Below are 56,241 nucleotides of genomic sequence, written 5' to 3'. Positions count from 1 at the left end.
GGCCCCATGTCGCGGTGGGTCAGCTTGAACCAGGCGCGAGCGAAGACGTCGTCGAAGTACGCCGGGTCAACCATGAAACGCTGGCAGATGGCGTTGTAGGTCGGGTCCATCTTCATGGCCATATCGGCATCGGTCATGATCGGCATGCAGCGGATGGAGGGGTCTTCCACATCCACCGGCATGTCTTCTTCGGCGATCTCGACAGGCTCCCACTGCCAGGCACCGGCGGGAGATTTTTTCAGTTCCCATTCGTGGCCGAACAGCATCTCGAAGTAGCCCATGTCCCACTGGGTGGGGTTCTTGGTCCAGGCACCTTCGATACCGCTGACCAGGGTGTCGCGACCAATGCCGCGGCCCTTGGTCTTCATCCAGCCAAGGCCCTGAAGTTCGGGGCCTGCCGCTTCGGGTTCCGGACTCAGGTCGGCGGCGGCGCCGTTGCCATGGCACTTGCCGATGGTGTGGCCGCCGGCGGTCAGGGCCACCGTCTCTTCGTCGTTCATCGCCATGCGCTTGAAGGTTTCACGCACCTGGGCGGCGGTCTTGAGCGGGTCGGGCTGGCCGTTTACGCCTTCCGGGTTCACGTAGATCAGGCCCATCTGCACGGCGGCCAGCGGATTCTGCATGGTCTCGGGCTTGGCCACGTCGTCGTAGCGGCCGTCGGAAGGCGCCAGCCACTCTTTCTCGGCGCCCCAGTAAGTGTCCTTTTCCGGATGCCAGATATCCTCGCGGCCAAAGGCGAAGCCAAAGGTTTTAAGCCCTGCCACTTCGTAGGCCACGGTGCCGGAGAGAATCATCAAGTCGGCCCAGGAGATCTGGTTGCCGTACTTCTTCTTGATCGGCCACAGCAGGCGGCGGCCCTTGTCGGTATTGGCGTTATCCGGCCAGGAGTTGAGCGGCGCAAAGCGCTGGTTGCCGGTGCCGCCGCCGCCACGGCCATCGGCCAGGCGGTAGGAACCCGCTGCGTGCCAGGCAACGCGGGCAAACATGCCCACGTAGCTGCCCCAGTCGGCGGGCCACCACGCCTGGCTTTGAGTAATCAGTTGGCGAAGGTCTGCCTTCAACGCGTCGACATCCAGCGTTTGAAGCGCTTCACGATAGCTGAACGCCTCGCCCAGAGGATTGGTCTTGGTATCGTGCTGGTGCAGGATGTCTAGGTTCAGGGCGTTGGGCCACCAGTCGGTGTTGGACTTGCTGGCCGCTGTGTTACCACCGTGCATTACCGGACATTTACCACTCATGCTGCATTTCCCCTTATCGTTCTTTACCCCGGCATCGCCAGGAAACCACGGTGAGCGCCGCCAGACTCAAGACCTGTACGCGGGCAGGCTGGCACCTCACTGACATGGCGTATTTTTAAAGCACTTAGTCGATAGCCACAATTTGCATTTAATGACTAAATTGATAGAAATTTACAATCAAATAGAATCGGCAGCTAAAAACCTATGCCGGTAAGAAAGCGGGGAGAGTGAAGGTCATTGCCGACGGCTAAAAAACCTACAGGGCGCCGAAGCGCCCTGTAGAGAGTGACAACGTGCTTGGCAGAATCAGTCCACCAGTGGCAGCAAGGCATTGAGGCTTTCCCGGGCATCACCGTAGAACATGCGGCTGTTCTCCTTGTAGAACAGCGGGTTCTCGATGCCGGAGTAGCCGGTGCCCTGGCCGCGTTTGGAAATGAACACCTGCTTGGCTTCCCATACCTTGAGTACCGGCATGCCGGCGATGGGGCTGTTCGGGTCTTCCTGGGCGGCCGGGTTGACGATGTCGTTGGAGCCGATGACGATCACCACGTCCGTCGAGGCGAAATCGTCGTTGATCTCGTCCATCTCCAGCACGATGTCGTAGGGCACCTTGGCTTCGGCCAGCAGCACGTTCATGTGCCCCGGCAGGCGGCCGGCGACCGGGTGGATGGCAAAGCGCACCTCCTTGCCGGCAGCGCGCAGCTTGCGCACCAGGTCGCTCACCGCGCTCTGCGCCTGGGCCACCGCCATGCCGTAACCCGGCACGATGACCACGCTGTCGGCGTCGTTCAGCGCGCTGGCCACGCCGCTGGCGTCGATCGCCACCTGCTCGCCCTCGATCTCCGCCGCCGGCCCCCGGGTAGTGCCAAAGCCGCCCAGAATGACGCTGACGAAATTGCGGTTCATCGCCTTGCACATGATGTAGGAGAGAATCGCCCCGGAGGAGCCGACCAAAGCGCCGGTCACGATCAAAAGGTCGTTACCCAGCGTGAAGCCGATGGCCGCCGCCGCCCAGCCGGAGTAGCTGTTGAGCATCGACACCACCACCGGCATGTCGGCGCCGCCGATGCCCATGATCAGGTGATAACCGATGAAGAAGGCCAATGCCGCCAGTACCAGCAGCGTCCAGAAGCCGGCGCCGCTGAGATACAACACGGCCAGCACCAGCGAGGCCACCGCCGCGCCGGCGTTGAGCAGGTGCCCGCCGGGGAACTGGCGCGGCTTGCCATCCACCTTGCCGGCAAGCTTGCCGAACGCGATCACCGATCCGGTGAAGGTCACCGCCCCGATGAAGATGCCCAGCACCACTTCGATCTGCAGAAAGGTCAGCTCGTCCGGCGCCTTGGTCGCGACCAGCGCGGCGAACGCCGAGAACTCCTGCATCACGCCGTCGGCGGCGCGGGCGGCCAGCACCCGGCGACGCTCGAGATCCGCGCTCCAGGCCACGAACACCGCCGCCAGACCGACAAAGCTGTGCAGTGCCGCTACCAGCTGGGGCATTTCGGTCATCTCGACCTTGCCGGCCAGCCGGGCGCCGATCACGGCGCCGATGACGATCATCGGAATCATCAGCCAGTAGCCGCCGATGCCGGGGCCGAAGGCGGTGAAGAACACCGCCACGCCCATGCCGACGATGCCGTACCACACGGCGCGCTTGGCTTTTTCCTGATTACTCAAGCCCCCCAGCGAGAGAATGAACAGCACACTGGCCGCAATCGCCGCGGCCGATACGAATCCTTGACTCAACATATCGTCTCTCCGCCGCTCAGGATTTCTGGAACATGGCGAGCATCCGGCGTGTCACCAGAAAGCCCCCCACGATGTTGATGGTCGCGATCAGTACCGAGATCGCCGCAAGAATCGTCACCACGGCACTGCCGGAGCCGATCTGCAGGATCGCCCCCAGAATGATGATGCCGGAGATCGCGTTGGTCACCGCCATCAGCGGCGTATGCAGCGAGTGGCTGACCTTCCAGATCACCTGGAAGCCGATGAAACAGGCCAGCACGAAGACGATGAAGTGCTGCATGAACGAGGCCGGCGCGACTTCACCGAGCAGCAGCATCAGCGCTCCACCGATGGCGAGCAGCCCCACCTGGCGTTTGGTCTGGGACTTGAACGCGGCGGTCTCTAGAGCTTTCTTCTCTTCCGCGGTAGGCTCCTTCTCCTTCGGCTTGGGTTTGGACGCGCCGATTGCCTTCACCTTTGGCGGCGGCGGCGGGAAGGTGATGTCGCCCGCGTGGGTGACGGTCGCGCCGCGGATCACGTCGTCGTCCATGTTGTGGTCGATCACGCCGTCCTTTTCGGGCGTCAGGTCGGTCAGCATGTGGCGGATGTTGGTGGCGTACAGAAGCGAGGACTGGGTCGCCATGCGCGAGGGAAAATCGGTATAGCCGATCACCACCACGCCGTTGTCACTCACCACGCGCTCGTCGGGCCTGGTCAGATCGCAGTTGCCGCCCTTCTCGGCGGCGAGATCCACGATCACCGAGCCGGGCTTCATGGCCGCGACCATATCCTCGAGCCAGAGCTTCGGCGCGGGCTTGCCGGGAATCAAGGCGGTGGTGATGACGATATCGACGTCCGGGGCCTGCGCGCGGAAGCACTCAAGCTGCTTCTCGCGAAACTCCGGGCTCGAGGGCGCCGCGTAGCCCCCGCTTTCCGAGCCGTCTTGGGCGTTGTCGAAATCGAGAAACAGAAACTCGGCGCCCATGGACTCGATCTGCTCGGAGACTTCCGGGCGCACGTCAAAGGCGCGCACCACGGCCCCCAGGCTGGTCGCGGTGCCGATGGCGGCAAGCCCGGCCACGCCCGCGCCGATCACCAGCACCTTGGCCGGCGGCACCTTGCCCGCCGCGGTCACCTGACCGGTAAAGAAGCGCCCGAAGTTGTTGCCCGCCTCGATCACCGCGCGGTAGCCGGCGATGTTGGCCATGGACGAGAGCGCGTCCATCTTCTGGGCGCGCGAAATGCGCGGCACCATGTCCATGGCGATGACCGTCGCCCCTTTCGCGCGGCACTTCTCGAGCATCGCCTCGTTCTGGGCGGGCCAGAAAAACGAGATCAACGTCTGGCCTTCGCGCAGGCGCTCGGCCTCCTCACTTGAAGGCTCGCGCACCTTGATGACGACATCGGCGTCGTCAAAAAGCGCCTGGGTGCTTTCGACCACGGTGACATTCGCGTCGCGATAGGCCTGGTCGTCGAAGCCCGCGAGGCTTCCCGCGCCGGCCTCGATGAGACACTCGTGCCCCAGCTTTTGCAGTTGTTGTGCGCTTTCCGGGGTGAGCGCGACCCGCGCCTCGCCCCGGCTCGTTTCCTTAGGTGCGCCTATTTTCACACGGGTACTCCCTTCGGTTTGGAAAGCGGGCTATCGGCCTGAACAGCAAGCGCAGCCCTCTAAAAGGCGATCTTGTTATTGCTGCACCGCCTTGTTCAAACGTTTCAGATTCGCACGACGTCTTTCAGAAACGCCATTCCACCTTTGATAGAACGCCGTTGACAGGCAGGCCGCGTGCGTTTGGCGAGTCGTTCACAAGGGGAGGCCGAGTATGGGCGAAAACCGAAGGGGATAATTATCTCAGTGCGACCTGATCGTGAACTGAACAAGGCGAGCGACCAGCGGACGCACCACCAGGATGCACAAAAACGCGCTGGGCATGGCCACGCGATAGGCATTCCACACCTGGGTGAAGTAGTCGTCGCTCACTCCTGCGTTCACGGCAGTGATGATCAGCGTCATCAAGAACGCCATGATCGTCGACATGTAGAAGGCAAAGACGACCGGGGTGAAGCGGGGATGAAGCTTGCGTGCGGCCAGCAGGCGTTGTTCCGGGTAGCGGGAGGACATGGGGTTACCTTGTTATGCAGTGGGCTGCGCACTCTATACTGGCCTGGAAAAAGACAGAAGCACTCACACGATAAGCACAGCCGTAAGTTAATATTACGAATGGACGCGGAAAATAAGGCCTAACTTATGGTTGCGATACGCGGTATCGAAAGTTTTGTCAAAGCCGTTGAAGCCGGCAGTATTGCAGGAGGCGCGCGTTTGCTGGGCGTAAGCCCGGCCGCTGCGAGCCAGAATATCAGCCGCCTGGAAATGCACCTGGGCGTGCGCTTGTTGACGCGTACGACGCGACGTCTGGCTCTGACTGAAAGTGGTGCTACCTATTACGCGAAAGTACGCGAGCTGGTACAGGAGCTGGAACTGGCCGGCCAGGCGGTCAATGCGCTGCACGATTCGCCCCGAGGACGGCTGCGTATTGCCTCGACCGGCGCCTTTGCCCGGCACATACTGGCGCCGATGATTCCCGAGTTCAATCGCCGCTACCCGGATATTACCGTTGAACTCAGCATCGCGGACCGCAACGTGGACCATATTGCCGAATCGGTCGATGCCAGCATCCGCATTCGCCACGCACTGGAAGATGGCCTGGTGGCGCGCCCCGTTGCGCGGGTGCCGTCGATATTCTGCGCCGCGCCGCGCTATCTTGAACGGGCGGGATATCCACACGCCCTCGAACAGCTCAAGGAGCACGACTGCCTGGTCTTTCGCTTCCCGATGGATGGCCGTTACCTGGGCTGGGGAGCTATACGCAACGGTATCCGGTTCGAGGCCCCGGTGAATCCACGCATGATCAGCGACGACATCGATGCGCTCGCCCAGATGGCCATAGCGGGCGGCGGTGTCACTCGGCTAGCCGCCTTCATTGCCGAGCCGCTGATCGAGCAGGGCAAGCTGGTGGCCCTGTTTACCCCGCCGCTGGCCGGTGACGAACAGCTGGAAATCGATCCTCTGGAGTTTTATCTCTGCGTTCGTCACCGGCGGGAGTTGACCCCCAAGGTTCGCGCCTTTCACCAGTTCTTGATCGACACGCTCCCCGCCCGCTGGCGGGCCTGATACCGCGCTTTAGCGCCCACCCATCGGTTTTTGCCTACCGTTAGCGTATCCTCGTGGCATGTTTTAGGCGGTTGGACACCATGAAACGCTACGAACGCTTTGCCGATGAGATTTCCGAGCTGATTCGCAGTGGCGTGCTGGCGCCGGGGGAGCGTGTGCCGTCGGTGCGCCAGGCCAGCCGCCACTACGCCATTAGCCCTTCCACCGTGTTTCAGGCGTACTACCTGCTGGAGAACCAGGGGCTGATCGTGGCGCGGCCGCGCTCGGGCTATTTCGTGCGCGAACAGGCCCCGCGGCTGCTCAACGAGCCCGAAATGAATGCGTGCGTGCAGGAGACTGCCGATATTGCGGTCAGCGAGCTGGTCTTCTCGGTGCTGGGCTCGCTTCAGGATCATGACACGGTGCCCTTCGGCTCGGCATTTCCAAGCCCCGAGCTGTTTCCGCTGCCGCGCCTGGCGCGCAGCATGACCAAGGGCCTGCGTGCGCTGTCGGCCGATGCCATCATTGCCGACATGACCGCCGGCGACCCGGACCTGCGCCGCCAGATTGCCCTGCGCTATCGCTTGACCGGGGTGCACTTGCCGCCCCAGGAACTGGTGATTACCAACGGCGCCATGGAGGCGCTGAACCTCGGTTTTCAGTGCGTGACCTCGCCAGGCGATCTTGTCGCCATCGAATCACCCGCCTTCTACGCAAGCCTTCAGGTGCTTGAACGCCTGAAACTCAGGGCGGTGGAGATTCCCGTGCACCCACGGGAAGGGATCGACCTGGACGTCCTGGCGGAGAGCCTGACGCGCCACCCCATCAAGGCCTGCTGGTTCATGAGCCATTTGCAGAACCCGCTGGGTGCGAGCTTGAGCGATGCCAAGAAACAGGCGCTTCATGCGCTTTTAAAGCAACACCAGGTGCCATTGATCGAGGATGATGTCTACGCCGAGCTCTACTTTGGCGCTACGCCACCTGCGCCGGTGAAGCACTACGATGATGAAGGGCTGGTGATTCACTGCGGGTCGTTTTCCAAGTGCCTGGCGCCGGGCTACCGGGTAGGCTGGGTAGCGGGCGGGCGCTATGCACAGAGCATCTCGCGACTGAAACTGATGACCACCATCTCGCCTTCGGTGCCCGCCCAGGTGGCGATTGCCGACTACCTGCAACACGGCGGCTACGACCGCCACCTGCGAAGGCTGCGCTACGCCCTACAAGCCCAGCAGGGGCACATGCTGGATGCGGCCGCCCGTTACTTTCCGGCGGGCACCCGAGCCACGCGCCCGGCAGGCGGCTACTTTCTGTGGTTTGAATTTCCCAGACAGGTCGATTCGCTGCGCCTTTTCCACATGGCCCGCGATCACGGCATCAGCATTGCGCCGGGGCCCATCTTTTCCGCCACGCAGGGGTATCGTCACTGCGCGCGCTTGAGCTACGGCCACCCCTGGACGTCGCGCAGCGAAGAAGCCATGGCGCTTCTTGGCCAGTTGCTCGCCTCGTTCTAGCGCTCAAGCGCCTTGACCTTGCAAGTGGTGGTCTTGTGCGGTCTGCCGCATCAACACTCCGATCTGATATAGATCGTGGCGATACATGTCAAAGCGTGAAATGCCATGGGAGATCGCGACCAGCACAAAGGTCAGCAGCATCAGAATGGCTGGCGAGTTCAGCCAGGTAAACGCGGGCGAGGTGGCCGGGTAGAGCAGCGTGTAGATACTCATCCCGCCCAGAAACTGCGCCAGCATGCTGTTCACGATCACCAGTGAAATCATCAGCACGCGAATATCGCGCGTCGGCAGGTGGCGAAGGCTCGCTTCGCGGCCTTTTTCGAGTCGCTTGCGGCGCCGCACCAGCGGAATGGCGTAGGTGCTCAACTTCTCTTCGGAAAATGCCCGCAGCGCGATATGTGGGTCGAACGCCGGGCCAAAGATGCGTGCGACCGCCTGCTCGAAGGCGCTGGCATCGCCCCCTGCGTTTGCCATCTCGGCTTTTTGCGACAGCTCGTCCAGGTGCGCCTTGTCGGCGTCTGAAAGCTTCAGGTCATTGGCAAAGTTGATGTTGTAGTTGACCTCGTAGACCTGGTACAGGGCGGCGGTCACGCCCACGAATATCATGAAATAGATAAAAACAGTTAACATGGTCGGCCTCTTAAACGTTTTATCGTCCTGCGCTTGGCCCAGCTGGCAAACGTCAGTCAGGCCGGTACGACTATGCCTTGCCAAGGCTTTCCAGTACAGACTCAGAAAGGCGCAATAAATACATATCAGCTGCGGACCTGACCTGGCGCAAGCCGTGCAGGCCCGGCGGACAAGCGGCGCATCCGCGGTTTAATCACCAAGGATACCCCCACGCGATAGGAAAGCTGTCCTCGACTGAGCTAACATAGCGCTCCTGTAACGCCCCCATAACGCTGTTCACACGAAAACAATAACGAAAATTACTCGAATTCCTGCTCACAAGGAGCCTGCCATGCCCCCACAAGAATCCAGTACGCTGACGGCCCCGCTGCCGGCCAAGTCAGTGTATGCCAAGTACCTCGCGGCTCTCGGGCCCGGCTTTCTGTTTGCCGGGGCGGCCATCGGCACCTCGCACGTCGTGCAGTCGACCCGTGCCGGGGCCGAGTACGGCATCGGTCTGCTGGGATTCATCCTGCTTGCCGTGCTGCTCAAGTACCCATCGTTCTTCTTCGGCCCCTTTTATGTCAGCGTGACCGGCAAGTCACTGATCGAAGGGTACCGCCAGACATTCGGTAAATCCGTGGTGGCGCTGTTTGCGCTGGTGCAGATCCCGGTGACGGCCATCATCATCGCCGCCATTGCGATCACCACCGCCGGCCTTGCCGGCAGCATCGTGCCGCTGAGCCTGAGCCCACCCACCGTGGCGGTGATCCTGATTGCCCTGTGCTGCGCGCTCACCTTTGCCGGCGGCTACAAGCTGCTGGACTGGGTCAACAAGGTGTTCGTCGTCATCCTGAGCGTCACCACCGTGTTCGCGGCACTTGCCGCGGTGCCGCTGGTCGACTGGACACTCTACCCGGCAACGGCGGTGTCGCCACTGTGGAGCACGGCGACCTTCATTACCCTGGTGGCGGTGCTCGGCCTGATGCCATCGGATATTACTCTCGCGATCATGAACTCGCTGTGGTCGGAGGCGCGCAACAAGAACCAGGGTGTGCGCAGCGACACGGCGGCGGAGAAGATCGACTTCAATATCGGCTATATCGGCGCGGCGGTGCTCGCCGCCTGCTTCGTGATCATGGGTGCTGGCGTCATGCACAGCCAGGGCATCACGCCTGCTGACGGCGCCGTGGGCTTTGCAAGCCAGGTGATCAGCCTGTACACCTCGACGCTTGGCGAGTGGAGTGGCGTAGTGGTGGGCATTTCCGCGTTTACCGTCATGCTGACCACGCTGCTGACCGTGCTGGACGGCTTCCCGCGCATGATCACTGCCTCCTACTACACCTTCACCCGGGTGGAGAACGACGCCGAAGAGACGCGCCGGATAGAGGGCAGCCGGGCATTTCTGGTCTGCATGGTCGGGCTTTCACTGCTGGCCATCGTGATTCTCTACACCCTGATGGGCAGCTTCCGGCTGTTCATGGATTTCGTGATGGTGGTGGCGTTTCTGATCAGCCCTATTCTCGCTACGCTCAATCACCTGACGGCCAACGGTGCCACGGTGCCGCAGGCATCGCGCCCCTCCAGGCTGATCAACGCCTGGAGCTGGCTGGCGATTGCCACGCTGGCGCTTTTATCGCTGGGCTACATTTACGTGCGCTTCATCATGTGATCTGACCCTCGGGTCAACGCAAACCATAACGCAAAACGCGCGGCCAGAAGGCCGCGCGTTTTTTTGAGCCACTGCCTATGCCTAGCCCAGCGGGCCACCCACGATGGTTTTGCGGATACCTTCAAGCACGCCCTGGCCATCTTCCTGACCCAGCTCGGCATACCACGCCTGGGTCAGCGCCGGGGCGTGGCCGTGTATCATTTCCGCCCGCGTGCGCGCTCTGGCCACGATCTCGCCTACCCGCTCGACCCGGGCGGCGTCATAGGCCTCGAGCGCCTGGCGCAGCGCCTCGTCCAGCGCCGGGGTCTTCTGAAGCGCTTTCTGCACGGCCTGAGCCAGCACCCAGGCATCCTCCATGGCCTGGCAGCCGCCTTGGCCAAGATCCGGCGCCATGCCATGAGCGGCGTCGCCAAGCAGGGCCACGCGCGTGTCGATGAGCGTCTTGAGCGGCGCGATATCGTGAATCTCGACCCGCGCCATGCGCGCCGGGTCAAGGCGCTCGATCAGCGCCTGCACGGGCTGGGCCCAGCCGGCGAAATGCGCGCGCAGCTCTTTCTGGTAGCGTGCAGGGTCGTTGGGGGTACCGGCGGGCAGCGGCACATCGAAAAAGCAGTAGAACTCCTCTTGCCCTTCGCGGTTACCGCCGGTGCCCATGGGCATGAGGGATACGCGCTTGCCTTCGCCGACGTACTGGTCCCAGCTGTCCAGCGGGGCGAGCGCATCCGTGGCGGGTACGCGCACGTTCCAGTTCACATACCCCACGTACTGGCGCTCGACGGCGCGCCCCACGACCTTGTTGCGCAGCCGCGAGTGGGTGCCGTCGGCCACGACCAGCAGGTCGGCGGTGATGTTGCGGCCATCGGCAAAGGTGGCCGTCACGCCGCTGGCGTCGCTGGTGTAATCCACGCAGTGTTGACCAAGCTTTATATGCTCTTCGCCCACCGCCTCGAACAGGATTTTCTGCAGGGCGGCGCGAGCGATGGGGCAGGCGCGCTGCTTGACGTCTTCATAAAGCGGCGCCAGCGAGAAGTCACATAGCCGGTGGCCGTCATGGTTCAGGTAGCGCATACGCTGCATGTCACCGCTCACGCGCTCGATGGCCGCACCAAGCCCCAGCTCGTGCATTACTTTCACGCCGTTGGACCACAGCGAAATGGCAGCGCCTACCGGGCGCATCTGCTCTACCCGCTCCATCACGGTGACGTGGTGGCCCTGCTGCTTCAGCGCCAGCGCGGCGCTCAAGCCGCCCATCCCTGCCCCAATGACCAGAACATTCAGTGACATCGGCAACTCCTGGTGTTGTTATGAAACATCGTTGTTATGAAACGTCGTCGTTATGAAGCGTACCAGGGTGTCTTCAGTGTAAGTCGATTGATCACGCCCCGGTAACGATTCGTGCTGTCCGTTCATCAAGCAAGACGGATGCCACTTTCGATCAACCCTGCCCGCTGAAATCCCCGGCAAAGTCGATCAGCTGCTGATTCAACCAGGCGATGGAGGGGTCGTTGGCATACAGGGCGTGCTGAATCAGCGTCATGTTGAGCGCGGGAAGCTCCTTGGGCGGCTCCACTAGGCGCACCGGTAGCATGGTGATAAATCGCTCGGCCATCTGCCGGGGCAAGGTCATGATCGCATCCGTGAGCGCCACTACCCGTGCAGCGGCAATGTAGTTGAGGTTTTTCGATACCACCCGGCGCGTCAGCCCGTGCTGGGTCAGGCAGCTATCGATATTGCTGGGCCGCAGCCCGCTGATATCGGCAAGCTCCACGTGCATATGCCGGGCAAACTGCTGGATATCGAGCGCCTCGCCCACGCTCTTGTTGTGCCTGGCCACCAGGCACACCAGCTCTTCCTGCATCCAGGGCGCCTGCAACACACCGCCAGGCAGCTCCGCTTGGCTATCCAGCCCGACCACCATATCGATCTGGCGGCTCTCCAGGCCTTCACTCAATACCTCCGGGGTTATCAACTCGATGGAAAAACTGATTCCCGGCGCGCCGGTCAAAAGCTGGCTTAAAAACCCCGGATACATTACCTCTTCGAAGTAGTCCGTGGTGGCGAGGGTAAAGCGTCGCTCACTACTGGCAGGCGAGAACGATGCCGGTGGGGCCAGCCCCTCCTGCAGCATGGCCAGTGCCTGCTGTACCACCGGCAACAGCGCCAGCGCCCGGGGGGTCGGCTGCATGCCGGTTTCGGTGCGCACCAGCAGCGGGTCATCGAGTGATTCGCGCAGCCGCTTGAGCGCATGGCTCAAGGCCGGCTGGCTCACGTGCAGCTTGTCGGCTGCTCGCGTCACGTGGCGCTCGCGCATCAGTGTCTCGAACACGCGCAGCAGGTTTAAATCGAAGTGACGCAGTATGCTCATGGCTATCCGCTCTTGACCTTTATTCATATCATGAATGATTTGATTCTAAACATTCATTTAATTTATCGCCTGAAATTATTTATGGTCGCCCCCTCTTCGCGTGGCTTACGCGATATTGCGCTCAAGGAGACGTCCGCCGGTGACCCAGTCCCCCATCATGCCTAGCCTGTTCGGCGATGTGATTACAAGCTTTCTGAACGTGGCCCGCGCCACGGACCCTGAAGCGGTCGACGCAGACGTCGTGATCAGCGGCGTGCCTTTCGACCTGGCCTGCTCTGGCCGCACCGGCACTCGCATGGGGCCGAACGCCATTCGCCAGGCCACCGCCAACCTGATCTGGGAAGGCAAGCGCTGGCCTTGGGATTTCGCCTTGGAAGAGCGGCTCAAGGTGGTCGATGCTGGCAACCTGGACTACGCCTACGGCGAACCGCAAAGCCTGGTGGACAACCTGGAAAGCCACGCGGGCCGCTGGCTGAGTGCGGGCAAGAAGATGCTGACCTTGGGCGGCGACCACTACATCAGCCTGCCGCTTCTGCGCGCCCACGCCCGCGAGCATGGGCCGCTTGCGCTGATCCATTTCGACGCCCATACCGACACCTACGAGCAGGGCACGCGCTTCGATCACGGTACCATCTTTCATCATGCGCTGAAGGAGGGCCTGGTAGTGCCGGAGCACTCGCTGCAGATCGGCATTCGGACGAGCTATGATCGCCACAATCACCCGTACGAGGTACTCGACGCCGACTGGGTGAACGATCACGGCCCGAAAGCCGTGCTCGAGCGCATCCGCGCCCGGGTCGGCCACCACCCGGCCTACGTGAGCCTGGATATCGACGGATTGGACCCGGCCTTCGCCCCCGGCACCGGTACGCCGGTGTGCGGCGGCATGTCGACCGATCTATTGCTGAAGGTGATCCGGGGGCTGGTGGGGATGGAGCTGGTGGGGATGGATGTGGTGGAGGTGAACCCGGCTTATGATCACGCGGATATTACGTCATTAGCGGCAGCGACGCTGGGGCTTGAGTTCTTGTATGTGCTGGCGGCGGGGAAGCATATTTAATGGCAACGCAAGTGCCTAGGTGTTGATTCGAACGCGGCTTATGCCGCGTTCGGTTTTTTAGACCAAAGCCCCTCGCGACGTTTCACCGGCCTGCGCAACCACAACGTCAGCAGCACCACCGCCAGCAGCACTTCCGCCAGGTCGCCGCCGTAGTACATCAATTGGGCGGCGGCTTGCACTTCCTCAAGCGAATGCCCCGTATTGCGGGGCCAGCCGTAACCGTACATCAGCTTGCCAAGCAGGCTGTGGGTGGCGATGGCGGTGAACAGTACGCCTAAACGAAAGTGCAGGGAAAGCCGGTGGGGCGAGGCGTCGGGCTCGGCGAGGATTGCCCAGCAGAAGAGGTACCCCGCGAGCAGAAAGTGCAGGTGGATGGCGTAGTGCAGCAGCGGGTTTTCGAGCGAGGCGGCGTAGAGCGGCGTGAGATAGAGCACGTACATGCCGCCCACGTTGAGCACGAGAGCCGTGACCGGGTGCGAGACGGTACGCACGAAGCGGCTTTGCAAAAGCGCCGCCACCGCCCGGCCACCCGCCTGGGGCAGCGTCCTGAGCAGCAGCGTCATCGGCGCGGCCAGCACCCAGAAAAGCGGCGCGAACATGCCGATCAGAAGATGCAGCGTCATGTGGCCGACCAGACTCCCATGCGCCCAGGCCATCAACGACGGCCAGAAGGCGATCGCCAGCAGCGCGCTGCCCGTAAGAAAAAAGCCGCAGCGCCAGAGGCTCCAGCTCGCCCCGCTCGTGCGTTGAAGCCAAACCGCCGCCAGGTACTGGGAGGTGACGAGCACCACCAGCAAGAAGGGCAGCCAGTCGAGCGGGGTAGCGTGATGGGCGACGTGCATTCAGCGCGCGGCGTGAGCGCGGGCGCGGCGCCAGAACCAGACGCCGATCAGCAGAAAAACGATCGCAAACGCGTTCCAGACCAGGTCGTACATCAGCGGGTCGACCCCATAGCGAATCTGGTGAAGGCGCAACACCTTGTGGTTGATCAGCCCATCGAAGAGCTGAAAGCCGCCCATGCCCAGAAAAAAGCCCGCCTTGGCCCAGGGGATTACCAGGCGCTTGCGCTGGGAAAGATCCAGCAACATGAATACCCCCACGACAACGGCAAGTAGCTCGGCCGCGTGCAGCAGGCCATCTGAAAGGACCCCGAACGCGGGTGTGCCGAAATCGAAAAAGTGGTGCCACTGTAAAAGCTGGTGAAAGACGATTTCATCGATCGCGGCCATGACACCAATCCCTACCAGCACGGCCGCCCATAGCGAGCGTTTGGGATCTGTTCGTAAAGAAGTGGGGGCATTCATCATGGCATCCATGCTCTTGAAGCGTGTTCTTCAGGTTAGGCACACACGCTGACGGGCGCAATCAAGGCAGCACTCAGGTTTGGTCGATCCCTTGCCGTTACGCGCTAACAGCCGCTCATTAAGGAGAATATTAATGAATGTTGGCTAGAATAGGTGCCATTAACTGCACACGGCCTATTTGCATCCGGTCAGGCGACTTTGTATGTCCGTCCCCCTAGAATGACCCGCGTCGGTGTTCTTTCGAGAACCTAACAGAGAATCCGCCGCGCCTGGCCGCGAAACGGAACTGCCCCCGCAACTGTAGGCGGCGAGCGATGCTCAATGATGCCACTGGACGTCTTGTCCGGGAAGGTGAGCTAGCCACGACCCGTCAGTCAGGAGACCTGCCGACATTTTAACCTTCATCGAGCGGGTCGGCTCGGTTGGCTATTTGACTAGCTACACGCCAGCGGCCTGCTCATCATGCACGGGAGTGTACATGATGTTGAAACGGACCACGGCGGCTGCCGCCAGCCTGATGCTGGCAAGCTCGGCCTACGCCGCCACCGACTACCCCCTGACCCTTGAAAGCTGCGGCCACGAAATTACGCTGGAAAAGCCTCCGGAGCGGGTGGTGAGCATCGGGCAGGCGCCTACCGAGATCCTTTACATGCTGGGTCTTGCCGATAAGGTCGTCGGCACGGCGCTGTGGATCAGCCCGGTGCTGGAGGAGTTCGAGGCAATGGATGCAGGTGTGGAGCGCCTTGCCAACGATGCTCCCAGCTACGAAAGCGTGGTGGCCAAGAGGCCTGATCTGGTCATCTCGGCCTATGAGTGGATGATTGGCCCGGCCGGCGTGGTCGGCACGCCCGAGATGTTCGAGGATATGGGTATTGCCAGCTGGACCATGCCCACGGACTGCGTCGGCAAGAGCAACCAGCAAAGCATGGATGGCGCACGCACCGCACTTTTCGATACCGGCTTGATCCATGAGAGCATCGCAACCCTGGCCGAGCTGTTTGATGTGACCGAGCGCGGCGACCAGGTGGTGGGTGAGCTACAAGCACGCGAAGCCGCGGCGATGGCGAAAGCCGAGTCGCTGGCGCTACCTGATGATATTACCGGCGTGTTCTGGTACTCCTCTGCCGACCTGGGCATCGACCCCTACGTGGCGGGGGTGAACAGCGTGCCGGACTGGATGATGCACCGTCTGGGCATCCGCAACGTCGTGACCTCACACGAGGAGTGGCCTACCGTCGGGTGGGAAACCATTGCCAGAAGCAACCCCACCTTCATTGCCGCCGCGCGCATGGACCGGCGCCGCTTCCCAGCCGATGATATTGCCGCCAAACGTGAATTTCTGGTCTCCGACCCGGTTACCCGCGAAACCGACGCCGTGCAGCAGAATCGCATCATCGAGATCGATGCCCACGCGCTGGACCCTTCGGTGCGCGCCATCCTTGCTCTCGAAACGCTCGCCGACCAGCTGGCCGAGTTCGACCTGGCCCCCTGACACACGCCAACCGCTAGGCAGCGGCTCGCCCGGCGGGCCGCTCACAGGCACATGGAGAGAGATATAACCACATGAAGATGCTGCAACGACTTGCCGTTCTGGTCAGCCTTTTACCGCTGGGGGCATTGGCCGATACCCATACCGTCGAGATGCTCAACCGTAATGTCACCGGCGCAATGCCCTTCGCCCCCGATTACTTGATCGTTCAGCCCGGCGACACGGTGAAGTTCGTGGCGACCTCCCCCGGGCATAACGCCGCCACGATTGACGGCATGATACCTGAGGGTGGCGAGGCATTCGTTGGCAATATCAACGAAGAGATCGAAGTGACCCTGAATGCCGAGGGCCTTTGGGGCATCAAGTGCTCACCGCACTACACCATGGGCATGGTGATGCTGATTCAGGTAGGCAATACGGCAGCAACCGAAGCCGACCTGCCCGAATCGTTGCCGCCTGCAGCCCGGCTGCGCTTTGAAGAGATACTCACGCGCCACGACGGCTAGCGGGTGTTGACCAGGGTTGGCAACTCAATACCGCAACCAGGCATCGATCTCCTGGGCAATCAGCTCGGGTTGCGTCATGTGAAGGCAGTGCCCTTCACTGGCCAGCACGCGCAGCGTGCTGCCGGGCATATTCGCGTGCATGTAACGGCCAACCCTGGGATGAGCCAGGGTATCGCGCTCGCTTTGCAGTATGACCGCGGGGTGCGCTGCCTTGGGCAGCACGTGGCGGTAATCCGCGAAGAAGGTCGCCTTGGCGAAGATCTTGGCTACCACCGGGTCGGTAGAGCAGAAACTGTCGGAAAGCTCGCCAATGAGCAGCTCGGCACTCTCCGGCCCCATCACCAGCGGCGCCAGATAGTCGGCCCAGCCGATATAGTTGCGGTCCATCAGATCCAGAAGCTCTTCCAGGTCCGCACGCTCGAACCCGCCATAATAATCCGGCGGCAGGTCCAGAAAGCAGGGCGAAGGGCAAATCATCAAGTGGCTTGCAAACCGCTCTGGATGCTCGATGGAGGCCAGCAGGCCAATCGTGCTGCTTACCGAGTGACCGACAAAATGTACCTGGTTCAAATCCAGCGCCTGGCAGATCTCGTTGACATCCCTGGCATAGCCTTCCAGCGTCCGGTAGCGCGGTTCGCTAAACGCCGATATCTGCGATTTTCCAGAGCCGACGTAATCGAACAGCACCAGCGTGTAGTGCTCTTTAAGGTGAGGAATCAAGTGCTGCCATACCTGCTGGTCACAGCCAAAGCCATGAGCCAGCATCAGCGTTTTTTTACCTGAGCCCACTACCGTCACGTTGTTTCGGGCCACGATCTCTTCTTTCAACAGCACGCCATCTTACTCCCTGATGTCAATGTTCTAGGTCTATGTATTTTTCTTTAAACTCTTTTTTCTGCCATGCCGCTGCCCATGCATGAAAGGCATCGGCCGGCATGGGCCGTGCAATGTAGTACCCCTGGCCAAACTCGCAGCCAAGTTCAAGCAACCGCTGGCTGTGCTGGCGTGTTTCGACACCTTCTGCCACGACATCACAACCAAATGCCCCGGCAAACCCGATCACGCCTTTCAAGATGGCCAGATCATTGCGACTGGTCAGCATGTTCTTGACGAAGCTGCGGTCAATCTTGAGCGTATCTACCGAAAGATCCCGCAAGTGACTGAGCGACGAATACCCCGTCCCGAAATCATCCAGCGAGATACGGATGCCCATTCGTCGGCAGGCATCGAGCACCGCGTAGACATGACCGATATCCTCGATGGTACTGGTTTCAAGCACTTCCAGCTCAAAGCGCTGCGGGGGAAGCGCCGGAAAACCGGCAAGCGTGACACTTAACTCGTGCAGGAAGTCAGGATGCTGCAGATGATAGCCATCGATATTGACACTGACGCGCAGGTCGATCCCCTGATCAAGCCAGGTTTGCAGCTGGCTCAGCGCCTGGGTAATGACCCATCGCCCCAGTGCAATGCCCGTAGCGGTATCGTGGAGCGCGGGCAGAAAGCTGCCTGGCGCTTTCAGGCCCTCTTCAGGATGATGCCAGCGTATCAGCGCTTCAGCGCCCAGGATCTCGCCGGTGCGCATGTTCACCTTGGGCTGGTAGTAAAGTTCGAACTGCCGGGATGCCAGGGCAGCTTGAAGGGTAGTCAGCTCCGAGTAACGCTCTTTCTGGCTTGCCTCGTTATCGATATTGAACAGGCAGACCTGGTTCTTGCCGGCAAGCTTTGCCTGGTACATGGCCTGATCCGCCTGGCGGAGAAGCTGTCCTGGCGCGACGTCACGGGGTTGGGGATAGCACGTGACGCCAATACTGGCTGACAGTGACAGCGATGCGGCGTCAATGACAATAGGTTCAGACAGCTTATCCGCCAGCCGGGTAAGCGACTCTTGCGCTGCGCCTGGGCGGAATGGTCCGTTGAGCAGGATGACAAATTCATCGGCGCCAAAACGGGCAATCAGATCATCACGTCCCAGGCTGCCCGCCAGGCGCTTGGCAATCACTTTCAAGACCCTGTCGCCCCTGTGATGGCCATGCTGATCATTGATCTTCTTGAAATCGTCCAGATCCACGAACGCCAGTGAAAACGCCATGCCGTTATGCGGGCGCTGGAGCATTTTCTGGTCAAGATAGTGGGTAAGGGCAGCGCGGTTGGGCAAACCGGTCAAGGGGTCGGTATCTGACAAGGTGCGCAGCAGTGATACCTTCTGCTCCAGCAACTGCTTCGCTTCGGTCAACTCTTCGAATAATTGATCCGACCGATTGGCACTGCTGATACTCCAGAAAATACGCCCACTGGCCCTATCACTATACGCACTGACGACAATGGGCAGGGGGCCGCTGAAGGAGGTCGCAAGCGACAGGCGAATTTCATCACAACGCCCCTCCCGAGCCAGGATAGGCATCAGGTAGGTCTCGAACATGATCTGAGATGCCTTGCTTAGCAGCATGAACAGATCAGCGCCCAAAAGCGCTTGCGCGCCATGGCCGGAATACGTCTCGATTAAGCGGTTGCTGTACACGATGCGCCGCTTGTCATCGGTAACCATGCACCCTACAGGAAAATCATCCGGTGAAAACTGGCGACATGTGGTCATGACTTACCTTGGGAAGTATCCAACTGGCTCATTCTCGGACGCTTATCATTTGTTATATGGTTACCTATAATCGCTAACTTTTCTATTTTAATAACGTAACCAATTGCTACGAACAAGCATAAAGCTGGAAACTCTAGATAGCAGAGTCAACTTATAGTGAATTGTTTTTACAGCATACTTACTCTTGGAAAAATACAGGTAACTGAGCTCGTATATCGAATGCTCCTCTCATTGTTTACCTGATAACGCCCATTCCCCTTCATCGTGATCGTTACGTATCGCCTTACCATAAAGCGCTACGGGCTGACTGTTGCCTGAAAAGCAACGAATCCAGCCCTGGCACTTCTCCTTCGCGCTGGCCAAGTCGCTTAGGGTGGACTCGCCCCATCACGACAGTAATAAAAGGAGAGGTAATGTTCACCGACAAGCAACGACAAGAGGCCATTGCCCTGCGGCATGCGCTTCATCAGCATCCCGAACTCATGTACCAGGAAACCCAGACCGCCAAACGGGTAGCCGAGCGCCTGCGCGCCTTGGGCTACCGGGTAACCGAAGGAATCGCGAAAACGGGCGTTCTGGCGGAACTGGATACCGGCCGGGAGGGCCCGGTGATCGCGTTTCGTGCCGACATGGACGCCCTGCCCATTCATGAGGCCAACACCTTTGGCCATCGTTCACAGCGCGAGGGCTTGATGCACGCCTGCGGGCATGATGGCCATACCGCCGCACTGATGCTTGCCGCCGAGGCCATCATGGAAAGCCGCGACGAGCTGTGCGGGCACCTCAAGCTCATCTTTCAGCCGGCGGAGGAAGGCGGCAACGGTGCAGATGCCATGGTAAAGGCAGGGGTGCTCGAAAACCCCAGAGTGGAAGCGATATTCGGCTATCACAACCGTCCGGGGTTTCCCGAAGGACAGCTGTTCGTGAAACCCGGCCCGGCCATGGGCGGCAACGACACCTTCAGGGTAACCATCCAGGGCGTCTCGGGCCATGCGGCCATGCCGCACCTGGCCGTTGACCCGATCTACGTGGGCGCCTCTCTGGTGCAGCAGTTGCAGGGGCTGGTGGCCCGCCATAAGTCCCCGCTGGAATCCGGGGTCATTACCGTGGCCGCCTTTCACGCCGGCGATGCCGCCAACGTGATTCCGGGCAGCGCCGAGCTGCTGGTCAATATCAGAAGCGACCGCCCCTCCTCCCGCGAGGCGCTGGCCGGCAAGCTCGAGCAGGTCACGCAAGGTGTATGCGATGCCCATGGCGCCCGCTTCACGCTTGAGCACGTTCACCAGATTCCCCCGCTGGCCAACGACTCCGAGTGGTCCAAGCGGGTACTGGCCCTCGCTTCCGAGTACGCGGTGAGCGACGACATCCAGCAGCTGGATTACATGCCCACCATGGGCGCCGAGGATTTTGCCTTCTACCTGCAGGAAGTGCCGGGCTGCTTCTTCTTCGTGGGCAACGGCGATAGCGCCTACCTGCACAACGAACACTACGACTTCAACGACCGCATACTGCCGGTGGCCGGCGGCATGTTCGTAGCGCTCGCTCGCGGCCTGCTCGCACACGGCTGATAACCGATCGGTCTTCCAAAAGCTCCAAAAACAAAGGCGACTCCATGATGCAATCCGTACTCTCGTCGATCGAACGCGTGGGTAACAAGCTCCCCCACCCCTTCATCCTGTTTACCATTCTGGCCGTGGTGGTCGTGGTGGTTTCCGCCCTGCTCGCCGCGTTTGGTGTCTCGGCGGTCAATCCCCAGACCGGCGATACCGTCTACGTGCAAAGCCTGCTCTCGGGTGACGGCATCGAGTTCATGCTGACCAGCGTGGTCAGCAACTTCGTCAACTTCCCACCGCTCGGGCTTATCCTGGTGGTGATGTTCGGTATCGGTCTGGCGGACAAGGTGGGCCTGATGTCTACGCTGATGCAGGTGAGCGTGGCCAAGGCACCGCCGTCGCTTCTGACCTTCTGCGTGTTCATGGCAGGTATCTGCGGCAGTATCGCTTCCGACGCCAACTACCTGATCCTCATTCCGCTGGCTGCCATGGTCTACTACTCGGTGGGCCGTCATCCGGTTGCCGGTGCGGCGGCCGCCTACGCGGCGGCGGGAGCAGGGTTCGATGCCAGCCTGTTCATCACCGTGGGGGATGCGCTGTTTGCGGGAATCACCACCGACGCGGCGCGCCTGGTGGACCCGGACGCCTACGTCTCCCCAGTCGATAACTACTACTTCGTGGCCTGCTCGGTATTCGTGCTGGCCATCGTGGGCACGCTGATCGTGGACAAGGTGGTCGAGCCTCGGCTACAGCGTACGCTTCCCATGGGCAAGGATTTCAAGACCGATATCGTCAAGCCCGAGCTGGCCGACGATGAAAAGCGTGGTCTCAAGCGAGTAGGTATCGCCACGCTGATCTATCTGGCGCTGGTGGCCATCGCCGTGTTGCCGGAAGCCTCGCCCTTGCGTAACGACGAGGGCGGGTTGATTCCTTCCCCCTTTCTGAGTTCGCTGGTACCGCTGCTGTTTGGCTATTTCGTCACCATCGGGCTGGTTTACGGCATTGCCACCGGCAAGATCAACAGCAGTCGGGATGTGCCGCAACGCATGGCGGAATCGGCAAGCGATCTGGCGCCGACGCTGGTGCTGTTCTTTGCCATCGCCCAGTTCATTGCTTATTTCCGCTGGTCCGAGCTTGGCCAGTACATCGCCATCGAGGGTTCGAGCATCCTGCAGAGCACCGGCTTTACTGGCCTGCCGCTGGTGGGGGCGTTTATCGCCATGAGCGCGATACTCAACGTGTTCATGACCAGTGGCTCGGCCCAGTGGGCGCTGATGGCCCCGGTCTTCGTGCCGATGCTGATGATGATCGACTTCGACCCTGCTTTTGTCCTGGCCATGTTCCGCATTGGCGACTCCAGCACCAACATCATTTCGCCCATGAGCCCGTATTTCTCGGTCGCGCTGGTCTACATGCAGCGTTACAAGCCGGATATGGGGCTGGGCACATTGATTGCCACCATGCTGCCGCTGGCGGCCAGCTTCCTGCTCGCCTGGTCGGCCTTCCTGATGTTCTGGCTGGCCATGGGGTGGCCCATCGGCCCTGGTGTTTACATGATGGCGAACTGATTACTGCATCGTCAGCATCAGCCTCCACAGATAGTCGGCAGCGGGCGAAAGCCTTCTGCCGGCTCTTCTTACCAGGTTGCCCTGGCTGCTGGCCGCCAACGGGTGCGCCACGGGAATCGCCTTGAGCAGACCTGCCTCCACCTCATTGCGCGCCGCCGCGGCGGTCATGAACGACACCCCAATACCAGCACTTGCCATGCGCCGTGAAACGGAGTGCAGATTGCAGCGGTAGGCGGGTGTGGCGGGCTGCCCGGCGGCGCTGAACAGCGCGTTCACGAACTGTTGCGACCCCGATACATCGGGCAGAAAAATCAGCTTGTGTTGCAAAAGCTCCGTCACCGTCACGCTTGCCTGCCGGGCCAGCGGGTGAAACGGCGCCACCAAGGCGCATAACGGGCCGCGCTCGAAGGAGTGGACCACCAGCCGCGGGTCCGAAATCGGGCCGTAGGTAATCGCGATATCCACCTCGTCGTTGGCGACCATTTCATGTGGCTCTCGTGGGTAGTAGATACCTGTCTTGATCTCGACCAGCACGTCTGGGTAGTGCTCGGAGACGCGCTTCATCACGTGATGGATAAAGCTGTCCACGAATCCATCACCCACCGATACCACGACCTTTCCCGCCTGCAGGTTGCGCAGCCTGGAAAGCGTATCGCCCAGTTCAGAATTGAGCCGCCGCTGGGCAAGAAAACTATCCACCACCAGCTGGCCCGCCTCGGTCAGCACCACGTGGCGTCCCTGGCGCTCCAGCAGCGCCATGCCCAGCTCCCGTTCAAGACTACGCACTTGCCGGCTGACCACCGACGGGTTGACATGCAGGTGCTCCGCCGCCGCGCGAATACCGCCACAGCTGCTGACTTCGAGCAGGTAGAAGGCGCGTTTATCGAGTATGTTCATGAAAAGCTCACGATGGGCGAGGGTAGTCAAAAAACGTGCTAATCGATCATTCGCTCATCATCGTATCGCTATCACGACTCTGCTGCCATGCAAGGACTGAAACCGCACCGCAAGACGGGGCTATACCTGTGCGCAAGGCTCATGTCCATTGAACCCATGTATGATCAACTCCCCAGGCGCGGCACGTTGGGTACCCAACGCTCCCAGAGCGTGTTCCATATCCAGGCGTCCTGCGTTCCACCGTTCGGTTAGCGAGGGGCCCGAAAAATCGAAGGCTCTCATCTCGGTGTCGTGGGGCACGCCCATGTGGCTGAGCATCAGTAGCGTGGTGGCCCTGTCGGCATGCGCCCCTTCTGCCAAGGCTGACGCTACGGCGGGGTCTTTGCATGCCTCTTGGGGAATCTGGCTGGCCAGAAGCCGCAACTGGCGACGCAACTCATGGCGCTGGCGCAGGTTACTCAACGCCCGCCAGCTCTGGGTTGAAAGAAGCAGCTCCAGCTGTCGGTCAATTGCCTGCCCTACCGTAGTGAAGTCGGGTCCACCACGACGAAACAAATCCAGCGCAATACACAGCCGATCTTCCGTGCCCATCTCCTCCAGAGCGGCTTCCAGGGGAAGGTTCGAGGCCATGCCCCCATCAACCACCAGCTGGCCATCGATCTGTGTTGGCGGGAAAAAGGGGATAAACCCGCAACTTGCCAATAAATGGTCAGTATTGATAGAGGATGTAGCGGTATCGAAACGTATCTCCTCTCCGCTATTGGCGTCCACGGCGACGATGACCAGCCTGATTTCACCGTTATTCAGCCGCGTCCAATCCACCAACTGCTCCAGGCTTTCACGCAAGGGGGCGAGGTCGTAGAGGCCGGTATCGGTAGGCGAGGCCGACAGCATGGTCAAAACATCGGGAAACCGCGCGTGATAAACCGCAGGGCTACCAAGCAGCAGACTCTTCAGGGCACGGCTGCGCTTGCTCTCCCAGGCATTCATCCAGACAGGGCCAAATGCCCACGCCCCGTTTTGTACGGCGGTATGCCAAAAGCGGCTCAGAGCCTCCATGCGTTTTGCGGGCGGGTTGCCGGCAATCAGCGCCGCATTGATTGCGCCAATGGAAGCAGCGAAGATCTGCTCAGGATGGAAGCCCTGTTCGTGCAGCGTTTCATACGCCCCGCCCTGGTAGGCACCCAGCGCGTTACCGCCAGACAGAATGAGTATGCGTTGCTCAGCCATTGGATCTCCTGATCGGTTCAGCAACCTCCACTACAGGCACAGGCACCCGCCGCTCAACCGGCTTGCTGCCCCCTGCGCTCAAGCACTTCATCAAGATAGCGCAATATTCACAAAGCCGGGAAAACGCATCGCCTGCCGCTCTTCTGAACGCGTTATGGCGCAAACACTATCGCTCGGTCACTCGTCAGGCATGCGCATCATTCAGGCGCAGAGGAGGAGAATTCAAGCAGGTATCCTTCATTGCGCACGGTGCGAATGAAGCGAGGGTGGCGGGCGTTATCCTCCAGATAATGACGCAAGCGGCTGATGCAGACATCGATGGCGCGGTCATTGATATGACATTCCCGACCAAAGGCACAGCGGCTCAGCTCGTCGCGGCTGATGATCCGGTTGGGGGTTTCGCTCAGCGCCTTGAGCACCATGAAATCCGAGCGAGTGAGGTCGATGGCGTGCCCCTGTGGCGAGCGCAGTCGGCGAAGCTGTAGATCCAGGCACCAGCCGGAAAAGCAGCGCTCGGTCACTGCGGCCGGTTTGGGCTGGTGTACCGAGGTGGTACGGCGGCGCACCGCACGAATGCGAGCCACCAACTCGCGGGGCTCAAACGGCTTGCACAGGTAGTCGTCTGCGCCCATTTCAAGGCCGATGATGCGCTCGGCTGCTGACCCTTGAGCACTTAGCATGATGATCGACACACTGGCCTGGTAACTCAAGGTCCGGCACAGGCTCAACCCATCCTCACCCGGCAGCAGATGTTCGAGCAGTACCAGTACCACGCTGTCATCGAGCCGCGCCCACATTTCGCGGGCGTTGGCCGCCCCTCGCGTGCGATATCCCATGGTGTTCAGGTAGTGACAAATATGCGCGCGGCTCTCGTCATCGTTATCCACGACAAGAATGAGTTCGCCTTCCTCGTGTCGATCCGCCTCTCGCGCCAACGATAGAGCATCCACCACACAATTCATTACATACGCCCCATAGATCAAAACTTTCTTAAACCGAAGCGCCAATATAATCGTGACGTCTAATTTGGTAAATACAAATCATTATTATTTCAAGGGATACACTTGATGCACCAGACTTACCAAGCAGCCAGAGGCGCCTCTGGATGGGTAAAAAACCCGCTCGTCATTGCCATTGCTGCGGCCATCAACGGTTGCATGTTAAGTGCCAGCGCGGTGGCACAAACCACTCCTGATACTCAGCTGGATACCCTCACGGTCGAAGCCACCTACCAGGGGCAGTTCGACCGAAGCTACACGGTGCCTGAAACGAGCAGCTCTACCGGGCTCGATCTTTCGCCGCGGGAAACGCCCCAGTCAGTCACCAGCATTACCCGTCAGCAGCTCGACGACCGTCAGGCGGTCAGCCTGGAAGACGCACTGGAACTCACCCCCGGGATCGTCGCCAGCAAGGCGGAAGTGGGCGTGCGCACCTCCTACCGAGCCCGTGGCTACAGCATCAGCAACTGGAAGATCGATGGCCTGCAGTTCCCCGGTGACACCGGCTTCAGCGGTGGCGGCAGCGCGCTCAACATGGACCTTTACGAGCGCGCTGATATCGTGCGCGGCGCCAACGGCCTGCTGGGCGGTACCGGCGACCCATCAGCCACCGTCAACTTGATCCGCAAGCGCCCAGAGCGAGAATTCGGCGGCAGCGCCTACGCCTCCTACGGGCGCTGGGACAACGCTCGCGGCAGCGTGGACATGAACCTGCCGCTGACCGACGATGGCAGCGTACGTTCCCGCGTCGTGGTGACCCAGGGCGAAGGCGACGCCTTTCGCGACCACGAGTCCACCCGTACCCGGGGCGCACTTGCAAGCTTCGAGGCGGACGTGACGGATTCGACCACCCTCGGCGTGGGTTACCAATACGAATACAACAAGACCTCCGGTGCCGGCTGGGGTGCCAACGTGCCCATCTGGTTCGCCAACGGCGCCAAGACAGACCTGCCACGCAGCACCAACCTGACGCCGGAGTGGAGCTTTGCCGAGCAGGAAACCGATACGGTCTTCGCCTCGCTGAGCCACCGCTTCAACGGCGACTGGAGCCTGGAGGTCCAGGCCGCCCAGAGCGATACCGATGCCTTCAACGACCTGGCGCTCGCCAAGGTCAACCGTGGCCCCGGCGGCACCTATATCGGCTACTGGAACGAGGACGGCAGCGGCGCCGTATTGAACGGCCTGCGCGACGACAACGAGACGCGCCAGCGCTCTGCCCAGATCGACCTGAACGGCGCTTATGAGCTGGCCGGACGCAGGCACGATCTATCCCTTGGCTACAGCGAAAGCCGCACCCGCCAGCGCGCCTTCGAGCAGGACTGCACGATGTTCAGCGCCACGCAGTCGGTGTTCTCCCAGGGCTGCATGTACCGCGCCAACAACGGCCTGCCCATCAGCGACTGGCGTAACGGCGTCGATCCGGATATCGGCATCGAAGGGTCGCGCACCGGCCGCGTCAGCACCACCGACACCGAGCTTCGTGGACTCTACGCCGCCACGCGCCTGAGCCTGACCGAGCCGCTTTCGCTGATCCTGGGCGGGCGTACCAGTTACTACAAGACCGAGAACGAAACCAACGCGGGCGATACGACCACCCAGCGCGAAACCGGCGTATTCACGCCCTACGCGGGCCTGGTGTATGACCTGACCGACAACCACTCGCTCTATGCCAGCTACACCAATATCTTCACCCCGCAAAGCCGCGAGACCGCCAGCGGCGAGACGGTGAAACCGATCGAGGGCGACAGCTACGAGGCCGGCGTGAAGGGCGAATGGTTCGACGGGCGGCTTAACGCCTCGGCGGCCTACTTCCGCACCCGCCAGGAGAACAGCGCCGTGCTGGACGGTGCGAACCTGACCCCGGACGGCAACCAGGCCTACCGCGCGGGCACCGGCAACGAGACCGACGGCATCGACCTCGAGATTGCGGGCACCCTTGCGCCGGGCTGGAACGTTTACGGCGGCTACACCTACCTGCACTTTCGCCGCATCGACTCCGACGGGCGCAGCGATCCCTCGCACCTGCTCAAGCTGCACACGACCTATGAGCCCGCTGGCCTGCTGAACCGCTGGACCTTCGGCACCGGTGTGTATGCCCAGAGCAGCATCGACGCCATCTCGAGCCCCGGCGGTCAGCCCACCGACGGCGTCAGCACTGGCCCCACGCCGGCCAACTGGGCAGGCTACGCCACGGTCAGCGCCATGGCCCGTTACGATATTACCGATGCCACCAACGTCACGCTCAACGTCGATAACCTGTTCGACAAGCACTACTACGAGCGCTACGGCTTCTATGCCCACTCGATCTACGGCAGCCCACGCAGCGCCATGCTGACGCTGCGTACCGAGTTCTAGAACGCTTCAGTCCAGATCAAAAGCGCCGCGCAAATGCGTGGCGCTTTTTACATGCCAACTTCCAGGTAACGCATCTCACAAGCTACCGACTGGTGGGGAGCTTATGGGGGCATAAAAAAGGCCCTTGCGGGCCAAGTAACACTTAACTAACACTATGTATTTTAAAACACGCCAATTTAAAACATGCCAGTTTAAAACATGGTGTTTTCGTTGGCGGCTTCTTCTGGTACCGCTTGAATGACATCCCAGTGCTCGACGATCATTTCATTCTCGACGCGGAAGATATCTACCACGGCCTCGCCACGATCCTCGTCACCGTTGGTGGAGTGAACATGCAGCCAGACCAGGTCACCATCGGTGGCGCTGCGCACGATTTCGCTCTTGTAGTCCGGGTTTTCCTCGAAGTAGCCTGCAAAGTAATCCACGAAAGGCGCCTTGCCGTCCGGCACGTCCGGGTTGTGCTGAATGTAGTCTTCCGCCAGCACCGCTGAACTCTGCTCTGTTTCATGCTCATTGAAGAACTGGTTGTAGAACTGGATGACCAGCGCCCGGTTGGCCTCCTCAGCCTCGACATCACGATCGGCTTGGGCAAAGGAGACAGCGGGCAAGGCCAGCATCAGGGCCGCGGTGGTCGCACTCAGAGATTTCAAGATGGTCATGTAAAACTCCTGCCTGGGTTAGATGAATCAATAGTCGATGAATCAATAGCCAACGGTAAATCGCTGCTGCACATGGCGAGGCTTCTCCAGCTCATCCACGAGTGCCACAGCATAATCTTCAAAGGAGATGCTCGAGCCCGACTCATGGGTCAGCAATTCGTCCTTACCGAGACGGAACACGCCGGTACGCTCGCCGGGCACGAACTCTGCCGACGGGGAAAGAAACGTCCACTCGAGGTTATCAACACCGCGCAGGAAATCCAGAAACTCGCCACCGGCACGCGCTTCGGGCTTGTAGGCATCGGGGAAATCCGGCTGGTCGATGACCTTCTCGCCCGGCGCAACTTCCAGGCTGCCTGCCCCACCCACAACCAGATAACGGGACACGCCGCTATCGCGTACCGCCCCTACCAGTTTTCTGACATCGCTGGCCGAGAAAGGCACGGCACTGATCACCGCATCATGCCCTTTCAGCAAAGCGGCCAGCGCCTGCTGGTCGTCGGCATCGCCTTGTGTTGGTGTCGCGCCCGGCAATTGGGCAATCTTGTCCGTATGACGGGCAATGGCGGTTACCTGATGCCCCCGCTGGGACAATTCAGAGAGAATGCGCGAGCCTGCATCACCCGATGCGCCGATAAGTGCAACCTTTGCCATGAGACATCTCCTCGAGCTTCCATGGTTTACACGGTCTATAATGTAGACCTTGGAATAAACTTAATGTAGTTTCTGCAGCCGCGCAAGAAGTCATGTTTACCTGACCCGGTCACATCCATGTGCCCACTGCATAACCATCCATGGAGCCGCAATGACTGCCATTACCGCGAGCGACGAGATCGTTCTTGAACAGCCCTGCCCGATTCGCGATGTGCTTGACCGCATCGGCGACCAGTGGAGCCTGTTGATTCTGGAAGCCCTGGCCCCCGGCACACGGCGCTTCAATGCCCTGATGCGTGACATAGGTGATATCTCAAAGCAGATGCTGTCGCGCACCCTCAAACAGCTGGAGCAGGATGGTTTTATCACGCGTACGCTCTACCCGGAGGTTCCGCCCCGGGTGGAATATACCCTCACCCCGCTGGGGCGCTCCTTTCTCGAGCCGATGCAGCAGCTGGTAACCTGGGCCGATACGCATCACCGCACCATCGTGGCCGCCCGCCTTCGCTATCAGGCCGCGCAGGCTTGAGGCCCACCATACAAAGGTCACCACAGCGGCGTGCGCCCCGCTCGCCGGTCAGCAAGCATGTCTTCGAAAGATGTTGGCTGAACATCAGTGACGATTGCATTGGAATTTATCAACGAATGTCCCTAGGGTCAGAGGGAGCTTGCGCGATGGATGAGCCGGCATGGAAAGCGTGGCCTCTTGGATGTTATGCCTGAGTGTCAATGAAAACAGCGCGCTGGGCGGATGCCTACGCCCCCCGGCGAACGAAGAACACGGAGAGTGGCAAGCCATGGCTCACATACGCACATTCGGTAACGCCGCCTTACTCCTGCTTCCTCGGCTGGCGTCCTTTGCCTGGCGGGTGCTTCGTCACTTCCTGAAAAACCGCGGTATCCTGCTGGCAGGCGGGGTGGGTTACAACATTCTGCTTTCCGTGGTGCCGCTGTTTGGCTTGGTGGTGGTAATGCTGGCGCGCGTGGTGGACGAACAGCACCTGCTCGACGTGCTCGCGGTACAGGCGCGCCACCTGGCCCCGGCGCATGCCGAGGTAGTGATGGACGCCGTGCGCGGGCTGCTGGAATCCCGCGATGTCATCGGGATTCTCAGCTTTCCCATTCTGCTGCTGTTCAGCTCGTTCGCCTTTCGCATGCTCGAAGACGCCCTGGCACTCATCTTCCACTCGCCCGAGTGCCCAAGGCGAAGCGCCTGGGTATCGGCGCTGCTGCCTTACGCCTTCATGCTGGTGCTTGGGGCAGGCCTCATGACATTGACGCTGCTGGTGACCCTGGCCAGCTCGCTCAATGCGCTGGTACTGGCCCTGTTCGCCCGCGAGCTGCCGTTAGCCGGCCTTTCCGGCCCGGTTCTCAACCTGACCAGCTTTGTCGGCGTCTTCCTGCTTTTCAGTGCGATTTACAAGGTGCTGCCGGTGGTCAAGGTCGCCCTGCGCCGGGCCATTGTCGGCGGCTTCGTGGCGGCGCTCTTGTGGGAAGGCGTCAGGCTGTTTCTGGTCTACTACTTCACCCACCTTTCCTTCGTCAACGCCGTTTACGGCTCCTTGGCGACCCTGGTGATCGTCCTGCTCAGCCTGGAAATCGGTGCCATCATCTTGTTACTGGGTGCCCAGGTCATCGCCGAGCTTGAGCGTAATTCGCGGATGGGGCTGGTCTGGTATGTGGATCCGGATCGGGAGGCGATTAGCCGGGTTGATTGACCCGAACAGATAAGAAGCCGCTCATCTTTACGGCCCGGTTATTTGGGCGCGCATCGATCATCCGGGGCCCCACGCAGGGACTACGCCAGACCGACGCTAAAACCTTGTTACTATGTTAATTGCCATCATTTTGATGCGGTGTGAGTTGATGCGGCGTTAGTTGTCGTAGCACTGTCGTAGCGTACTACCCTCTTCACACATGGGAGGTAGGGATATGCAGACGTGCTCATTAATTGCTTCGGCAACCACCCAACAAGAGCTCGCCAAGTGGCAGGCGGATCGCGACGTCTGGGCTAACACGCTCCCTATCATGAATTTTTTAAGCCAGTTTTTAACCCTAACACCCGTCGTGACGCCGTCGTTCGATTCCGCGAGCACTGATGGCCGACATCTCTATTTCAGCCCTCACTACAGTGCTTGTCTTTCCGATGAATCACGCCGTTTTTTACATGCACATTTAATCTGGCACTGTGTTGCGGGCCACTTAACGGCACCGCTGGTCGCTAACCATCATCGCTGGCACCTCGCCTGTGATCATGAAGTAAACGCGCTCCTGCTTGAGCTGGGTATTGCGCTCCCCTTTGATGCGCTGCTATTTCCCGTCTGTATTGGGCGAAGCTCGCTGGAGGTATATCAGTGGCTTGAAGGGCACCCCAATACATCCTTAGAGAATACGGCCGACATACACCCCGCCGCGCTCTGGGCGCACCTACCTAATGCGGCACCTGAACAGAACACCGTGTCGCTATGGCGTCGCCGTGCCCATTTACTATCACGGCAAACCGATGCGCTGCCCGAGAGAGTCGCTAAGTTTTGTGAGGCACGGTAAACTCTTTCGTTTTCATCATTACTGTCAGGGGTGGCGTCACTATGTCCGATGCGCGCGATACGCTTTTTCGCTATTTGACGCTACTGCAGCTCATTCCCCGTTCCCCTGGACGCATTTCCACCCCCGTGCTGAAAGAGAAACTCGCTGAACGTGGTTTTCATATCGATACGCGATCATTACAGCGCGATTTAGGTCAAAAACTCTCGACAAGATTTCCGATTGGCTGTGATGATAGCCAAAAGCCTTACCGCTGGTATTTTGATCGCGACTTCCAGTGTCAGTTACCCGCACTAGACGTGCCGAGTGCGTTAACGCTCGTGCTAGCTGAAGAGTATCTGAAAGGCCTGCTTCCCCCTGTAGTCGTTGGTCAGCTATCGCCTCACTTTAACGATGCTCGACAGTTGCTTGATGGGCTGGCGTCTAACGGACTCAGCCAGTGGGCCCGTTGCGTCCGCGCTATTCCTAATGGCAAAGCGTTAATACCCGCAGAGTTAAATGAGGCAATCTGGCAGACGGTGGCGGAGGCACTACTAGAACAAAAGGCAATTGATGTTACTTATCTATCTCGCACCTCAGGAAAAGAAAGGCCGATGACACTTCATCCTCAAGGCATTGTTAGTCGACATAGTGCTACTTATCTACTCGCACATGTCGATGGGTTTGAGGATCTACGCCAGTTTGCACTTCATCGTATCAAGCACGCGACGTTCAGTCAGATCTCCTGGCAAGCGCGTGACGATTTCGATATTGATCACTATATCCAAAGCGGTGCGTTTGGCTATCGCCAAGGGCCCGATGATGTGGTGTTAGAGGCAGAGATCGCACGCCCGGTCGCTTGGCTCCTGCAGGAGACGCCGCTTTCTGACCAGCAAACGATAGAAGCCCTGCCTGACAGCGGATGGTATCGCCTGACCGCTCAAGTGCCAGATGATCAGCAAACTCTGTGGTGGCTGATGGGCATGAGCACCAATATCAAGGTGCTCGCGCCAAGTACATGGAGGGAAACCCTAAAGGCGAATGCGGCCCAGGTACTTGAACATTACCAGGACCCTTTGGACACCTGCGATACGCACTCAAAACTGGCTGCCGGATAGCCATGCCACTTTAAGGAGATCGCCATGCTCTGCTTTGCTTATGGATCCAATATGTCGACGCAGCGCTTAGCCGCACGGATTCCAGCACGCTTTGTCACCACCGCTCTGCTTTCGTCTTGCCGATTAGTGTTTCATCAGCCTAGCGGGGACGGCTCGGGCAAGTGCGATATTGTGCCCGCGTCAGATCAGTCAGCGGTGTATGGGGTGATTTGGGAGGTCGCTTCTCATCATGAGCCGACCCTCGATCGTTACGAGGGGCTTGGGGTAGCCTACGGCGAAACCTGGCTGACGGTCACGGATCTTGCGATAGAACGGCAATTTGATGTGCAGGCATATGCCGGCAACGTCACTTCCCCCGGGATTCGCCCATATACATGGTACAAGCACCATGTACTTGCCGGGGCGCGAGAGCATGGGTTACCCGCCAGCCATATTCATACACTGGAACGTATTGGGGCCCACCAAGACTTCGACGCCGAACGCCCTGCTCTCGAAATGGCGTTGCATGGTCACGCTGAACCGTTAGTGCGGAGTGCATGATGGACAATAACACGCGCTTACTCGCATTTTATCGTGGCGAAGGACACGATCATAAAGGACGTCAACTCAAGGACATCTGGGCACTATCTCCTTTCTGGCTAGAGCATACCCACGACTACATTCAATGGCTATTTCCCATTCCGGAAGCGGGCCGTTTCAACGCGTTTGCGCCTTTACTGACGACTGAAGTGCAAACGGCTTTTGAGAGTGAAGCGACCTTACGATACCACCAGCAACGTTCACTTGATGTCATGCTGGATTTTCTTGGGCTCACTCGCGATGGCAACGTCATAACCGCTCAGCCGACGTTATCGATGCAAACACATATCTGGCTGAAAGCCAGTGGCCACAACCACCTGCGTATTACGCGTATCATTCGGTCGTTAGCACTATGTCATCAGCCAGAACTGGCGCGTGCCGTTCAGAAAGCCATGTGTGATCTGGGCCCACAGCATGGCGTGGTATCAGCAATGTCGTTGCGGTATTGGCGGGAAGCGTTTTAAAACAGCTCATTCGCCTGCTACATAACAAACCTGAGGACTAATCAAAAACATGAAAAATATTGCTTACATAGAAGATAACATTGTCCCACAGCTATTCACTACCGCTATTGAGGCCTATAAATTCCGTCATAGAAGCAGTATCCGGTCAAAAGGCTTTGACCGTCTAGAAACGTTTGGGCTGCTGTGGGGCTACTCAATTCCAGCCAAGGGCGCAATACCTGCCAAGGTCATAGCCACAATGGCCACAGTTGAAACTTCAGCTGACCGCCATAATGAATGGGTCGCTCCTAACTTTGAATCATTACGCAGCAAGAAAGAGTTTTTTGAACATTACTGGCCGAATATTGAGCTTGTGGGCACCTTTCATTCACATCCTTATGAAAACCTTGCCGAGGTTAATGACTGTAAGGGATGGAGGGCATCCGAGGGTGATAAAGGCTTTTGGCCCCACTTCCATGAAGAAGTATCCCCTAGCCAGCCACTACTCACGCACCTCATCGTGACGGTGGCTAATTTGGAAAAGACAGGCTGGGCAATACCAGACCGGTTGAAGGGTTCTGAAAGCTCAAAAGGCTACGTACTTTCAGCTAAAAATACAAAATTGTGGCTGCGGTCTTATGCCTCCAGCATGGTAAAGCACGAAAATAGAATAAAGTACGAATACTCAGATGATATGGAGCTTGATATCCCCGCCTTAGAACGACGCTTTTTGTAAAACAATGCGCTATAGATAGCTCAGGAATGTGTTTGGTCCCGGGGTGGTCACAGACAAAACAAAAGGGCCTGCGATCACTCGCAAGCCCTTTTTCATGTTCTGGCGCGCCCGGCAGGAATTGAACCTGCGACCTTCGGCTTCGGAGGCCGACACTCTATCCAACTGAGCTACGGGCGCGTAGGGGGCGTATCGTACCTGTGTGGGGGCGTCGTGTCCAGCCGCAAGCGGCTCGGTGCTTCGCCTGATTGACCACTTTCCCGCGGGTAAGGCATGCTGCGCAGGCACTTTCGCACCTTGTTGAATCGGGAACGCATAAAAATGAAAACATTCACGCTGAACACGCTGGCGCTGGGCATTTCTGTCGCACTCGCGGGTACCGCCCACGCGGCTGATTTTGACGATATGGACCCTATCACCCTGCGCCTGGCCCACGTGGTCAACGAGCAGGACGGCTTCCACATGGCCGCCACCAAATTCGAGGAACTGGTGGAAGAGCGCACCGATGGCAAGGTCTCGATCGAGATCTACCCCAACGCGAGTCTCGGCGACGAGCGCACGCTCCTGGAAGGCATGCAGATCGGTACCGTGGACATGGGCGTGATCACCAACGGCCCGGTGGCCAACTTCGTCGAGGAGATGGCGGTGTTCGAGCTGCCCTTCCTGTTCCCCTCCCCCGAAGCCGCCTACAGCGTGCTGGATGGCGAGATCGGCCAGGAGCTGCTGGACAAGCTCGCGGATGTGAACCTGAAAGGCCTGGCCTACGCCGAGCGCGGCTTTCGCAACCTGACCAACAGCGAGCGCGCCGTCAACACGCCGGCGGACATGGACGGGCTGCGCATTCGCGTGATGGAAAACCCGGTGTACACCGACACCTTCCGCGCACTCGGCGCCAACGCCATTCCCATGGCCTGGAACGAAGCGTTGACCGCCATGCAGCAGGGCACCATCGATGGTCAGGAGAACCCGGTGAACGTGGTGCACTCGTTCAAACTGAATGAAACCCAGAACTACATGACGCTATCGCGCCACACCTACGCCCCGGCGATCTTCGTGATGGGCCTGCCCGCCTGGAACCAGCTGCCACAAGCCGCCCAGGCCGTGCTGGAAGAGGCCGCTCAGGAAGCCGCCGAGTATGAGCGCCAGCTGAACGCCGAGATGGAAGCCGAGCAGTTGGCGTCATTGAAAGAAGCCGGCATGGAGATCGTTGATTCGCCGGATCTTGAAGCCTTCCAGGAAGCGGTCGCGCCCATCTACGAGCAATACGGCCAGCAGTTTGGCGACTACCTGCCGCGTATTCGCGAGGCGATCACCGAGTAACCTTTTACTTACCCCCGCCAGCAAAAAGGCCACCGCGAAGGTGGCCTTTTGCATGGGCGCGTAGCTCGTTACGCCAGAATCTTGCCCGGGTTCAAAAGCCCCTTCGGGTCCAGCGCCAGCTTCATGCGTTTCATCAGCGCGATCTCTTCCGGCGTGCGCGAAAGGCTCAGGTAGTCGCGCTTTTCAAGGCCCACGCCGTGCTCGGCGGAGATGGAGCCGCTGTATCGGGTCAGTGTGCCGTACACGATCTCTTCCACCGCGCGGCGGCTGTGGGGGCTTGGGTCGCGCACGGTGATCATGATGTGCAGGTTGCCATCGCCCAGGTGGCCGAACACCACGATCTTGGCAACGCCTGGCCACTGCGCCTCGAGCTTCTCTTCAAGCGTGGTGACGTACTCGTCCATGTGGGCGATGGGCAGGCTGATATCGAACGAGAACATGGGGTTCAGCTCGTACACCAGGGTTTCGATGTCTTCGCGAATATCCCAGATGCCCTGACGCTGGGTACTTGAATTGGCCAGCACGGCGTCGGTTATCAGCTCCTCTTCCAGCGCTTTTTCGAGCACCGCGGCGAAGGCCTCGGCGTCCTTCTCCTCGTTGGAGCCCAGGGTCTCGATGATGGCGTAGAAGGGCGAGTCGCCGGCGAGGATCTCGGCGTGTTTGGTGGCCTCACTGGTCATCAGCGCGTAGTGGTTGTTCCACAGCGCTTCAAACGCGCTCAGGCTGTTGGCAAGTTCCCTGGAGGCAAACTGCAAAAGCCGGGTGAGCGCATCAAACGAGGGCACCGCCACCAGGGCGGTCTGCTCGCTGGGCATTTTGGGCTGAAGGCGCAGCACCGCGCGGGTAACGATGCCCAGCGTGCCTTCGCTGCCGATAAAGAGCTGCTTCAGATCGTAACCGGCGTTGTTTTTCAGCATGGTGTTCATCGAGCTGACCACGGTACCGTCGCTCAACACCGCCTCCAGGCCCAACACCTGCTGGCGCATCATGCCGTAGCGGATCACGCGAATACCGCCGGCGTTGGTGGCGATGTTGCCGCCAATGGTGCAGGAACCGCGCGCGCCGAGATCGAGCGGAAACTGCAGGTCGATCTCGTCGGCGGCTTCCTGCACGCTTTGGAGCGTGGCGCCGGCCTGCACCTGCATGGTCGAGCCCACCGGGTCGATGGATTCGATCTGGTTCATGAGCTCAAGTGAAATCACCAGCTCATTGGGGCTTGCCACCGCGCCGTGCACCACGCCGGTCAGCCCACCGTGAGTCACCACCGCCTGCTTGGCTGCATGGCACGCTGCCATTACCTGGCTGAGTTGCTCGGTATTCTGCGGACGGATGATCGCCATGGCCTCGCAAGACGCCTTGGTAAACCAGTCAACGCTGCGCTGGGCAACGTCCTCCCCCAGCAACACCCCTTTTTTACCGACGATAGTTTCAAGCTCGTTAATCAGCGTATCCATGGTCTCTACCTGTTGAGCGGCCCAGCGTATCCAGGCTCTGTCTGAAAAATGCCTGCGCTCGTCGACTTTTCAGACAGCCCCTGGCGGCCTTACCTGTTTTAATTTAGCGACAGTGAATATAAAGTTACCACGTAACCCTCAAGAACACTCTATGCCTGCCGACTCAGCGGCGCGGGCTAGGCAGGCTAACGCCTGTAAAGCCGCTGCTCAAGCGCGCAGGGGCTGTTTTATCCTTTCGGCTAATAGCGGTACGGCAAGCGGGGAATTGTGCGCCAAACCCGATAAAGTAGCCGAGCACCTTGTAACGCCCTCACACACTCATGATACGGATCCTCCGAGGAGAACACGTGGAACACGCCCCTTCTTTACACGCCTTCCCGCGCCCTTTCGGCACCCGGTGCCTGGCGCTTGCGCTGACGGCTGTTGGTCTGATGGCCGCCGGTAGTGCCGCCATGGCAGATATCCCGTCTACCTCGCTGCGCCTGGCCCACGTGGTCAACAGCGACGACACCTACCACCTCGCCGCCGAGCGCTTTCAGGAAATCCTCGATGAGCAGAGCGACGGCGCGGTGAGCGTGGAGATCTTCCCCAACGCGAGCCTTGGCGACGAGCGTACGCTTCTGGAAGGCATGCAGATCGGCACCGTGGACATGGGCGTGATCACCAACGGTCCGGTGGCCAACTTCGTCGATGAGTTCTCGGTGTTCGAGCTGCCGTTTCTCTTCCCCACGGCCGAGGCCGCTTATGACGTGCTCGACGGCGAGATCGGCCAGGAGATTTTGGGCAAACTCGAAGGCGTGAACCTGAAAGGCCTGGCGTTTGCCGAGCGCGGCTTTCGCAACATCACCAACAGCCGCAACCCGATCAACGAGCCGGCGGACCTCGACGGGCTGCGCCTGCGCGTGATCGAAAACGAAGTCTACGTGGACACCTTCCGCACCCTCGGCGCCAACGCCGTGCCCATGGCCTGGACGGAAGCCTTGACCGCGCTGCAGCAGGGCACCATCGATGGCCAGGAGAACCCGATCAACGCCATCTACGCGTTCAACCTGGCCGAGACCCAGGATTATCTCACCATGACGCGCCACATCTACGCCCCGGCGCTGTTCGTGATGAGCCTGCCCAAGTGGAACGCGCTGCCCGAAGAAGTGCAAACGCTGGTGCAGGACGCCGCCGTCGAGGCTTCCGCCTACGCTCGTGCGCAGAACGCCGAAGCCCAGGCCGAGCAGTTGGCAGCACTCGAAGCGGCGGGCATGGAGATCAATGAATCCCCGGATATCGAGGCCTTCCGTGAAGCGGTCGCCCCGATTTACGAACAGTACGGCCAGCAGTTCGGCGATTACCTGCCGCGTATTCAAGAGGCGCTCGAGTAAGCCGCCATGTCGTTGAAATCGTCGCTCGACTCTTTCGTATCGCTTCTGAGGGCCATCGAGCGCGGCCTGGACGCCGCGCTCAAGCCCGTGGTGTTTCTCGGCATGGCCGCGCTGATTGCGGTCATCACGCTGCAGATCGTCTCCCGCGTGCTGTTCACCGCGGTGGGCTGGACCGAGGAGGTCGCCCGCTTTTTGCTGATCTGGATCACCTTTCTGGCCGGCACGCTGGCGTTTCAGCGCGGCCACCATATCGCCGTCACCTTCGTCGTGGACGCCCTGCCCGCAGGTGTTCAGCGTCTCGCCCGAGCGCTGGCGGTACTGGCGGTGATCGCGTTCATGGTCACGCTGATCGTGATCGGCTATCGCTACATGCAGGTGCAGAGCTTTCAGAAATCCGCCTCGCTGCGCGTGCCGATGTCTTACATCTACGCGGTGATGCCGATCAGCGCGGCGATCATGGCCTGGTATGCGCTGGTGGATCTTTTCGAGATCGTGTGTGAGGGCGAGCCCAGAAAGCCCATGGGAGAGCAGACACCATGACGCCACTTCTCTTCGGGCTGTTCTTTGCGCTGATGCTTTTGGGCGTGCCCATCGCCTTCGCCATCGGCGCAAGCTCGCTCTATGCCCTGTATCAGGCCAACGTGCCGCTGATGGTGGTGACCCAGCAGATGTTTCAGGGCATGAACTCGTTTGCGCTGGTCGCCATTCCGATGTTCATCCTCGCCGGCGACCTGATGGCCCAGGGCAAGGTGAGCGAGCGCCTGGTGGGCTTTGCGGACTCCCTGGTGGGGTTCATGCGCGGCGGGCTCTCCATCGTCTCGGTCATGGCGGGCATGTTCTTCGCGGCGATCTCCGGCTCCGGAGCGGCCACCACCGCGGCGGTGGGGTCGAGTCTCGTGCCGGAGCTCAAGCGCAAGGGGTACGACCCGGCCTCGGCAGCGAGTCTGATCGCGGCGAGCGGCACCATCGGGGTGGTCATTCCGCCGTCGGTGCCCATGATCATCTACGCGGTGATCGCCCAGCAGTCGGTCTCGAAGCTCTTCTTGAACGGCTTTCTGCCGGGTCTTGCCATGGGCCTGGGGCTGATGGCAATCGCCATCGTGCAGGCCTACAAGCGCCAGTACCCGAAAGGCACGCCGCTTTCACCCAAAACGATCTGGCGCACCTTCAAGTCCGCCAGCTGGGGGCTGATGACCCCGGTGATCATTCTGGGCGGTATCTTCACCGGTATCTTTACGCCCTCCGAGGCCGCGGTGGTGGCGGTGAACTACGCGCTGCTGGTGTCGCTATTCGTCTATCGCGATTTGAACCTGGCCCAGGTGTACCGGCTCCTGTTGCGCTCGGCGATGACCACCGCGGTGATCATGCTGGTGATCGCCATGTCGGCGGTGCTGAGCTGGACGCTGTCGAGCTGGCAGGTACCCGGCGCCATTGCCCAGTCGGTGCTGTCGCTCTCCACCAACCCGCTGGTCGTGATGCTGCTGGTGGTCGCGGTGATTCTGCTCACCGGCGTGTTCATCGAAACCGCAAGTGCGTTGATCATTCTCACGCCGGTGCTGCTGCCGCTGGTGCTGCAGCTCGGGATCGACCCGATCCACTTCGGCCTGATCATCGTCGTGGGGCTGTCGATCGGCATGATCACCCCGCCGGTGGCGATCAACCTGTACGTGGCCTCGTCGGTCACCCAGCTGCCGCTGGAGCGTATCACCCGGGCGATCATTCCTTACTTGCTGGGCTTGATCGGGGTGCTGCTGCTGGTGGTGTACGTGCCGATATTGATGGGCTGGTCGGGCAACTGAGCGAACCTTGCGTGCACGTGGGTGCCAGGGGCGTGCCAAACGGCACGCCCCTGGCGTTTCAGGACGAGTGGGGCTAAAGCAGGGTGTCAACGTCGATGATGTCGCCACACCGGCTGGGGCTATACCCCGGCAGTTTCCGTACTGCTTCCTGAAAAGGCGCGCCGCGCAGGATATCGAGAAAAGCCTGAAAGCGCGCCTCTTTCAACGAGCGCTGGTGACAGACCAGCAGATAATCCTCGATGGCCAAGGGAATGAAGTCGAGCCCGAACTTCTGCGCGGCGGCCTCCACGCCAAAGCCTGCATCCGCCATGCCGGCGGCCACGTAGGCGGCCACGGCGGAGTGGGTATACTCCTCGGTTTCAAAACCGCGAATCTGCTTGCTGGATACGCCCGCCTCTTTCAGCAGGCAGTCCAGCAGCGAGCGTGTGCCCGACGAGGCCTGGCGGTTGACGAAGCGCACGCCGCTTGCGTCAAGCGATGTGATGGTCTCGATACCCAATGGGTTGCCTGCCGCGACGATCAGGCCCTGAGTGCGGGCGATAAAGCCGATCACGCGGTGCTTTCGAGGCTTTAAAAGGCCCTGGTAGGTGCTGCGCACCTGCTCTCCCACCTTGCCGCGCGGCAGGTGAAACCCCGCCACATCACAGCCCCCGCGGTTGAGCGCGGCCAGCGACTCATGGGGGCTGCAGTACTGCAGGTCCAGCGGCAGCGCTTCCAGGTATTTGGGCAGAAGCTCCACGGCAAAGCCGTGGCTGGCATGCAGGCGCAGTATGGACAGCGCGCCCTGCTGCTCGCGCTGGATGGCCAGGTTCAGCTCGGACCCCAGGCTTTCAAGCTGCGGGCCGAGGCGCGCGATGGCACGCTGCTCGGCCCACAAGAGCTTTTCGCCAAGCAGTGAAAGATGGGCGCCGCGACCACGCTGCAATTCCACCAACGGCACGCCGAAAAACTCGCCTCCTTGACGCAATAAGTTCCAGGCATGCCGGTATGAGATACCCACGTCCTCGGCAGCCCGGGTTAACTTACCCCGACGATACACTGCCCCCAGCAGGCGAAGCAGCTGTAAATCCAGTTGATTTCCGGCCTCGTCGCAAAAGGACCAGGTGGGAATCACGGTGATCTTCTTCATAGGCATGATCTTTCATATTTTGTCGTTGTTGGCTTGATGCTAGCGTGACATTGACCGTGGTGCACGCCTTCAATAGTCGTTTCAAATAAGCATAAGCGTGCATATTTATCAAAAACAATCAGCACCGGGAGAGACCTGATGAACGAGTCTCGAGAATGGTCGTCGCAGTCGATTCAGGCCGAGATCGACGCGCTTAAACACACCCCAGGCGCGCTCTTGCCGATTCTTCACGCCCTCCAGGACCGCTTTGGTTTCATCCCCTCCGATGCCGTTGCCATGATCGCCGAGTCGTTGCAGCAGACTCGTGCCGAGGTGCACGGCGTGATCAGTTTCTATCACCATTTCCGCACGACCCCGCCGGGGCGCCACGTGGTGCAGATCTGCCGCGCCGAGGCGTGCCAGTCCGTCGGCGCGCGCGCGCTCGAAGCCCATGCCAAAGCGCGCCTGGGCGTGGATTATCACCAGACCACGCCGGATCGCGACATCACCCTGGAAGCCGTTTATTGCCTCGGCAACTGCGCCTGCGGCCCGTCGATTCGCGTCGACGACCAGGTACGCGGGCGCGTCACGCCCGAAGCCTTCGATGAGCTGCTCGACGAGCTGCAGACCCAGACGCTTGAGGTGATGGCATGAGCATTCGCGTTTTCGTGCCCCGCGATACCACCGCGCTTTCGCTTGGCGCCGATTCCGTGGCCCGGCGCCTTCAGCGCGAAGCCGCCGCCCGCCACGAAGGGATCGACATCGTGCGTAACGGCTCCCGCGGGCTCTTCTGGCTGGAGCCGATGGTCGAGGTGGAAACCCCCAAAGGGCGCATGGCTTACGGGCCGGTCACCCCGGCCGACGTGCCGGCGCTGCTCGATAGCGGCCTGCTGGAAGGCGATGCGAGCCACCCGCTGGCGCTCGGCCCGGTCGAGGAAATCGACTATCTCGCCCGCCAGCAGCGGCTCACCTTTGCGCGCATCGGCGTGACCGACCCGCTCTGCCTCGACGACTACCGCGCCCACCAGGGCTATGTGGGGCTCGAGGCCGCGCTCACATTATCGGCCCAGGCCATCGTCGACGAGGTGAAAGCCTCCGGGCTTCGCGGGCGCGGCGGCGCGGCGTTTCCCACCGGCATCAAGTGGCAGACGGTGCTCGATGCGCCTGCCGATCAGAAGTACATCGTCTGCAACGCCGACGAGGGCGACTCCGGCACCTTCGCCGACCGGCTCGCCATGGAGTGCGACCCGTACATGCTGATCGAGGGCATGACCATCGCCGGGCTCGCGGTGGGGGCCACCCAAGGCTACATCTACCTGCGCTCGGAGTATCCGCTGGCGAAAGAGATCCTCGATGAGGCGATCAGCCGCGCCGAGGCGGCGGGGTATCTGGGCGAGAACCTGCGTGACAGCGGCCGTACTTTTCACCTGGAAGTACGCCTGGGCGCTGGCGCGTACATCTGTGGCGAGGAGACGTCGCTTCTGGAAAGCCTCGAGGGCAAGCGGGGGCTGGTGCGCTTCAAACCGCCGCTGCCCGCCATCGAAGGGCTGTTCGGCCGGCCCACCGTGGTCAACAACGTACTGTCGCTGGCCGCCATTCCCTACATTCTGGCCGAGGGCGGCCAAGCCTACGCGAGCTACGGCATGGGCCGCTCGCGGGGCACGTTGGCGCTGCAGCTGGCGGGCAACGTCAAGCGCGGGGGCCTGATCGAGCTTGCCTTCGGCACCACCCTGCGCGCACTGATGGAGGAGTTCGGCGGCGGCACGCTCAGCGGCAAGCCCCTGCGCGCGGTGCAGGTGGGTGGCCCGCTGGGGGCCTACCTGCCAGAAAGCCAGTGGGACCTGCCGCTGGACTACGAGGCCTTTGCCGCAGAAAGCGCCGTGCTGGGCCACGGCGGCGTGGTGATGTTCGATGACAGTGTGGACATGGCCGAGCAGGCGCGCTTTTCCATGGAGTTCTGCAAGGTGGAGTCCTGCGGCAAGTGTACGCCGTGCCGAATCGGCTCGACCCGCGGCGTCGAGGTGATCGACCGCATCCGCGCCGGCGAGAACCGCGCGGCTAACCTTACGCTGCTGGGTGATCTGTGCGAGACGATGGTCGACGGCTCGCTGTGCGCCATGGGTGGCATGACGCCCTTCCCGGTGCAGAGCGCCCTGAAACATTTTTCTGAGGACTTCCAGCGGGCGAGAGGAGAGCAATCATGATCGAACATTTTGATCCACGGCGTCAGGCCAACAGCGTCGATTTCAGTAAAGACTATGGCACGCCCTCACCCGTACCGAATGCCAATGCCGCTCAGGTAACGCTCGAGATCGATGGCGTGACCGTCAGCGTGCCGGAGGGCACCTCCGTGCTGCGCGCCGCGGCAATGGCCGATATCAGCATTCCCAAGCTCTGCGCCACGGACAGCCTTGAAGCCTTCGGCTCCTGCCGGCTGTGTGCCGTCGAGGTAGAGGGTCGCCGGGGCCTTCCCGCTTCCTGCACCACGCCGGTGGTAGAAGGCATGAAGGTGACCACGCAGAACGAGCGCCTGGCCAAGCTGCGCCGGGGCGTGATGGAACTCTACATTTCCGACCACCCGCTGGATTGCTTGACCTGCCCGGCCAACGGCGACTGCGAGCTACAGGACATGGCGGGCAGCGTCGGGCTTCGCGAGGTACGCTACGGCTTTACCGGCGAAAACCATCTGGAAGCGCAAAAGGACACATCCAACCCCTACTTCACGTTTGACCCGAGCAAGTGCATCGTCTGCTCGCGCTGCGTGCGCGCCTGTGAAGAGGTGCAAGGCACCTTCGCGCTGACCATCGACGGGCGCGGGTTCGAGTCAAAAGTTGCCGCCGGGCAGGACGAGGCATTCATGAACTCCGACTGCGTCTCCTGCGGGGCCTGCGTGCAGGCTTGCCCGACGGCAACGCTGATGGAAAACAGCGTGATCGATCACGGCGTGCCGGATCGAAGCGTGGTGACCACCTGCGCCTACTGCGGCGTGGGCTGCTCCTTCGAGGCCCAGATGAAGGGCGACAAGCTCGTGCGCATGGTGCCCTACAAGGGCGGCGACGCCAACCACGGCCACTCCTGCGTGAAGGGGCGCTTCGCCTTCGGCTACGCCTCGCACCCGGACCGGCTGACCACGCCGATGATTCGCGATTCCATCGACCAGCCCTGGCGGGAAGTGAGCTGGGAAGAGGCCATTACCTTCGCCGCGAAACGCCTGAAGGCGATCCAGGCCGAACACGGCCGCGAGAGCATCGGCGGCATTACCTCCTCGCGCTGCACCAACGAGGAAACCTATCTGGTGCAGAAGCTGATTCGAGCGGCCTTCGGCAACAACAACACCGACACCTGCGCGCGGGTCTGCCACTCGCCCACCGGCTACGGTTTGAAAACCACGCTCGGTGAATCTGCCGGTACCCAGACCTTCGACTCGGTAATGAAGGCCGATGCCATCATCGTCATCGGTGCCAACCCCACCGACGCCCACCCGGTGTTCGGATCACTCATGCGCAAGCGCCTGCGCCAGGGGGCGAAGCTGATCGTCGCCGACCCGCGCCGCATCGACCTGTTGAAGACACCGCACCTGGGGGATGCCCAGCACCTGCCGCTGCGTCCGGGCACCAACGTGGCCCTGGTCAACGCCCTGGCCCACGTGGTGATCACCGAAGGGCTCGAGGACACCGAGTTCGTCGCCAAACGCTGCGATACGCAGGCCTACCAGAGCTGGCGCGCGTTCATTTCCGAGCAGCGCCATTCACCGGAAGCAAGCGAGATGATCACCGGCGTGCCGGCAAAGGCCGTGCGCCAGGCGGCGCGCACCTACGCCACCGCCGGCAACGGCGCGATCTACTACGGCCTGGGCGTCACCGAGCACAGCCAGGGCTCGACCATGGTCATGGGGATCGCCAACCTGGCACTCGCCACCGGCAACATCGGCCGCGAAGGCGTGGGCGTGAACCCGCTGCGCGGCCAGAACAACGTGCAGGGCTCCTGCGACATGGGTTCGTTCCCCCACGAGCTTCCGGGCTACCAGCACGTGGCCGACCCCATCGCCCGCGGGCGGTTTGAGGCGATGTGGGGCGTGAAGCTCGACGACGAGCCGGGGCTTCGTATTCCCAACATGTTCGACGCCGCCATTGAAGGCACCTTCAAAGCGCTCTACGTGCAGGGCGAGGACATTGCGCAATCCGACCCCAACACCCAGCACGTCGAAGCCGCGCTGCGCGCGCTGGACTGCCTGATCGTGCAGGATATCTTCCTGAACGAAACCGCCAAGTTCGCCCACGTGCTGCTGCCGGGTTCGAGCTTTCTGGAAAAGAATGGCACCTTTACCAACGCCGAGCGGCGCATCAACCGGGTGCGCAAGGTGATGCCGCCGGTGGCTGGCAAGCAGGATTGGGAGATCACCCAGGAGCTCGCCAACGCCCTGGGCTACCCGATGAACTACGCCCACCCCTCGGAGATCATGGACGAGATCGCCCAGCTGACGCCAAGCTTTACCGGGGTGAGCTACCAAAAGCTCGAAGAGCACGGCAGCCTGCAGTGGCCCTGCAACGACGAGCACCCGGAGGGCATGCCCACCATGCACGCGGTCAATTTCCCCATCGGCCTTGGCCGTTTTGCGATCACCGAGTACGTGGCAACAGAGGAGCGCACCAACCGCCGCTTCCCGCTTTTGCTCACCACCGGGCGGATTCTCAGCCAGTACAACGTGGGCGCACAGACCCGGCGCACGGATAACCAGCGCTGGCACGACGAAGACGTACTGGAGCTGCACCCGAGCGATGCCGATGTACGCGGCGTACGCGACGGGGATTGGCTGGGCATCACCAGCCGCTCGGGGCAGACGGTGCTGCGTGCACGGCTTAGCGAGCGCATGCAGCCCGGGGTGGTCTACACTACGTTCCATCACCCCGGCAGTGGCGCCAACGTCATCACCACCGATAACTCGGATTGGGCCACCAACTGCCCCGAATACAAGGTTACCGCCGTGCAGGTAGAAAAAGTCAGCCAGCCCTCCGCCTGGCAGCAGCGCTTCACCTCGTTTGATCAGGCCCAGAAGGGGTATCTGGCGAAGGCGCAGCAGGAGGCGCCATGAGCGTCGCGCGCGAACTCGATGCGGCCGCCCGGCGCACGCCGGCCCAGGCGCGCCAGCCGGTGGAAGTGCGCAGAAGCGCCACCGGCTGGGGCGCCGACGACCAGGAAGATACCCTGGCGCTCGAAGTACCCATCGCGCTGGTCTATAACGGCATTTCCCATGCGGTCATGATGGCAAGCCCGGCAGACCTTGAAGATCTGGCGCTGGGCTTCAGCCTCACCGAGGGAATCATCGCGCATCCTCACGAGTGCTACGACCGGGAGGTCAAACAGGAGATGAACGGCCTGGCCGTTCATCTGAGTATTGCCACCCAGCGCCTGATGGCACTCAAGGAGCGCCGACGCAGCATGACCGGGCGTACCGGCTGCGGGCTATGCGGCACCGAAGCCCTTGATCAGGCGATTCGGCCCGTTCCTTGGGTGAGTGCGCCGCCAGTGGATGACGCCGCCATTCAGCAGGCGCTGGGGGAAATGGATGCCCACCAGCCGCTCAAGGCGGCCACGGGAGCCGTACATGGCGCTGCCTGGTGCAACCTGCAGGGCCACATTCAGCGCCTGCGCGAGGATGTGGGCCGGCACAACGCGCTGGACAAGCTGATCGGCTCGCTTGCCAGTGATGGCACGCCGCGCGAGGAAGGCTTTGTGCTGGTGTCCAGCCGGGCCAGCTACGAAATGGTGCACAAGTGCGCCAGCGCGGGTATCGGCGCGCTGGTCGCCGTTTCTGCCGCGACGTCACTGGCCGTGGAGCAGGCCCAGGCGGCAGGCCTGCTGCTTGTTGGGTTTGCGCGCCCCGGCCGCCACCTTATCTACCATCGCCCCGCTTCTGCACAAGGCTGAGGAGACATACCGTGTCGACCCACAACGATGCCAACCTGATTCGCATGACCAACCAGATCGCCACCAACTTGGGCTGCGGGCGTGACGAGGACGCCGCCGCAGCGGCCATCTGCCGTCACCTGGAAACCTTCTGGGCGCGCCCCATGAAACAGCGCCTGGTGGCAAGCCTGGCGCAAGACGACGCCGGGCTTTCCCCTCTGGCTCACCGCGCCGCTACCCTGCTCGCCAATCGGCTCGCCGAGCGCCAGGCCAGCTAAACATCAGCTATCGAAAGCGCGGCCTTGAGCCGCGCTTTTTAATGGGCCGTCAACCTCTAAAACCGCCTTGCTTTAACTGCCAAGAGTATTTAAATTCAGTTAATTAAACATGATATTTATCATTTGTTAATTAAAGTTACCCATTTAGCGACTATTTCGATGCAATAAACGACTTTTTTCAAGGAATACGTACCCTTTAATAACCTGGGTTAAGGTCATGAAGGGTCGTTAGGTTCACTGTGGGCAGGTGGTGGCCAGGGATGGCCCGTTTTGGCAAGATGCCAGCCACCCTTTTTGGCTGCCCTGACCTTTTTCCGCCTGGTCATGGCAGCCTTTTTATTTATGGCCGATCAATGGTTTGCGGACGGCGTTCGTCGAGCATTCCTTTATCGAGAATGAAGCGGATGATCTCCTCGAGCCCCACGCCATCGTAAAGGTTGGTGAACACGAAGGGCCGCTCGCCGCGCATCTTTTTCGAATCCCGCTCCATCACCTCGAGCGAGGCGTGCACCTGTTCGGCGATGTCGATCTTGTTGATGATGAGCAGATCGGATTTGGTGATGCCCGGCCCGCCCTTGCGCGGGATCTTGTCGCCGGCTGAGACGTCGATCACGTAGAGCGTGAGATCGGAAAGCTCCGGGCTGAAGGTCGCCGAGAGGTTGTCACCGCCGGACTCCACCAGCACCAGCTCCAGATTCGGGTGGCGGCCCTGCAGCTCGTCGATGGCCGCCAGGTTCATCGAAGCATCCTCGCGAATCGCGGTATGCGGACAGCCGCCGGTCTCCACCCCGAGGATACGATCCGCCGGTAGCGCGTCGTGCTTGAGCAGAAAATCCGCGTCCTCGCGGGTGTAAATATCGTTGGTCACCACGGCGATATCGTAATGATCGCGCAGCGCCAGGCAGAGCTGCTTGAGTAGCGCGGTCTTGCCGGAGCCGACCGGGCCACCGACCCCTACGCGTAAACAGTGTGTCATCTCGTTCTCCTGATAGTGGTCAACTTCTGAACAGCCGGGAATACTGGGTTTCGTGCAGCGCGCTTGCCAGCGCCACGCCGGGCAGCGCCGGGCCGAGCTCGCTGTCATCAAGGGTGAGCGCCTCGTCCACGGCCCGGGAAAGCGCGGGCCGAAGCCGCTCGATGAGGCGCTGGGCGGCGGTATGGCCCAACGGCAGCGCCTTGCAGGCCACCGCCAGCTGGTTTTCGAGCCACGCCCAGCCAAAGCCGAGCAGCGCCTGGCGGCGCCCTACTTTTCGTGTAAAAGCGGTGTAAGCAAAAAGCGTTACGTAACCCGCCTGATCGGGAAGCCATTCTTTCTCGGGCAAAAGCGAAAGGCTCCCCAAAAGACGCGCGAGGGACGCACCCAGCCGGCTCTCCTCGGCGGCGAGCTCGGCGGTTTCGCGGGTGGCGGCAAGCCACGCGTCCCACTCGGCGACGGCGGCGCTATCGCCTTCGTTAAGCGCATCGTAAAGCCTGGCGATCACCGGCAGCTCACAGCGTGTCAGGCCATCTTCCAGCACGCCCTCGAGCCATTCGGCCAGGCTCGCCTCATCGCTCACCCAGCCGAGTTCGAAGGCGCTTTCGAGCCCTTGTGAAAAGGCGAAGGCCCCGATGGGCAGCGCCGGGCTGACCAGCTGCATCAGACCCAGCAGCGCCAGGTCGTCGTTGGTTTCAGTGCTCATGGTCGTGGTGGTGGTCATGATGGCCATGGGCGTGGCTATGCACGTGACTGGGCGCGTGGCTGTGTGAATGGCCGTGAGAATGCCCGTGCCCGCCGGTCTGGCTGTAGGCGCCGGGCTCCGGGTCGAAGGTGGCGTTGTGATGTTCGAGTTCGGCGCCCAGGCGCTCGGCCAGCTCTTCGAGCACGTGATCCGGCGGGAAGCGCACCCAGCCGCCCTTCTCGTCTTCGCCGAGTGCGAGCTGTACGTGGCGGTTGCCAAGATGGTAGGCAAGGCGCGCCAGCGGCAGGCCAGGCGCGATACGCGCGGTCACCACCGGTTCGATGGCGGCGCACACGCGGATCACCTCGCCGCTTTCGGCTTTCAGGCCTTCGCCGCTTCGCAGCACCGGGCCGCGGTCGAGAAACAGGCCCAGGGCTTGCCCGGCGTCACTTTCGGCTTTCAGGCGCCCGCGGATGCGCAGCTCGAAGGGCAGCGTGAGGGTATCGCTGGCGGCGCTTTCGTCGATGGGGCCGAGGCGTTCTATCAGTTTCAGCATGATCTGCTTCCTTCGAAAATTGTATGGCTGAGCCGGGGGTAGACCGTAGAGAGGGTCTTTTGCCATGGATGGCAAAAGTAGCGTACAGGGACGTATTCACAGCGCCCTCTCGTAGGTCTACCCCCGGCGCCCCCCAAGCTGAAGAGCCATTGTCAAAACAGGTGGTATCGCTGGGCCAGCGGCAGCTCCGTGGAGGGTTCGCAGGTCAGAAGCTCGCCGTCGCAGCGTACTTCATAGGTCTGCGGGTCCACGGTGAGTTCAGGGCAGGCATCGTTGTGCTTCATGTCCTTCTTGCGCACCCCGCGTACGTTCTTGCACGCCGATAGTTCGCTTTGCAGCCCCAGCCGCTCCTTGAGGCCGGCATCGATCGCCGCCTGGCTGACGAAACTCAGCCGGGTCAGGCTCGCCGCGCGGCCGAAGGCGCCGAACATGGGCCGGTAGTGCACCGGCTGCGGCGTGGGGATCGAGGCGTTGGGGTCGCCCATGGGGGCCGCGGCGATCATGCCGCCTTTCAGAATCAGCGCGGGCTTCACGCCGAAAAACGCCGGCTTCCAGAGCACCAGGTCGGCCAGCTTCCCCACTTCGACCGAGCCCACCTCGTGAGCGATGCCGTGGGTGATCGCCGGGTTGATGGTGTACTTGGCGATGTAGCGCTTGGCGCGCAGGTTGTCGGCGCCCAGGGCTTCGTCTTCCGGCAAGAGGCCACGCTGGAGCTTCATCTTGTGGGCGGTCTGCCAGGTGCGGCAGACCACCTCGCCCACCCGGCCCATGGCCTGGGAGTCCGAGGCGATCATCGAGATCACGCCCAGATCATGCAGGATATCCTCGGCGGCGATGGTCTCGCGACGGATGCGCGAGTCGGCAAAGGCGACGTCTTCCGGGATGTTCGGGTCCAGGTGGTGGCACACCATCAGCATGTCCAGGTGCTCGTCGATGGTGTTCACCGTGTAGGGGCGCGTCGGGTTGGTGGAGGACGGCAGCACGTACTCCAGCGAGCAGGCGGTGATGATATCCGGCGCGTGGCCGCCCCCGGCGCCTTCGGTGTGGTAGGTGTGGATACCGCGCTCCTTGAATGCCGCGAGCGTATCCTCGACGAAGCCCGACTCGTTGAGCGTGTCGGTGTGGATGGCGATCTGAACGTCATAGCGCTCCGCCACGCTCAGGCAGGTGTCGATGGAGGCCGGCGTCGTGCCCCAATCCTCGTGAAGCTTCAAGCCCATCGCCCCGGCGTCGAGCTGCGCTTCCAGCCCTTCCGGCAAACTGGCGTTGCCCTTGCCGAGCAGGCCGATGTTCATGGGAAGCTCGTCCACCGCCTGGAGCATCCTGCCGATATGCCAGGCGCCGGGGGTGCAGGTGGTGGCATTCGAGCCGGTGGCGGGGCCGGTTCCGCCGCCGAGCATGGTGGTCACCCCGCTCATCAGCGCCTCTTCAACCTGCTGGGGGCAGATGAAGTGAATGTGGGCGTCGATGCCGCCGGCGGTGAGAATCTTGCCTTCGCCGGCGATCACCTCGGTGCCGGGGCCGATGACGATATCCACCGCCGGCTGGGTGTCCGGGTTGCCCGCCTTGCCGATGGCGGCGATGCGCCCCGCCTGCAGCCCCACGTCCGCCTTGACGATGCCCCACCAGTCGAGAATCAGGGCGTTGGTGATCACGGTGTCCATCACCGCGGAATCGACGCGCTGGCTCTGGCCCTGGCCATCCCGGATCACCTTGCCGCCGCCGAATTTCACTTCCTCACCATAGTGGGTGGCGTCGCTTTCGACCTCGATCCAGAGCTCGGTGTCGCCCAAACGCACGCGGTCGCCCACCGTGGGGCCGTACATGTCGGCGTAGGCCTGGCGGCTGATTTTGTTGGTCGTCATTGATCGTCTCCTTCGAGCGGGCCCATCACGTCGCCGCGAAAGCCGTAGATATGGCGCTTGCCGACGAAGGGAATCAGCGTGACCTCGCGAGTCTGGCCCGGCTCGAAGCGGATCGCGGTGCCCGCGGCCACGTCCAGGCGAAAGCCGCGGGTGCGGTCGCGGTCGAACGTCAGCGCCGGGTTCGCCTCGGCAAAATGGTAGTGGGAGCCGAGCTGGATCGGCCGGTCGCCGGTGTTGGCGACCTCCACCGTGATGCGGTCACGGCCCGCGCACAGCTCGATCTCGCCCTCTTTCAACTGGTACTCGCCAGGAATCATGGCAGCCTCCACGTGGTGTAACGCTAGTTGATCGGCGTGTGAACGGTCACGAGTTTCGTGCCGTCGGGAAACGTCGCCTCGACCTGCACCTCGTCGACCATTTCCGCCACGCCCTCCATCACGTCGTCGCGCGTCAATATTTCGCGGCCAAGGCTCATCAGCTCGGCCACGCTCTTGCCGTCGCGGGCGCCCTCCATGATCTCGAAGCTGATCAGCGCCACCGCTTCCGGGTAGTTGAGCTTCAGCCCGCGCGCTTTTCGCCGCTCGGCCAGCTGCGCGGCGGAGAAAAGCAGCAGCTTGTCCTTGTCTCTCGGGGTCAATTCCATGAAGCGTCTTCCTCCAGAAGGATCAGGTTAACCAGATGCGCGGCGTATGCGCCTCGCACTCGATCAAGCGGGGCCGCAGTACCGCCCAGGCCTGCTCGCAAAGCGCCCAGGCTTCATTGCGGGAGTGGCCCAGGTAGCGCAACAGCAGCACGCCCTGGCGCGCGGTGACCGCCCAGTGCGAGGCGTTCGGCAGCGCTTCGCGCAGCGCCTCGACGGCGTCTGCCGCATTCGCAAGCCCTACGGCCCAGAGCGTGGCCTGCACCGTGGCGCCGCCCTGGCCCCAGCGGCCGGTAAAGCGCGGATGCAGCGGGTCCAGCGGCTGGCGCTCGAGCCACACGGGCCTGCCGTCCAGCGTCAGGCGAAAGTGCTGCTCGATGCGCCCGCTGGCAAACGGCAGCGCGCTTGCCGGGCGGCCCAGCGCCATGATTTCCCAGCCCAGGCATTTGGCCGTGCCATGAAGCGCCACGTGGGTACGCTGCTCGCCTTTCGAGCCGTCAAAGGCGATGGTCTCCTGGGGCAGCCACTCGAGCACTCCGCCATCTTCCACGCTGAGCTCGGTGTGCTGGGCCCAGGCCACGCCCTGGCTATCCGCCTTGTAGAGCTTGTTGGCGGCGGGCGTGGTCAGAAGCGCGTGGGCGCCGTGCTCGATGTGCGCGCTCACGGTCAGGGCGTCACCACTCACCAGGCCGCCCGGCGGATGCAGCACGTAGACATGGCAGGCGCCCGCGCGCCCTTCCGGGTAAAACGGGCGCTGCACGCGAAGCGGGCCCTGGTGGCGCGCCTGGGTTAGCCGCGTGGCGCCATCACGCCAGGCAAACCGCAGGCCCAGCGACGCCGCCCAGCGGCGCTGGTCGTCGAAGCGGTGACCGGAATCCGCGACCGGTAGTGCGCTATCGCAGTGGGTCATGGAGCTTTCGCTTTTCAGTTGACGGAGTCATTCACCGGTAAATGCAATTAATGCGCCAAAATGGTGAAAGGCATCAAATACGCATTCGATAGGCGTTGTCACTTCCCCGATGTGTCACATCCACGTTCACATGATGCACTGAAAAAGCCCAACCAGAGCCACCTATGCACCATTTGAAGGCAACAGGACGCTTGCGATGCACAGCAGATTGTTCGTGCGTCGCAGGCAGGAGCCGCTAGACAACGCCAACGCCTGCGCATTGCGCGTATATAGCAACCGATACCGCGGCCTAATTGTGCTTTTACGTGACGGCCATGCCTGAAGGAGAGCCCGGTGCTCAGCAATGGGAAGAGGGGGTAGATGGTAGCCGCCGGCGCTGTCGACTTCCCCTCACTGCATGGCATCAAGGTTCCAGGCAAGCCCCAACCGGGTGTGGATAACTCAAACCGTCAGGTGCTGCTTGATCAGTTCCTGCGATAGCTCCCCGATCTCGCCTTTGGCCACCGGGCGGCCGCGGTCCATGATCACGAAGCGGTCGGCGTACTTGCGCGCAAAGGGCAGCTTCTGTTCGACGAGCAGTACCGTCAGGCCGTCCTCCTCGATCAGCTGGCGGATCACCTGGCCGATCTGGGCCACGATGTTGGGCTGAATGCCCTCGCCGGGCTCGTCGAGGATCAGCAGTTTCGGTTCGATCACCAGCGCCCGGCCAATGGCGAGCTGTTGCTGCTGCCCGCCGGAGAGATCGCCGCCGCGGCGGTGCTTCATCTCCTCGAGCACCGGGAAGAGCTCGAAAATTCGCGCGGGGATTTTTTTCAGCCCGTCGCCGCGGGCGGCAAGCCCCGTGCGCAGGTTCTCCTCGACCGTGAGCATGGGAAAGATCTGCCGCCCCTGGGGCACGAAGCCAATGCCGAGCCGTGAGCGCGCCTCGACGGCCTTGCGGGTCAGCTCGATCCCCCCTTCCCCGCCCTGGAACACCAGCGCGCCGCTTTTCACCGCGACCTCGCCCATGATGGCCTTCATCAGCGTGGTCTTGCCCACGCCGTTTCTGCCCATCACGCAGGTGCACTGGCCCCGGGGTACGTCGAGATCGAGATCCCAGAGGGTGTGGCTTTCGCCGTAGAACTGATTGAGTTTTTCGATGGCGAGCATCAGGCGATCTCCTCGTCGTCGGCGCCCAGATAAACCTCCACGACCTTCGGGTCGTTGGACACCTGATCCATGCTGCCCTCGGCCAGCACGCTGCCCTGGTGGAGCACGGTGACCTGGCGGGCGATGGAGCGCACGAAGCCCATGTCGTGTTCGACCACCACCACCGACTGCTTGCCGGCCAGGCTCGTCAGAAGCTCGGCGGTGCGCTCCATCTCCTGCTCGGTCATCCCGGCGACGGGCTCGTCGACCAGCAAAAGCCGCGGGCGCTGCATCAGAAGCATGCCGATCTCCAGCCACTGCTTTTGACCGTGCGACAGTATCCCCGCCGGCTGAAAGCGAAGCCCGGTCAGGCCGATGGTTTCCAGCACCTCCTCGATGCGGTCCTGGATCTCGCCGGTCAGGCGCGCGGTCAGCGTGGGGAAGATGCGCTTGTCGGCCGCCATGGCGAGCTCCAGGTTCTCGAACACGCTGAGCGCCTCGAACACCGTGGGTTTCTGGAACTTGCGCCCGACGCCCAAGCTTGCGATCTCGGGCTCGGTCATCTGCAACAGGTTATGACGACTGCCGAACCAGACGCTGCCCGCGTCGGGCCGCGTCTTGCCGGTGATGATATCCATCATGGTGGTCTTGCCCGCGCCGTTGGGGCCGATGATGCAGCGAAGCTCGCCATCGTCGATGGTCAGGTTCAGCTTGTCGATCGCCTTGAAGCCGTCGAAGCTGACCGTGACGTCTTCCAGGTAGAGAATCGGGCCGTGGCGCACGTCCACTCTGGATGCCCGCGGGGTCATGAAATCGAACACCCGGTCGCGAGTCCTGATCTCCTGTAAAAGGCTCATGCGCTCGCCTCCTTCGGTTGATGATCGGCCCGCCGTGTGAACCCGGGCAAAAGCCCCGCCACGCCCCTGGGCAGCAATACGGTGACCAGCACGAACAGCCCGCCGAGGGCGAAGAGCCAGGCATCCGGCATCACGCCGGTAAACACGGTCTTGGCGTAGTTGACCAGAATCGCGCCGATCACCGCGCCATAGAGCGTGGCCCGCCCGCCAAGCGCCACCCACAAGACGATCTCGATGGAGAACAGTGGCGAGAACTCGCTCGGGTTGATGATGCCGACCTGGGGCACGTAGAGCGCGCCGGCCACGCCCGCGAGCATGGCGGACACCACGAACACGAAGAGCTGGAAGCGCTCGACCCGGTAGCCGATGAAGCGCGTGCGCGCCTCGGCGTCCCGCGTGGCCACGCACACCCGGCCAAGCTTGCTGGTCACGATCGCCCGGCAGAGGATATAGCCCAGCGCCAGCGCCACCCCGGAGGCGATGAACAGCCCCAGCCGGGTATCGCTGCTGCGCAGGTTGAAGCCGAGGATTTCACGGAAATCCGTCAGGCCGTTGTTACCGCCAAAGCCCATTTCGTTACGGAAGAACGCCAGCATCAGTGCAAAGGTCAGCGCCTGGGTGATGATCGAGAGATACACCCCGGTCACCCGGGAGCGAAACGCCAGAAAGCCGAACACCAGCGCCAGAAGCCCGGGGGCGAGCAGCACCATGGCAAACGCAAACCAGGCCATGTCGAAGCCGTGCCAGTACCAGGGCAGGCTCTCCCAGTTGAGAAACACCATGAAGTCCGGCAGCACCGGGTGGCCGTAGGTGCCGCGCTCGCCGATCTGGCGCATCAGATACATGCCCATGGCG

At 61.4% G+C, this 56,241-nt stretch carries 53 protein-coding genes, 1 tRNA gene and 1 riboswitch (2 of these 55 running past the window's edge); of the genes, 25 read left to right on the top strand and 29 right to left on the bottom strand.

Translation table 11 applies throughout. The features are described from left to right. From katG to HW452_RS09340, 4 genes are all read right to left on the bottom strand, one after another. Positions 1 to 1,238: the 5' portion of a catalase/peroxidase HPI gene (gene katG, locus HW452_RS09355; RefSeq protein ID WP_224105835.1), read on the bottom strand. It extends 913 nt beyond the left edge of the window; the window shows 1,238 of its 2,151 coding nt (coding positions 1-1,238); it begins with the start codon at positions 1,236 to 1,238; its stop codon lies beyond the left edge, outside the window. Positions 1,239 to 1,544: 306 nt separating this feature from the next. Continuing rightward, on the bottom strand, positions 1,545 to 2,987 hold the full coding sequence (locus HW452_RS09350; RefSeq protein WP_224105834.1) for an NAD(P)(+) transhydrogenase (Re/Si-specific) subunit beta: 1,443 nt from the start codon (positions 2,985 to 2,987) through the stop codon (positions 1,545 to 1,547). A gap of 16 nt (positions 2,988 to 3,003) precedes the next feature. Continuing rightward, on the bottom strand, positions 3,004 to 4,575 hold the full coding sequence (locus tag HW452_RS09345) for a Re/Si-specific NAD(P)(+) transhydrogenase subunit alpha (RefSeq protein WP_224105833.1): 1,572 nt from the start codon (positions 4,573 to 4,575) through the stop codon (positions 3,004 to 3,006). Positions 4,576 to 4,815: 240 nt separating this feature from the next. Further along, a complete protein-coding gene (locus tag HW452_RS09340) occupies positions 4,816 to 5,085 on the bottom strand; it encodes a DUF2798 domain-containing protein (protein WP_224105832.1) in 270 nt (89 codons plus the stop codon). 126 nt (positions 5,086 to 5,211) lie between these two features. Between HW452_RS09340 and HW452_RS09335 the strand changes: the two genes are divergently transcribed. Both HW452_RS09335 and mapR read left to right on the top strand, forming a co-directional pair. Further along, positions 5,212 to 6,135: a LysR family transcriptional regulator gene (locus HW452_RS09335; RefSeq protein ID WP_224105831.1), complete on the top strand. Its 924-nt coding sequence runs from the start codon at positions 5,212 to 5,214 to the stop codon at positions 6,133 to 6,135. A gap of 80 nt (positions 6,136 to 6,215) precedes the next feature. Beyond that, a complete protein-coding gene (gene mapR / locus HW452_RS09330; protein ID WP_224105830.1) occupies positions 6,216 to 7,625 on the top strand; it encodes a GntR family transcriptional regulator MpaR in 1,410 nt (469 codons plus the stop codon). A 3-nt stretch (positions 7,626 to 7,628) separates the two neighbouring features. Here mapR and HW452_RS09325 read toward each other — a convergent pair whose 3' ends face one another. Further along, complete coding sequence (locus HW452_RS09325; protein ID WP_224105829.1) at positions 7,629 to 8,255, bottom strand: hypothetical protein; 627 nt, start codon at positions 8,253 to 8,255, stop codon at positions 7,629 to 7,631. A gap of 331 nt (positions 8,256 to 8,586) precedes the next feature. On the opposite strand from HW452_RS09325, the gene HW452_RS09320 reads away from it, so the two are divergent. After that, positions 8,587 to 9,906: an NRAMP family divalent metal transporter gene (locus HW452_RS09320; protein ID WP_224105828.1), complete on the top strand. Its 1,320-nt coding sequence runs from the start codon at positions 8,587 to 8,589 to the stop codon at positions 9,904 to 9,906. Positions 9,907 to 9,987: 81 nt separating this feature from the next. On the opposite strand, the gene hpxO is transcribed toward HW452_RS09320, so the two are convergent. Both hpxO and HW452_RS09310 read right to left on the bottom strand, forming a co-directional pair. Then, the gene (hpxO, locus tag HW452_RS09315) at positions 9,988 to 11,190 is read right to left on the bottom strand and encodes an FAD-dependent urate hydroxylase HpxO (RefSeq protein WP_224105827.1); all 1,203 of its coding nucleotides are present in this window, start codon (positions 11,188 to 11,190) and stop codon (positions 9,988 to 9,990) included. Positions 11,191 to 11,341: 151 nt separating this feature from the next. Next, positions 11,342 to 12,271 (bottom strand): LysR family transcriptional regulator, encoded by a 930-nt coding sequence (locus HW452_RS09310; RefSeq protein WP_224105826.1) that lies wholly within the window; start codon positions 12,269 to 12,271, stop codon positions 11,342 to 11,344. Between the two features lie 157 nt (positions 12,272 to 12,428). On the opposite strand from HW452_RS09310, the gene speB reads away from it, so the two are divergent. After that, a complete protein-coding gene (speB, locus tag HW452_RS09305; RefSeq protein WP_224105867.1) occupies positions 12,429 to 13,331 on the top strand; it encodes an agmatinase in 903 nt (300 codons plus the stop codon). Between the two features lie 38 nt (positions 13,332 to 13,369). Here speB and HW452_RS09300 read toward each other — a convergent pair whose 3' ends face one another. Together HW452_RS09300 and HW452_RS09295 are read right to left on the bottom strand one after the other, a co-directional pair. Continuing rightward, entirely contained in the window at positions 13,370 to 14,173 is an 804-nt protein-coding gene (locus tag HW452_RS09300) for a cytochrome c oxidase assembly protein (RefSeq protein WP_224105825.1), read from the bottom strand. Next, a complete protein-coding gene (locus tag HW452_RS09295) occupies positions 14,174 to 14,638 on the bottom strand; it encodes a DUF2243 domain-containing protein (protein ID WP_224105824.1) in 465 nt (154 codons plus the stop codon). It lies immediately after the preceding gene. A gap of 210 nt (positions 14,639 to 14,848) precedes the next feature. Then, positions 14,849 to 15,040, top strand: a riboswitch (cobalamin riboswitch). A gap of 73 nt (positions 15,041 to 15,113) precedes the next feature. Between HW452_RS09295 and HW452_RS09290 the strand changes: the two genes are divergently transcribed. Together HW452_RS09290 and HW452_RS09285 are read left to right on the top strand one after the other, a co-directional pair. Beyond that, positions 15,114 to 16,127 (top strand): ABC transporter substrate-binding protein, encoded by a 1,014-nt coding sequence (locus HW452_RS09290; protein WP_224105823.1) that lies wholly within the window; start codon positions 15,114 to 15,116, stop codon positions 16,125 to 16,127. 71 nt (positions 16,128 to 16,198) lie between these two features. Continuing rightward, positions 16,199 to 16,630 (top strand): pseudoazurin, encoded by a 432-nt coding sequence (locus tag HW452_RS09285; RefSeq protein ID WP_224105822.1) that lies wholly within the window; start codon positions 16,199 to 16,201, stop codon positions 16,628 to 16,630. A 24-nt stretch (positions 16,631 to 16,654) separates the two neighbouring features. On the opposite strand, the gene HW452_RS09280 is transcribed toward HW452_RS09285, so the two are convergent. Further along, positions 16,655 to 17,464 (bottom strand): alpha/beta hydrolase, encoded by an 810-nt coding sequence (locus HW452_RS09280; RefSeq protein WP_317986336.1) that lies wholly within the window; start codon positions 17,462 to 17,464, stop codon positions 16,655 to 16,657. 19 nt (positions 17,465 to 17,483) lie between these two features. Next, positions 17,484 to 19,223, bottom strand: a complete 1,740-nt coding sequence (locus HW452_RS09275; RefSeq protein ID WP_224105821.1) for a GGDEF and EAL domain-containing protein — start codon at positions 19,221 to 19,223, stop codon at positions 17,484 to 17,486. 413 nt (positions 19,224 to 19,636) lie between these two features. Between HW452_RS09275 and HW452_RS09270 the strand changes: the two genes are divergently transcribed. Both HW452_RS09270 and HW452_RS09265 read left to right on the top strand, forming a co-directional pair. Beyond that, entirely contained in the window at positions 19,637 to 20,791 is a 1,155-nt protein-coding gene (locus HW452_RS09270) for a M20 metallopeptidase family protein (RefSeq protein ID WP_224105820.1), read from the top strand. Between the two features lie 44 nt (positions 20,792 to 20,835). After that, entirely contained in the window at positions 20,836 to 22,344 is a 1,509-nt protein-coding gene (locus tag HW452_RS09265; protein WP_224105819.1) for an AbgT family transporter, read from the top strand. Here the strand turns inward: HW452_RS09265 and HW452_RS09260 are convergent, their stop codons facing one another. From HW452_RS09260 to HW452_RS09250, 3 genes are all read right to left on the bottom strand, one after another. Beyond that, entirely contained in the window at positions 22,345 to 23,241 is an 897-nt protein-coding gene (locus HW452_RS09260; RefSeq protein WP_224105818.1) for a LysR family transcriptional regulator, read from the bottom strand. It abuts the gene before it with no gap. Positions 23,242 to 23,361: 120 nt separating this feature from the next. Continuing rightward, positions 23,362 to 24,471, bottom strand: a complete 1,110-nt coding sequence (locus HW452_RS09255; protein ID WP_224105817.1) for a patatin-like phospholipase family protein — start codon at positions 24,469 to 24,471, stop codon at positions 23,362 to 23,364. Between the two features lie 197 nt (positions 24,472 to 24,668). Continuing rightward, on the bottom strand, positions 24,669 to 25,433 hold the full coding sequence (locus HW452_RS09250; protein ID WP_224105816.1) for a response regulator: 765 nt from the start codon (positions 25,431 to 25,433) through the stop codon (positions 24,669 to 24,671). A gap of 105 nt (positions 25,434 to 25,538) precedes the next feature. Here HW452_RS09250 and HW452_RS09245 point away from each other — a divergent pair, with 105 nt between their 5' ends. Then, entirely contained in the window at positions 25,539 to 27,824 is a 2,286-nt protein-coding gene (locus tag HW452_RS09245; protein WP_224105815.1) for a TonB-dependent siderophore receptor, read from the top strand. A 191-nt stretch (positions 27,825 to 28,015) separates the two neighbouring features. On the opposite strand, the gene HW452_RS09240 is transcribed toward HW452_RS09245, so the two are convergent. After that, positions 28,016 to 28,483, bottom strand: a complete 468-nt coding sequence (locus HW452_RS09240; protein ID WP_224105814.1) for a nuclear transport factor 2 family protein — start codon at positions 28,481 to 28,483, stop codon at positions 28,016 to 28,018. A gap of 42 nt (positions 28,484 to 28,525) precedes the next feature. Beyond that, positions 28,526 to 29,137 (bottom strand): NAD(P)-dependent oxidoreductase, encoded by a 612-nt coding sequence (locus tag HW452_RS09235; protein WP_224105813.1) that lies wholly within the window; start codon positions 29,135 to 29,137, stop codon positions 28,526 to 28,528. Positions 29,138 to 29,288: 151 nt separating this feature from the next. On the opposite strand from HW452_RS09235, the gene HW452_RS09230 reads away from it, so the two are divergent. The 7 genes from HW452_RS09230 (at position 29,289) to HW452_RS09200 (ending at position 34,536) form a co-directional block, all read left to right on the top strand. Continuing rightward, positions 29,289 to 29,666 carry a winged helix-turn-helix transcriptional regulator gene (locus HW452_RS09230; protein ID WP_224105812.1) on the top strand — a complete coding sequence of 126 codons (378 nt, stop codon included), beginning with the start codon at positions 29,289 to 29,291 and terminating at the stop codon, positions 29,664 to 29,666. A 268-nt stretch (positions 29,667 to 29,934) separates the two neighbouring features. Beyond that, entirely contained in the window at positions 29,935 to 30,855 is a 921-nt protein-coding gene (locus HW452_RS09225; protein WP_224105811.1) for a YihY/virulence factor BrkB family protein, read from the top strand. Between the two features lie 214 nt (positions 30,856 to 31,069). After that, complete coding sequence (locus tag HW452_RS09220; protein ID WP_224105810.1) at positions 31,070 to 31,684, top strand: DUF2201 family putative metallopeptidase; 615 nt, start codon at positions 31,070 to 31,072, stop codon at positions 31,682 to 31,684. 41 nt (positions 31,685 to 31,725) lie between these two features. Then, complete coding sequence (locus tag HW452_RS09215; RefSeq protein ID WP_224105809.1) at positions 31,726 to 32,778, top strand: helix-turn-helix transcriptional regulator; 1,053 nt, start codon at positions 31,726 to 31,728, stop codon at positions 32,776 to 32,778. Positions 32,779 to 32,802: 24 nt separating this feature from the next. Continuing rightward, positions 32,803 to 33,318 carry a gamma-glutamylcyclotransferase family protein gene (locus HW452_RS09210; protein ID WP_224105808.1) on the top strand — a complete coding sequence of 172 codons (516 nt, stop codon included), beginning with the start codon at positions 32,803 to 32,805 and terminating at the stop codon, positions 33,316 to 33,318. Further along, the gene (locus HW452_RS09205; RefSeq protein ID WP_224105807.1) at positions 33,318 to 33,821 is read left to right on the top strand and encodes an opioid growth factor receptor-related protein; all 504 of its coding nucleotides are present in this window, start codon (positions 33,318 to 33,320) and stop codon (positions 33,819 to 33,821) included. The genes HW452_RS09210 and HW452_RS09205 overlap by 1 nt, the downstream gene beginning before the upstream one ends. Before the next feature lie 49 nt (positions 33,822 to 33,870). Beyond that, positions 33,871 to 34,536, top strand: coding sequence for a hypothetical protein (locus tag HW452_RS09200; protein WP_224105806.1), 666 nt, complete (start codon positions 33,871 to 33,873; stop codon positions 34,534 to 34,536). A gap of 100 nt (positions 34,537 to 34,636) precedes the next feature. On the opposite strand, the gene HW452_RS09195 is transcribed toward HW452_RS09200, so the two are convergent. Beyond that, a tRNA-Arg gene (locus HW452_RS09195) sits at positions 34,637 to 34,713 on the bottom strand. A 141-nt stretch (positions 34,714 to 34,854) separates the two neighbouring features. Between HW452_RS09195 and HW452_RS09190 the strand changes: the two genes are divergently transcribed. Further along, positions 34,855 to 35,853, top strand: a complete 999-nt coding sequence (locus tag HW452_RS09190) for a TRAP transporter substrate-binding protein (RefSeq protein ID WP_224105805.1) — start codon at positions 34,855 to 34,857, stop codon at positions 35,851 to 35,853. A 68-nt stretch (positions 35,854 to 35,921) separates the two neighbouring features. Here the strand turns inward: HW452_RS09190 and HW452_RS09185 are convergent, their stop codons facing one another. Beyond that, the gene (locus HW452_RS09185) at positions 35,922 to 37,307 is read right to left on the bottom strand and encodes an FAD-binding oxidoreductase (protein ID WP_224105804.1); all 1,386 of its coding nucleotides are present in this window, start codon (positions 37,305 to 37,307) and stop codon (positions 35,922 to 35,924) included. A gap of 431 nt (positions 37,308 to 37,738) precedes the next feature. Between HW452_RS09185 and HW452_RS09180 the strand changes: the two genes are divergently transcribed. The 3 genes from HW452_RS09180 to HW452_RS09170 are packed head-to-tail and all read left to right on the top strand — an operon-like array spanning position 37,739 to position 40,479. Continuing rightward, complete coding sequence (locus HW452_RS09180) at positions 37,739 to 38,680, top strand: TRAP transporter substrate-binding protein (protein WP_224105865.1); 942 nt, start codon at positions 37,739 to 37,741, stop codon at positions 38,678 to 38,680. A 6-nt stretch (positions 38,681 to 38,686) separates the two neighbouring features. Beyond that, the gene (locus HW452_RS09175) at positions 38,687 to 39,220 is read left to right on the top strand and encodes a TRAP transporter small permease (RefSeq protein ID WP_224105803.1); all 534 of its coding nucleotides are present in this window, start codon (positions 38,687 to 38,689) and stop codon (positions 39,218 to 39,220) included. After that, positions 39,217 to 40,479 carry a TRAP transporter large permease gene (locus tag HW452_RS09170; protein ID WP_224105802.1) on the top strand — a complete coding sequence of 421 codons (1,263 nt, stop codon included), beginning with the start codon at positions 39,217 to 39,219 and terminating at the stop codon, positions 40,477 to 40,479. Before HW452_RS09175 ends, HW452_RS09170 begins: the two co-directional genes overlap by 4 nt. A 73-nt stretch (positions 40,480 to 40,552) precedes the next feature. Here HW452_RS09170 and HW452_RS09165 read toward each other — a convergent pair whose 3' ends face one another. Beyond that, positions 40,553 to 41,608: a substrate-binding domain-containing protein gene (locus HW452_RS09165; RefSeq protein ID WP_224105801.1), complete on the bottom strand. Its 1,056-nt coding sequence runs from the start codon at positions 41,606 to 41,608 to the stop codon at positions 40,553 to 40,555. A 138-nt stretch (positions 41,609 to 41,746) separates the two neighbouring features. On the opposite strand from HW452_RS09165, the gene HW452_RS09160 reads away from it, so the two are divergent. Genes HW452_RS09160 through HW452_RS09140 form a run of 5 tightly spaced genes read left to right on the top strand, consistent with a single transcriptional unit; the run spans position 41,747 to position 47,772 of the window. Next, complete coding sequence (locus HW452_RS09160) at positions 41,747 to 42,241, top strand: formate dehydrogenase subunit gamma (protein ID WP_224105800.1); 495 nt, start codon at positions 41,747 to 41,749, stop codon at positions 42,239 to 42,241. Beyond that, positions 42,238 to 43,791, top strand: a complete 1,554-nt coding sequence (locus HW452_RS09155) for a formate dehydrogenase beta subunit (protein ID WP_224105799.1) — start codon at positions 42,238 to 42,240, stop codon at positions 43,789 to 43,791. Before HW452_RS09160 ends, HW452_RS09155 begins: the two co-directional genes overlap by 4 nt. Next, positions 43,788 to 46,679 (top strand): formate dehydrogenase subunit alpha, encoded by a 2,892-nt coding sequence (fdhF, locus tag HW452_RS09150; protein WP_224105798.1) that lies wholly within the window; start codon positions 43,788 to 43,790, stop codon positions 46,677 to 46,679. Before HW452_RS09155 ends, fdhF begins: the two co-directional genes overlap by 4 nt. Next, positions 46,676 to 47,515, top strand: a complete 840-nt coding sequence (gene fdhD / locus HW452_RS09145; RefSeq protein ID WP_224105797.1) for a formate dehydrogenase accessory sulfurtransferase FdhD — start codon at positions 46,676 to 46,678, stop codon at positions 47,513 to 47,515. Before fdhF ends, fdhD begins: the two co-directional genes overlap by 4 nt. 11 nt (positions 47,516 to 47,526) lie before the next feature. Further along, entirely contained in the window at positions 47,527 to 47,772 is a 246-nt protein-coding gene (locus tag HW452_RS09140) for a formate dehydrogenase subunit delta (RefSeq protein ID WP_224105796.1), read from the top strand. 340 nt (positions 47,773 to 48,112) lie between these two features. Here HW452_RS09140 and ureG read toward each other — a convergent pair whose 3' ends face one another. The 10 genes from ureG to urtC all read right to left on the bottom strand — a co-directional run. Next, positions 48,113 to 48,748 carry an urease accessory protein UreG gene (gene ureG / locus HW452_RS09135; RefSeq protein ID WP_224105795.1) on the bottom strand — a complete coding sequence of 212 codons (636 nt, stop codon included), beginning with the start codon at positions 48,746 to 48,748 and terminating at the stop codon, positions 48,113 to 48,115. A gap of 19 nt (positions 48,749 to 48,767) precedes the next feature. Beyond that, positions 48,768 to 49,469 (bottom strand): urease accessory protein UreF, encoded by a 702-nt coding sequence (locus HW452_RS09130; protein WP_425348100.1) that lies wholly within the window; start codon positions 49,467 to 49,469, stop codon positions 48,768 to 48,770. Next, entirely contained in the window at positions 49,441 to 49,986 is a 546-nt protein-coding gene (gene ureE / locus HW452_RS09125) for an urease accessory protein UreE (RefSeq protein ID WP_224105793.1), read from the bottom strand. The genes HW452_RS09130 and ureE overlap by 29 nt, the downstream gene beginning before the upstream one ends. Before the next feature lie 152 nt (positions 49,987 to 50,138). Next, positions 50,139 to 51,851, bottom strand: a complete 1,713-nt coding sequence (gene ureC, locus HW452_RS09120; protein WP_224105792.1) for an urease subunit alpha — start codon at positions 51,849 to 51,851, stop codon at positions 50,139 to 50,141. Continuing rightward, the gene (locus HW452_RS09115) at positions 51,848 to 52,168 is read right to left on the bottom strand and encodes an urease subunit beta (RefSeq protein ID WP_224105791.1); all 321 of its coding nucleotides are present in this window, start codon (positions 52,166 to 52,168) and stop codon (positions 51,848 to 51,850) included. Before HW452_RS09115 ends, ureC begins: the two co-directional genes overlap by 4 nt. A gap of 23 nt (positions 52,169 to 52,191) precedes the next feature. Further along, positions 52,192 to 52,494, bottom strand: a complete 303-nt coding sequence (ureA, locus tag HW452_RS09110; RefSeq protein ID WP_224105790.1) for an urease subunit gamma — start codon at positions 52,492 to 52,494, stop codon at positions 52,192 to 52,194. A gap of 22 nt (positions 52,495 to 52,516) precedes the next feature. Continuing rightward, positions 52,517 to 53,401, bottom strand: coding sequence for an urease accessory protein UreD (locus HW452_RS09105; protein WP_224105789.1), 885 nt, complete (start codon positions 53,399 to 53,401; stop codon positions 52,517 to 52,519). A gap of 441 nt (positions 53,402 to 53,842) precedes the next feature. After that, a complete protein-coding gene (urtE, locus tag HW452_RS09100) occupies positions 53,843 to 54,550 on the bottom strand; it encodes an urea ABC transporter ATP-binding subunit UrtE (protein ID WP_224105788.1) in 708 nt (235 codons plus the stop codon). Further along, positions 54,550 to 55,386, bottom strand: coding sequence for an urea ABC transporter ATP-binding protein UrtD (urtD, locus tag HW452_RS09095; protein ID WP_224105787.1), 837 nt, complete (start codon positions 55,384 to 55,386; stop codon positions 54,550 to 54,552). Before urtD ends, urtE begins: the two co-directional genes overlap by 1 nt. Next, positions 55,383 to 56,241: the 3' portion of an urea ABC transporter permease subunit UrtC gene (urtC, locus tag HW452_RS09090; RefSeq protein ID WP_224105786.1), read on the bottom strand. Its footprint extends 281 nt past the window's final position; 859 of the gene's 1,140 nt are visible here — the last part of the coding sequence; the start codon falls outside the window, past its right edge; the stop codon is at positions 55,383 to 55,385. The genes urtD and urtC overlap by 4 nt, the downstream gene beginning before the upstream one ends.

This window comes from Vreelandella aquamarina, assembly GCF_020075495.1.
Classification (GTDB): Bacteria; Pseudomonadota; Gammaproteobacteria; order Pseudomonadales; family Halomonadaceae; genus Vreelandella; species Vreelandella aquamarina_A.
This window is presented reverse-complemented; position numbering and strand designations above follow the sequence as displayed.

What these genes read in the sequence shown, in the direction of transcription:
- HW452_RS09265 (WP_224105819.1), top strand. Translation starts at nt 20,836, where the DNA reads ATGATGCAATCCGTACTCTCGTCGATCGAACGCGTGGGTAACAAGCTC.
- HW452_RS09230 (WP_224105812.1), top strand. Translation starts at nt 29,289, where the DNA reads ATGACTGCCATTACCGCGAGCGACGAGATCGTTCTTGAACAGCCCTGC.
- mapR (WP_224105830.1), top strand. Translation starts at nt 6,216, where the DNA reads ATGAAACGCTACGAACGCTTTGCCGATGAGATTTCCGAGCTGATTCGC.
- HW452_RS09225 (WP_224105811.1), top strand. Translation starts at nt 29,935, where the DNA reads ATGGCTCACATACGCACATTCGGTAACGCCGCCTTACTCCTGCTTCCT.
- HW452_RS09250 (WP_224105816.1), bottom strand. Translation starts at nt 25,433, where the DNA reads ATGAATTGTGTGGTGGATGCTCTATCGTTGGCGCGAGAGGCGGATCGA.
- HW452_RS09175 (WP_224105803.1), top strand. Translation starts at nt 38,687, where the DNA reads ATGTCGTTGAAATCGTCGCTCGACTCTTTCGTATCGCTTCTGAGGGCC.
- HW452_RS09160 (WP_224105800.1), top strand. Translation starts at nt 41,747, where the DNA reads ATGAACGAGTCTCGAGAATGGTCGTCGCAGTCGATTCAGGCCGAGATC.
- HW452_RS09275 (WP_224105821.1), bottom strand. Translation starts at nt 19,223, where the DNA reads ATGACCACATGTCGCCAGTTTTCACCGGATGATTTTCCTGTAGGGTGC.
- HW452_RS09270 (WP_224105820.1), top strand. Translation starts at nt 19,637, where the DNA reads ATGTTCACCGACAAGCAACGACAAGAGGCCATTGCCCTGCGGCATGCG.
- HW452_RS09170 (WP_224105802.1), top strand. Translation starts at nt 39,217, where the DNA reads ATGACGCCACTTCTCTTCGGGCTGTTCTTTGCGCTGATGCTTTTGGGC.
- HW452_RS09290 (WP_224105823.1), top strand. Translation starts at nt 15,114, where the DNA reads ATGATGTTGAAACGGACCACGGCGGCTGCCGCCAGCCTGATGCTGGCA.
- ureC (WP_224105792.1), bottom strand. Translation starts at nt 51,851, where the DNA reads ATGACGACCAACAAAATCAGCCGCCAGGCCTACGCCGACATGTACGGC.
- HW452_RS09210 (WP_224105808.1), top strand. Translation starts at nt 32,803, where the DNA reads ATGCTCTGCTTTGCTTATGGATCCAATATGTCGACGCAGCGCTTAGCC.
- HW452_RS09165 (WP_224105801.1), bottom strand. Translation starts at nt 41,608, where the DNA reads ATGAAGAAGATCACCGTGATTCCCACCTGGTCCTTTTGCGACGAGGCC.
- HW452_RS09115 (WP_224105791.1), bottom strand. Translation starts at nt 52,168, where the DNA reads ATGATTCCTGGCGAGTACCAGTTGAAAGAGGGCGAGATCGAGCTGTGC.
- ureE (WP_224105793.1), bottom strand. Translation starts at nt 49,986, where the DNA reads ATGCTGAAACTGATAGAACGCCTCGGCCCCATCGACGAAAGCGCCGCC.
- fdhF (WP_224105798.1), top strand. Translation starts at nt 43,788, where the DNA reads ATGATCGAACATTTTGATCCACGGCGTCAGGCCAACAGCGTCGATTTC.
- HW452_RS09255 (WP_224105817.1), bottom strand. Translation starts at nt 24,471, where the DNA reads ATGGCTGAGCAACGCATACTCATTCTGTCTGGCGGTAACGCGCTGGGT.
- HW452_RS09155 (WP_224105799.1), top strand. Translation starts at nt 42,238, where the DNA reads ATGAGCATTCGCGTTTTCGTGCCCCGCGATACCACCGCGCTTTCGCTT.
- HW452_RS09240 (WP_224105814.1), bottom strand. Translation starts at nt 28,483, where the DNA reads ATGACCATCTTGAAATCTCTGAGTGCGACCACCGCGGCCCTGATGCTG.
- HW452_RS09300 (WP_224105825.1), bottom strand. Translation starts at nt 14,173, where the DNA reads ATGCACGTCGCCCATCACGCTACCCCGCTCGACTGGCTGCCCTTCTTG.
- HW452_RS09285 (WP_224105822.1), top strand. Translation starts at nt 16,199, where the DNA reads ATGAAGATGCTGCAACGACTTGCCGTTCTGGTCAGCCTTTTACCGCTG.
- fdhD (WP_224105797.1), top strand. Translation starts at nt 46,676, where the DNA reads ATGAGCGTCGCGCGCGAACTCGATGCGGCCGCCCGGCGCACGCCGGCC.
- HW452_RS09340 (WP_224105832.1), bottom strand. Translation starts at nt 5,085, where the DNA reads ATGTCCTCCCGCTACCCGGAACAACGCCTGCTGGCCGCACGCAAGCTT.
- HW452_RS09205 (WP_224105807.1), top strand. Translation starts at nt 33,318, where the DNA reads ATGGACAATAACACGCGCTTACTCGCATTTTATCGTGGCGAAGGACAC.
- hpxO (WP_224105827.1), bottom strand. Translation starts at nt 11,190, where the DNA reads ATGTCACTGAATGTTCTGGTCATTGGGGCAGGGATGGGCGGCTTGAGC.
- HW452_RS09190 (WP_224105805.1), top strand. Translation starts at nt 34,855, where the DNA reads ATGAAAACATTCACGCTGAACACGCTGGCGCTGGGCATTTCTGTCGCA.
- HW452_RS09245 (WP_224105815.1), top strand. Translation starts at nt 25,539, where the DNA reads ATGCACCAGACTTACCAAGCAGCCAGAGGCGCCTCTGGATGGGTAAAA.
- HW452_RS09325 (WP_224105829.1), bottom strand. Translation starts at nt 8,255, where the DNA reads ATGTTAACTGTTTTTATCTATTTCATGATATTCGTGGGCGTGACCGCC.
- HW452_RS09105 (WP_224105789.1), bottom strand. Translation starts at nt 53,401, where the DNA reads ATGACCCACTGCGATAGCGCACTACCGGTCGCGGATTCCGGTCACCGC.
- HW452_RS09185 (WP_224105804.1), bottom strand. Translation starts at nt 37,307, where the DNA reads ATGGATACGCTGATTAACGAGCTTGAAACTATCGTCGGTAAAAAAGGG.
- HW452_RS09335 (WP_224105831.1), top strand. Translation starts at nt 5,212, where the DNA reads ATGGTTGCGATACGCGGTATCGAAAGTTTTGTCAAAGCCGTTGAAGCC.
- HW452_RS09180 (WP_224105865.1), top strand. Translation starts at nt 37,739, where the DNA reads ATGGCCGCCGGTAGTGCCGCCATGGCAGATATCCCGTCTACCTCGCTG.
- HW452_RS09200 (WP_224105806.1), top strand. Translation starts at nt 33,871, where the DNA reads ATGAAAAATATTGCTTACATAGAAGATAACATTGTCCCACAGCTATTC.
- HW452_RS09320 (WP_224105828.1), top strand. Translation starts at nt 8,587, where the DNA reads ATGCCCCCACAAGAATCCAGTACGCTGACGGCCCCGCTGCCGGCCAAG.
- HW452_RS09235 (WP_224105813.1), bottom strand. Translation starts at nt 29,137, where the DNA reads ATGGCAAAGGTTGCACTTATCGGCGCATCGGGTGATGCAGGCTCGCGC.
- ureG (WP_224105795.1), bottom strand. Translation starts at nt 48,748, where the DNA reads ATGACACACTGTTTACGCGTAGGGGTCGGTGGCCCGGTCGGCTCCGGC.
- urtD (WP_224105787.1), bottom strand. Translation starts at nt 55,386, where the DNA reads ATGAGCCTTTTACAGGAGATCAGGACTCGCGACCGGGTGTTCGATTTC.
- ureA (WP_224105790.1), bottom strand. Translation starts at nt 52,494, where the DNA reads ATGGAATTGACCCCGAGAGACAAGGACAAGCTGCTGCTTTTCTCCGCC.
- speB (WP_224105867.1), top strand. Translation starts at nt 12,429, where the DNA reads ATGCCTAGCCTGTTCGGCGATGTGATTACAAGCTTTCTGAACGTGGCC.
- HW452_RS09215 (WP_224105809.1), top strand. Translation starts at nt 31,726, where the DNA reads ATGTCCGATGCGCGCGATACGCTTTTTCGCTATTTGACGCTACTGCAG.
- urtE (WP_224105788.1), bottom strand. Translation starts at nt 54,550, where the DNA reads ATGCTCGCCATCGAAAAACTCAATCAGTTCTACGGCGAAAGCCACACC.
- HW452_RS09310 (WP_224105826.1), bottom strand. Translation starts at nt 12,271, where the DNA reads ATGAGCATACTGCGTCACTTCGATTTAAACCTGCTGCGCGTGTTCGAG.
- HW452_RS09295 (WP_224105824.1), bottom strand. Translation starts at nt 14,638, where the DNA reads ATGATGAATGCCCCCACTTCTTTACGAACAGATCCCAAACGCTCGCTA.
- HW452_RS09350 (WP_224105834.1), bottom strand. Translation starts at nt 2,987, where the DNA reads ATGTTGAGTCAAGGATTCGTATCGGCCGCGGCGATTGCGGCCAGTGTG.
- HW452_RS09130 (WP_425348100.1), bottom strand. Translation starts at nt 49,469, where the DNA reads ATGACCACCACCACGACCATGAGCACTGAAACCAACGACGACCTGGCG.
- HW452_RS09220 (WP_224105810.1), top strand. Translation starts at nt 31,070, where the DNA reads ATGCAGACGTGCTCATTAATTGCTTCGGCAACCACCCAACAAGAGCTC.
- HW452_RS09260 (WP_224105818.1), bottom strand. Translation starts at nt 23,241, where the DNA reads ATGAACATACTCGATAAACGCGCCTTCTACCTGCTCGAAGTCAGCAGC.